General features: G+C 55.9%; 38 protein-coding genes (1 of these 38 only partly in view). 14 read left to right on the top strand and 24 right to left on the bottom strand.

Features of this window, described 5'->3' with window-relative positions; all coding sequences use genetic code 11:
* Positions 1–197: 197 nt before the first annotated feature.
* The 6 genes from NBT67_RS17960 to NBT67_RS17935 all read right to left on the bottom strand — a co-directional run bounded on the left by NBT67_RS17960 (position 198) and on the right by NBT67_RS17935 (position 13660).
* Entirely contained in the window at positions 198–2639 is a 2442-nt protein-coding gene (locus NBT67_RS17960) for a DUF262 domain-containing protein (RefSeq protein ID WP_251344704.1), read from the bottom strand.
* A gap of 62 nt (positions 2640–2701) precedes the next feature.
* The gene (locus tag NBT67_RS17955; RefSeq protein ID WP_251344703.1) at positions 2702–3808 is read right to left on the bottom strand and encodes a competence protein CoiA family protein; all 1107 of its coding nucleotides are present in this window, start codon (positions 3806–3808) and stop codon (positions 2702–2704) included.
* Positions 3809–3830: 22 nt separating this feature from the next.
* The gene (locus NBT67_RS17950) at positions 3831–8438 is read right to left on the bottom strand and encodes a DNA translocase FtsK (RefSeq protein WP_251344702.1); all 4608 of its coding nucleotides are present in this window, start codon (positions 8436–8438) and stop codon (positions 3831–3833) included.
* Positions 8435–9937 (bottom strand): hypothetical protein, encoded by a 1503-nt coding sequence (locus tag NBT67_RS17945; protein ID WP_251344701.1) that lies wholly within the window; start codon positions 9935–9937, stop codon positions 8435–8437. The genes NBT67_RS17950 and NBT67_RS17945 overlap by 4 nt, the downstream gene beginning before the upstream one ends.
* A gap of 6 nt (positions 9938–9943) precedes the next feature.
* A complete protein-coding gene (locus tag NBT67_RS17940) occupies positions 9944–11503 on the bottom strand; it encodes a hypothetical protein (RefSeq protein WP_251344700.1) in 1560 nt (519 codons plus the stop codon).
* Positions 11504–11542: 39 nt separating this feature from the next.
* The gene (locus NBT67_RS17935; RefSeq protein ID WP_251344699.1) at positions 11543–13660 is read right to left on the bottom strand and encodes a Druantia anti-phage system protein DruA; all 2118 of its coding nucleotides are present in this window, start codon (positions 13658–13660) and stop codon (positions 11543–11545) included.
* A gap of 222 nt (positions 13661–13882) precedes the next feature.
* On the opposite strand from NBT67_RS17935, the gene NBT67_RS17930 reads away from it, so the two are divergent.
* Genes NBT67_RS17930 through NBT67_RS18245 form a run of 4 tightly spaced genes read left to right on the top strand, consistent with a single transcriptional unit; the run spans position 13883 to position 23465 of the window.
* A complete protein-coding gene (locus tag NBT67_RS17930) occupies positions 13883–15337 on the top strand; it encodes a competence protein CoiA family protein (protein ID WP_251344698.1) in 1455 nt (484 codons plus the stop codon).
* A complete protein-coding gene (locus NBT67_RS17925) occupies positions 15334–17169 on the top strand; it encodes a hypothetical protein (RefSeq protein ID WP_251344697.1) in 1836 nt (611 codons plus the stop codon). Before NBT67_RS17930 ends, NBT67_RS17925 begins: the two co-directional genes overlap by 4 nt.
* A gap of 1 nt (position 17170) precedes the next feature.
* Positions 17171–22597, top strand: coding sequence for a DEAD/DEAH box helicase (locus NBT67_RS17920; protein ID WP_251344696.1), 5427 nt, complete (start codon positions 17171–17173; stop codon positions 22595–22597).
* 4 nt (positions 22598–22601) lie between these two features.
* Positions 22602–23465 carry a RecB family exonuclease gene (locus NBT67_RS18245; RefSeq protein ID WP_425498957.1) on the top strand — a complete coding sequence of 288 codons (864 nt, stop codon included), beginning with the start codon at positions 22602–22604 and terminating at the stop codon, positions 23463–23465.
* A 72-nt stretch (positions 23466–23537) separates the two neighbouring features.
* On the opposite strand, the gene NBT67_RS18240 is transcribed toward NBT67_RS18245, so the two are convergent.
* Complete coding sequence (locus NBT67_RS18240) at positions 23538–23942, bottom strand: XF1762 family protein (protein ID WP_425498956.1); 405 nt, start codon at positions 23940–23942, stop codon at positions 23538–23540.
* A gap of 423 nt (positions 23943–24365) precedes the next feature.
* On the opposite strand from NBT67_RS18240, the gene NBT67_RS17915 reads away from it, so the two are divergent.
* Positions 24366–25394 (top strand): Cdc6/Cdc18 family protein, encoded by a 1029-nt coding sequence (locus tag NBT67_RS17915; protein WP_251344695.1) that lies wholly within the window; start codon positions 24366–24368, stop codon positions 25392–25394.
* An 18-nt stretch (positions 25395–25412) separates the two neighbouring features.
* Here NBT67_RS17915 and NBT67_RS17910 read toward each other — a convergent pair whose 3' ends face one another.
* Entirely contained in the window at positions 25413–26099 is a 687-nt protein-coding gene (locus NBT67_RS17910; protein ID WP_251344694.1) for an SOS response-associated peptidase, read from the bottom strand.
* Between the two features lie 66 nt (positions 26100–26165).
* Positions 26166–26756, bottom strand: coding sequence for a hypothetical protein (locus NBT67_RS17905; RefSeq protein WP_251344693.1), 591 nt, complete (start codon positions 26754–26756; stop codon positions 26166–26168).
* 272 nt (positions 26757–27028) lie between these two features.
* Between NBT67_RS17905 and NBT67_RS17900 the strand changes: the two genes are divergently transcribed.
* Positions 27029–27973 carry a hypothetical protein gene (locus NBT67_RS17900; RefSeq protein ID WP_251344692.1) on the top strand — a complete coding sequence of 315 codons (945 nt, stop codon included), beginning with the start codon at positions 27029–27031 and terminating at the stop codon, positions 27971–27973.
* A 2-nt stretch (positions 27974–27975) separates the two neighbouring features.
* Positions 27976–28287: a DUF8156 family protein gene (locus tag NBT67_RS17895; RefSeq protein WP_251344738.1), complete on the top strand. Its 312-nt coding sequence runs from the start codon at positions 27976–27978 to the stop codon at positions 28285–28287.
* 191 nt (positions 28288–28478) lie between these two features.
* Here NBT67_RS17895 and NBT67_RS17890 read toward each other — a convergent pair whose 3' ends face one another.
* Positions 28479–29537 carry a hypothetical protein gene (locus tag NBT67_RS17890; protein WP_251344691.1) on the bottom strand — a complete coding sequence of 353 codons (1059 nt, stop codon included), beginning with the start codon at positions 29535–29537 and terminating at the stop codon, positions 28479–28481.
* Positions 29538–29881: 344 nt separating this feature from the next.
* Between NBT67_RS17890 and NBT67_RS17885 the strand changes: the two genes are divergently transcribed.
* Entirely contained in the window at positions 29882–32047 is a 2166-nt protein-coding gene (locus NBT67_RS17885; RefSeq protein WP_251344690.1) for a type B DNA-directed DNA polymerase, read from the top strand.
* 760 nt (positions 32048–32807) lie between these two features.
* On the top strand, positions 32808–34154 hold the full coding sequence (locus NBT67_RS17880) for a Cdc6/Cdc18 family protein (protein ID WP_170084373.1): 1347 nt from the start codon (positions 32808–32810) through the stop codon (positions 34152–34154).
* Between the two features lie 286 nt (positions 34155–34440).
* Here NBT67_RS17880 and NBT67_RS17875 read toward each other — a convergent pair whose 3' ends face one another.
* On the bottom strand, positions 34441–34764 hold the full coding sequence (locus tag NBT67_RS17875; RefSeq protein ID WP_251344689.1) for a DUF6788 family protein: 324 nt from the start codon (positions 34762–34764) through the stop codon (positions 34441–34443).
* A 138-nt stretch (positions 34765–34902) separates the two neighbouring features.
* Between NBT67_RS17875 and NBT67_RS17870 the strand changes: the two genes are divergently transcribed.
* Complete coding sequence (locus NBT67_RS17870; RefSeq protein WP_251344688.1) at positions 34903–35829, top strand: helix-turn-helix transcriptional regulator; 927 nt, start codon at positions 34903–34905, stop codon at positions 35827–35829.
* Entirely contained in the window at positions 35826–36629 is an 804-nt protein-coding gene (locus tag NBT67_RS17865; RefSeq protein ID WP_251344687.1) for a DUF6036 family nucleotidyltransferase, read from the top strand. The genes NBT67_RS17870 and NBT67_RS17865 overlap by 4 nt, the downstream gene beginning before the upstream one ends.
* 11 nt (positions 36630–36640) lie before the next feature.
* Here NBT67_RS17865 and NBT67_RS17860 read toward each other — a convergent pair whose 3' ends face one another.
* The 8 genes from NBT67_RS17860 to NBT67_RS17825 all read right to left on the bottom strand — a co-directional run bounded on the left by NBT67_RS17860 (position 36641) and on the right by NBT67_RS17825 (position 44279).
* The gene (locus NBT67_RS17860) at positions 36641–37456 is read right to left on the bottom strand and encodes a hypothetical protein (protein ID WP_251344686.1); all 816 of its coding nucleotides are present in this window, start codon (positions 37454–37456) and stop codon (positions 36641–36643) included.
* 97 nt (positions 37457–37553) lie between these two features.
* Positions 37554–38492 carry an ArdC-like ssDNA-binding domain-containing protein gene (locus NBT67_RS17855; protein ID WP_251344685.1) on the bottom strand — a complete coding sequence of 313 codons (939 nt, stop codon included), beginning with the start codon at positions 38490–38492 and terminating at the stop codon, positions 37554–37556.
* Positions 38493–38579: 87 nt separating this feature from the next.
* Entirely contained in the window at positions 38580–38927 is a 348-nt protein-coding gene (locus NBT67_RS17850; protein WP_251344684.1) for a DUF8013 domain-containing protein, read from the bottom strand.
* 140 nt (positions 38928–39067) lie between these two features.
* Positions 39068–40285, bottom strand: coding sequence for a homing endonuclease associated repeat-containing protein (locus NBT67_RS17845; RefSeq protein WP_251344683.1), 1218 nt, complete (start codon positions 40283–40285; stop codon positions 39068–39070).
* A gap of 93 nt (positions 40286–40378) precedes the next feature.
* Positions 40379–42139 carry a sensor histidine kinase gene (locus NBT67_RS17840; RefSeq protein WP_343218042.1) on the bottom strand — a complete coding sequence of 587 codons (1761 nt, stop codon included), beginning with the start codon at positions 42137–42139 and terminating at the stop codon, positions 40379–40381.
* A 212-nt stretch (positions 42140–42351) separates the two neighbouring features.
* Positions 42352–42573: a DUF8129 domain-containing protein gene (locus NBT67_RS17835; RefSeq protein ID WP_049983752.1), complete on the bottom strand. Its 222-nt coding sequence runs from the start codon at positions 42571–42573 to the stop codon at positions 42352–42354.
* A 139-nt stretch (positions 42574–42712) separates the two neighbouring features.
* Positions 42713–43024 (bottom strand): hypothetical protein, encoded by a 312-nt coding sequence (locus NBT67_RS17830; RefSeq protein ID WP_054584773.1) that lies wholly within the window; start codon positions 43022–43024, stop codon positions 42713–42715.
* 97 nt (positions 43025–43121) lie between these two features.
* A complete protein-coding gene (locus NBT67_RS17825) occupies positions 43122–44279 on the bottom strand; it encodes a hypothetical protein (RefSeq protein ID WP_251344682.1) in 1158 nt (385 codons plus the stop codon).
* 234 nt (positions 44280–44513) lie between these two features.
* On the opposite strand from NBT67_RS17825, the gene NBT67_RS17820 reads away from it, so the two are divergent.
* Complete coding sequence (locus NBT67_RS17820) at positions 44514–44729, top strand: hypothetical protein (protein ID WP_251344681.1); 216 nt, start codon at positions 44514–44516, stop codon at positions 44727–44729.
* A 615-nt stretch (positions 44730–45344) separates the two neighbouring features.
* Here NBT67_RS17820 and NBT67_RS17815 read toward each other — a convergent pair.
* From NBT67_RS17815 to NBT67_RS17805, 4 genes are all read right to left on the bottom strand, one after another.
* A complete protein-coding gene (locus tag NBT67_RS17815; protein ID WP_251344680.1) occupies positions 45345–45512 on the bottom strand; it encodes a DUF7987 family protein in 168 nt (55 codons plus the stop codon).
* Positions 45513–46286: 774 nt separating this feature from the next.
* Complete coding sequence (locus NBT67_RS17810) at positions 46287–47111, bottom strand: homing endonuclease associated repeat-containing protein (RefSeq protein ID WP_251344679.1); 825 nt, start codon at positions 47109–47111, stop codon at positions 46287–46289.
* Between the two features lie 331 nt (positions 47112–47442).
* On the bottom strand, positions 47443–47571 hold the full coding sequence (locus tag NBT67_RS18045) for a hypothetical protein (protein ID WP_256474732.1): 129 nt from the start codon (positions 47569–47571) through the stop codon (positions 47443–47445).
* Positions 47571–48257, bottom strand: a complete 687-nt coding sequence (locus NBT67_RS17805) for a DUF6166 domain-containing protein (RefSeq protein ID WP_251344678.1) — start codon at positions 48255–48257, stop codon at positions 47571–47573. Before NBT67_RS17805 ends, NBT67_RS18045 begins: the two co-directional genes overlap by 1 nt.
* 118 nt (positions 48258–48375) lie before the next feature.
* Here NBT67_RS17805 and NBT67_RS17800 point away from each other — a divergent pair, with 118 nt between their 5' ends.
* Together NBT67_RS17800 and NBT67_RS17795 are read left to right on the top strand one after the other, a co-directional pair.
* Entirely contained in the window at positions 48376–49743 is a 1368-nt protein-coding gene (locus tag NBT67_RS17800; protein ID WP_251344677.1) for a restriction endonuclease, read from the top strand.
* Positions 49744–50093: 350 nt separating this feature from the next.
* On the top strand, positions 50094–50435 hold the full coding sequence (locus tag NBT67_RS17795) for a hypothetical protein (protein WP_251344676.1): 342 nt from the start codon (positions 50094–50096) through the stop codon (positions 50433–50435).
* Positions 50436–50522: 87 nt separating this feature from the next.
* On the opposite strand, the gene NBT67_RS17790 is transcribed toward NBT67_RS17795, so the two are convergent.
* Positions 50523–50578 carry the final stretch of a hypothetical protein gene (locus NBT67_RS17790; protein WP_251344675.1) on the bottom strand. 517 nt of this gene lie beyond the right edge of the window, so only the last 56 of its 573 coding nucleotides appear in the window; its start codon lies beyond the right edge, outside the window; the stop codon is at positions 50523–50525.

Below are 50578 nucleotides of genomic sequence, written 5' to 3'. Positions count from 1 at the left end.
CAGAGACAAACCAGTTCGTTTGGAGAATTCAATTCATCAATCTCGTTTACTTCATTCCATTCATTCTATTCGTTTCGTTCGTTCCTTTCGTTTCGGCAAAGGAGGTCGACACCTTCTGTGGGGATGGCGAAGCTGGATAGGATAGTCAGCTGAGAAGGCTTCGACAGGTACTCGCAAAACCGACTTCTCAGAGGGGGTTAAAGCGATCGGACGGACAGACGTTTCTCAAACTCTTGGTCCGTCTTCTCTCGAATTTCGTGGCGTACCTCATCTTGGTCGGATTCAATCCCGAACTCGCCCTCAAACGAATCGAACCCAAGCATCGACAGAATATCCAAGAGGAGCTCGATTCGTCGATCCTGCAGAGTCTCGTAGGTCCAGAAGGAGTTGAAATACGCCACTACATCGGCGTCCACATTCGAAACGTCACCGCCATCGTGCTGCTCACGGAGTTTGTCGAGGGAGTCGCGATCGACGTTGCCGTATTCGGCCGTGAAATACCGATTGGGGTAGATACTGGCGAAACCGTCGATCTCGGAGTAGTACTGCGTCATCTTCTCGGCGAGTGGCCGATTACTCGCCCCGATATTATCGGTGTCACGGAGCAGGAGGAAGTTCCCGATATCGTCGATGAACCCCTGCGTGATGAACTCCGAGATATTGTCTTTCAGTCGCTCCTCCTCTTCGTCGAGATCAGAGCGCTGCACCAGCTCGATATAGCGTTCGATCTCTGACGCGATCTCGATGTCCGGCTCCGAGTCGAGTTTGAAAAACTCCCGAAGCCACGTCGGGTCTTCTGGGTCGCTGACGGGAGTCTGCGGGAGGACGTGTTCGAGATGGATGTTCCCCATGTTCAGGTCTCGCTCGACGGCACGACTACTGTCGTCGAAGTGATCCTGGGCGAACTTCCCGAAGAGCAGTCGCGCCGTTCCGGTACTCCAGGACTGCGTCTGAACGACCGTATCGACGAACCGGTCGCCGAACAGCGTCGGCGTAGAGGAACGCATCTCGGTGATGAGGTACTCTCGAGAAGCCTCGTATACACTATCTGGAGTGGCGTCGGCAGTTGGTGCGAGATTGAACTCCTCGACGGCCTCGATGAAGACCTCGCGGAAAATACTCGGTCGTTCAGAGATGAGGAGGCGTCGCAGGTTGAGTTTCTCGATGGTCTCTAGTACGCGGTGGAACTGTGCTGCATCCGGTTCCGATTCAGGATTGGTGTGATAGTAGAGCGCCAGGACGAATGGCCGCCACTGGTCCATCTGTTGGTTATTGAGGCGAACAAGGATTTCCCGACACTGCTCTCGGTGACTGGCTAACTCAAGGTCCTCGGCGGCGAGCTCCGTGGTTGTGATATCTTGGTAGTAGTCGACGAGGTCGTGCGCGTAGTCGAGGAAGGCCTTCGCTTCATCGAGATTCCGAAGGCGCGGGACGACATCCGAGTCGATGTTCCGCGTGTCGAAGGCGTTGGTCAGTTCGGCGCTGGCGTCACCAATCCTGTCGATGCCATCGTCGACGATACTCAGATAGATCGAGAGGTAGTCGTCGATGGCATCACCATCGGTCGCGAACGCCACCACGATGTCCTCCCACTTGTCGACGTACTCGTCTTTCACGTCAGTATCGAAGAAGGCGTTCACAACCGCCGCCCTGATACGGTCGATCTTCGTCAGATCGACGCCGCGGTCGTTCAAAATCTCGAATATCTGCATCCGGAAGTCCGACTCCGCCTCTCGAATCAGGTACTCCCCGACGTGGTAGGAGTTGTAGACGTAGTTGAGGATGTTCACGAGCGCTCGCACCGTCTCGTCCGGTGTGTCGGCGTCGGCGACGACGCCGCTGATCTTCTCGTCGTAGAACTCGTAGGCCTTCAACAACCGCCGGTGTGAGCGGTACAGTTTGAAGAACGCCCCCAAGGAGAGCGAGTCAGTATCCAAGTCCGCGAGGTCATCGTCCGTGGTGCCGAACCGGTCCAGACACTCCGAGACTTGCACCGCATCGCTGTTGTTCCCGTGGATGCTGAAGTCGGCTTCATTCTTGAGATAGCCCACCTGGGCGGACGGCCCCATCATGAGGGCTTTGAAAAATTCAGCGTCGTGTTTGTTCAGCGTGAGCCGAGGCTCACGTTTGCCGAACGACTCCTCTACATAGAGGATATCGGTGATTCGCCCGATCCCGTAGTCCCGGAACTCCGCCAGGGTATCGTCCTCGATAGAGGCTGGATCGACGTCCTCGAGGTGCTCCATAAGGACGCGCAACAGCAGGTGCGTCGTCGTCAGCCGCTGTTGGCCGTCGATGACCTCATACACCTGTTTGTCGTCGTTGACCGCGAAGTACATCGAGCTGAAGAACACGTCAGACACTTCGCGTCGGTCAGCGACCAGGTCGGCATTCACGAACTGCTCGATGTCCGACCAATACTGTTCGTGGTGGATGTTCTTCCACGAGTACAGTCGTTGGTACTCTGGTACGTTGAACTTCTGATCGGTGAGGACCTCCCCCAGAGTCCGTTTCTCCATCTCGAAATTCTCGGCCGTAATCGGCCGAACTACCTTCCCATCACCGACATTCCGGGTATCGAGATCTCTGCCATCGTAGTCGATGTACTTATCATACAAATCGTCAGCCTCGTCCGACATTATTGACTGCTGTTTGTAGTCCGTCCATTTACCGTTGTGGGCGGGTTTCCGGGCGAGTCAGGTCACCCCAGATGGTTAGCCAGTTCGTGGAGACTCTCTTTGAGATTGCGCTTGAACTCGGTAGAGACGGTAATGAACTCGCCATCGTCGCTGTGTTCCTTGTACTTTCCCAGCGAAAGAGCGAGCTCCCCGCTCGGAGTTGCAACGAGCTTGAAGATAACTGAAGTGCTCTGTAAGCCGGTTTCCAGCCACGCCTTTTCGATATCTGCCCATTCGCCAGCGGAGGTATCTGCTGAATCCACCTCGTAAGCCAAGCTGTGAACCTTCCCCCGATTCCGAGAGTGTCCAGTCTGAACTGGAGCGAGTACGTGTTCAGTACCGCGGACCTGCTTCCCGAGCTGAAGCATCGTCCGCCCATCAGGCGTCTCGGTGAGTTTGAACCACTTCTGGTACGGGTCATACGAGGCACTCAACCACCAGAATCCGAGATCATTCCAGTCCGATTGGCCTCCCTGATCGAACTTCCCGTACTCCCATGCTCGACGAAGACCCTCGCTGTGTTCAGCTAGATATTCTCGCGGCAGGACGACGTCCATCGAGGCATTGGCTGGCTTTGATTGTCGGAGCCAGTGGATGACGCCGTGATACCCGTCGCTGAAGTCGTGTTGGACCGCGTGAGGCCAGGTCGGGAGAATGCCAGAGAGATCGACGTTGAATCCGGAGAAGTCCTCTTCTCCCAACCAGAGGACGCTGTACCCTACAGCGAGATACTCAGCGGTTACTGCGTCGACATCCTTGTCCTCGTGTTTGTGCTGTACTTCGACGCCGATGCCACGGCCCTCAGGGAACCGAGGCTGTGGAAACTCAACGAGAATATCGGCACGCCGGTCACCCAGCTGCTGTTCTAGTCCTATTGTAGCGTCGGGATACTCGGTCGTGAGCTTCGAATACGCGATCGACTTCATCCGCAAATGAGGTGGAGATTCACCGCCACAGTCAGTCTCCTCTTCAGCAGCGTGGTAGAAATGCCGTGCGACGAACGATCCCTTACGGCGATGGGAATCGCGAATTTTCAATTGATCGCCGCACTTCGGGCACTCGAGGAGACTCCCTTTCTGTACCTGATTCGGAATGACCTCGGTGCCGTCGTGGAGGGCCAAGAACGGCATTCGAATTCTACATTCCTAGTGGTCACCGATATTGATTGATGAGGTTACGGATGTCATCAGAATCTACATAGAGGCCTTGTAGCCGAGTGGTTCTGTCCGCTTCTTTCAGTAGCATGTCTCCGTCTCCGCCAAGTTCCTCTGCTCCACCTTCGTCGATTAGAATTCGAGAGTCAGACTGCTTTGGAAGCCGGAAAGCCACCCGAGTATCCAGATTAGCACGGAGGTCCGTGTCGATAGCTTCGTGTGAAGGTCGCTGGGTAGAGATGACGAGATGGATACCCTGTGCCCGTGCGATTTGGGCGATTCGGCGCACGTTGTCCTCGGTGTCGTCAGCGTCTTCTCCAAGTTGCTGGAGTAGGTCGCTGTATTCGTCGATGATGACGACGATCGGCTTCATCTGGTCATCAGGGTTCTGCTCGTTGTACTCTCCGATGTCACGGCATACGCTTTCCCGCAGCAGCTGTTTTCTACGTGGGATTTCGTCCTCGACGAGCCACTCGAACAGGTTGGCAGCATCTTCGGCGTCAGTGATCACTTCGCCGTTAGAAAGGTTTGGCAGAGCATCGAAGAAGATGAAGTCGGTCTCCTTCGGATCAACTAAGGCGAACTCGACGTTGTCTTCGCCTTTCTGCTCCATGAAGTTCATAATCAAGGAGTACAGGAACACGGTCTTCCCGCTGCCTGTTGCCCCGCCGACCAACATGTGTGGTGCTTCAGAGAGATCAGAACGGTAGACATCACCGTCTGGTGTAACGCCTGCTAGGAAGGGTAGTGAGGATGTCTCAATCTCGTCGGACGGCTTGTACCGGTCTCTGTAGTCGCGTTGAGGTACCACAACGTTGTTTTCCCGGGGGACGTCCAGAGCTACGTACTCTGTTCCAGGCAGTCGCTGGACGATCGGTTCTTTCTCGAACGCCATTTCCCGGGCGATGTCCTCTGTCCGTTGCTCCAGGGAACTCTGTTTCTCGCCTGGTGCCAGACGGATCTTGAAGCGTACCACGTTTGGTCCGACATCGATATCGTCGGGATCGATGTTCCGGATGTTGATCTTGAACTCGTTGAGAACCCGTTTCAGGGTTTCTACCAAGTCAGTGTATTCTTCGGGATCGCCGAACCGGTCAGCAGATTCAGTATTGACGTCTGTCTTTTCGTCGTCGCCGACGGTGTCTTCCTCTTCCCCACCGGTTTCCTCTCTGTCGACTTCCGTCTCGCTTTCGTCGATTTCGTCCGTTTCCTCTTCTGCGACAGCTTCCTCTTCGGCATCCTCTTCCGGCCGTTGGTCTTCCCGGTCCTCGATGCCGCTGACAATCAGCCGCTTGATTGATTGTCGGGGAAGCTTGTCAACCCTGATGGACTGGGCGTTCGGAGTTACGCCGTCAATCCGTTCGTCCGAAGTGGCTTCGCTGGTGACTTCGACCGATACGATCCTCGGGTTGATCTCGATTTGGGCATCCCCGTTGAATACGTCGTTAATCCGGTCTGCCCACTCCTGCTTACCCTCCATCCCTTCTGCGGAGGTCAATTCGTAGTACAGTTGTTCGCGGAGAGCCTCTTTCCGGGGCGACGTGGTGAGGTTTTTGTCGCCTGTGAACAGGCCACGGATTGTGTCTGTCGTCTCGAAGACTTGGTCGACAGCGTTTCCTTCCACGACCTTGGTGCCATCTTCGTCTTTGACGGTGTAGGCGCCGCTAGTTTCTTCCAGAGTCTTGATTTCGATGATGTCGAGGATAAGGCCACCATCATCGTCGAACTGGACAGTAAGGATGTCGGCCCGGCTTTCGCTGTCCCCCAGATTCAGCCATTCCCGGGTACGCGGGTTGTCGATGGAGAAGATCAGCTTGGGATCTGCCAGCGTCTGCTGGAGCCACTGGACGGCGATAATGGAGCCAAGCAGGCCCTTCGTATTTCTGGATTTCCCGCTGCCGAGGGTTTCCCGGGTGATGAGGCGGAGAAGGCCGCTTTGTTGTAGGTCAGCGATTCTCTCCGCGATATCCTCCAAGTCGGTGTCGTCAGGCGCGAGACGGTATTCGGTAATAATGCGGCGGAGAACCCGTCGGAAGTAGTCGATATCCTCTGAGTACGTGGCGAAGTCGCGTTCGCCGCGTCGTTCTCTGGAAATCAGGTTGTCCTTCCAGAATGGGTTGCCGTTCATCGGCGGTGAGGATATGGAGACCCAGATCGCGGAGTCGAGGAGGTCGTCGATAGTCTCCTTTTCGACGTTGAGTTCGTTGACCTCAGCATTGTGGATGGCCTGCCGCTGATTATACAGCTGGTTGATCAGGTCCTGGTATTCGGAGAAGAGGACTCCTTCCTTCGACGGCGAGATATTGATTTTGTCCTCAAGCAGGTCGTAGTCGAACTCTTTCGGGACGTACAGCGGGTGGATTGTGGTCTCAGCATCACGCTCAAAGGTCTGGATGCTGAAGTTGCTCTGGTCGTTAATCAGGATGAAGTGCTGTGGGTCGCCTTTCAGGCTCTCGGCGTATGAGTCATAGCTGGGATGTTCGGTTGTAACGATCTCGAACTCCCCAGAGTCGTTGTCTGGGCCGAACAGATTAGTGATATCCTCGGAGACGCTTGGTGAGGCAGTGCCGTTGAGGACAGGTTTCTCTTCGTCCTCGATGAAGGCGAACTCCACTGTTGCGCCTTGGATTTCTTCTTTCTCCGCTAAGTCAGCGATGTCAGAGAGAAGGTCCACAGGATCTAGAGGATCGATGACGCTGATCTTGAGGTGGCGTTGAGACGGTGGGTATGCTGACGTGAACTTGTCGAGGACGTAGTCGTAGAACTTGGAGTTCGTTCCTTCTGCAGCATTCTCGATTCGGGTATAGACAGGCAGCCTGTCGAGCTCCGCGGATTGTACGAGATAGGTCTCATCCGCCAGTCTGTAGTTCCCGCCGACGTGGATGCTGCGGAGGACGTGTGGCTGTTCTTCGACGCTGTTGATGAGGAAGTTGCGTTCTTCCTCGGTCAGCGACTCTTTTTCATCCTTCATCTCTCGCGCCAGTTCGGAGTACTTCCAGAGGTGGAGCGGGTGGAGTGGGGAGAGGACGAGTTCTCTATCGTCTTCGTATTCGAGAATGACGGTGTCGAATAGGAGGAAGTCGGAGAGAAGCTTGGAGGAGCCTTCAGAGCTAACGTCCTGAATCTCCCGGTACTTCTTGTCCAGTTTGTCCTGGACCTCACGGTAGGCCTCTATGTAGTTTTCTGCGGATTCGAGCAGGTCATCGTCTCCGAGAAGCCGGATAAGCGGTGCGGATAATAGTCCTGGTAGGGCGTCGACGAGTTCGCTACGGGCTGTTACGTATCGGTCGATGGATGCAACTAAGTCCTCGAACTTGCCGCTGTTCTCAGCCACTCTACGGAGTTTTTCGAAGCTGCTGTCTTCGCCTCGTGGCTGGAACTTCTCGGTTCTCAGAGCCTGGAAGTTCTTGATCGCGCTTTGCCTGTCCTCTGGGTTGTGGATGATACCACCGAAGGAGTCCTCGGTGACGAAGTGCTCAATAAAGTAGTAGAGGTCGTCGTTGACGTCAAAGGCCAACTGTTCATCTCCGGTGAACTCCATGTCGACCCGGTTTTCTTCTTCCTCGACGGCTTCTCGGTATTGGTCATCGAACTCTTCTGAAAGCCGTTCCAGTTCCTCGTTGTTGTCGTCGAAGACTGCCTCCACGCTAGCGGATTCGACGTCTCTCCGAGTGCTGGTGGTTGAACGTCGCTGGCTGGACTGGCCGGAGGTGGAGAATATCTCGTTGACCTCATTGTACGTCAGGTCGGCGAGGATCTCCGAGTCACCTGTTCGTTCGAACCGTCGAAGCTTGGCTACAGATTGTTCCCGTTCTTCCCTTTCGCTGTCGTCGACTTTGGTGACACTGTTAGTGAGCCGGCGTCGATCCCTATTCGACATATGGGAGACCCGCAGCACGAGATCCAGGTTATCGGAAAGCCTGTCAGGGATTTCATCGGGGTTGTTAAGCCCCGGATCATTGAACAGCCGCAGTCTGTAGAGTTCGGTTCCGAGGGCGTCGAGTGAACCTTGTTCTGATTCTTTGAGCGTCGACGTTGCGTAGTCAGCAACTGCAGGGATTTCGAACCTGTCGTAGAGGTCGGAGCCAACGGTTTCCCAGATAGCTTGGGCTGGGGGACTGTCGGTGAACTGTTTCTGGGCCTGCATCTGGTCGGTGATTTCTCGCGTGATTTCTGCCAGAGGCAAGTCGACCATACCCTCGAAATCTTTCATCGAATTCAGGCGGGCGTGGTCTCCCCGAACCAGAATCACCAGTTTCTCTGGTTCGATGCGTCCGTCCCATTCGAATCCGGTGTCGGTCCCATTCCGCCAGTTGACGGCGACACTAACTTTGTCTGTGAGTCTGACGGAGGAGTCCTCTGTCCGTGACTGGAGATCGTCGATGTCTGCTTCATCGATGCTGACCATAGCAAGGCCGACATCGTACCGTGCGTTACTGCAGAGAATATCGACGAACTCCTCAGCGTCGAATCGGGGTGGCGATTCGATTATAACTCCGATGTTTTCCTCGGTCAGCTGGTCGACTGTCTCGTTGGCGATTGCTTTGCCGATCAGATCCTCGTTGCTCTCGAATGAGCTGTCTTGTGTCTGTGTGGTTTCGCTCATATTTCCTCCTCGGGGACAGAGACGATGGTAACGCCGTCCGCGTATTCCTCAGCATATCCAAGGCTTGATACTGCTTCTTTGAAGCCCTCGTAGTTCTGGTTGTTCAGCGGATCACTTTCGGATGCGCTGGCACCGAGGCGGATGTCCCACTCCGCCAGGTGGCTACGGTCCTGTTCGGTTCCGCCCACGATGATCCCGTACCGTTCCCGGAGTTCTTCTGAGAGATCTTGGAGAGACATGCTCGTGCCTGGTTCGATTACGGAGAGTAGGACGGGTTCCAGCATCTCGGGGTCGGGCCGATACCTACGTTTGTTCGCCCGGTTTCCTCGTGGTTTGAGGATCCCGGCACGCCAGGCGAAGGTCTGGGCTGTGGATTGCGGTGTGTATGTGTCGAATCGGTTCGAGAAGTCGTGGATGACGTTGCTTACAGCATCCACCAGCCTGTGGAAGGTGGTATCCTTCTCGGGGTCTCGCGAGGCTCGGAATACCTGCTCGAATTTTTCGTAGTCCTGCTCGATCTTGTCCTCCTTATTCCGGTTCAGTTCTAGGAAATTGTGGTTCTCGAGCTCTCGGAGGACGTCTTCCTCGCTGTAGTCTTTGAAGCCCTGCAGGTCAAGGACGTGCTTGACACCAAGCCTAGTGGCTAACTGGATTTCCGACCCGACGACGCGGAATGATTCAAGGCTGGCGTCGGCTACCGGGTTGTTCCTGTTTCCGGTGTAGTTCAGCACGATTGGGACAGGTTCGTCTTTGCCCTCGTCATCCCGGATCTCATTATGCCGGTTGGCCATATAGACGTAGAGCAGGAACCCGCCGAATTTGATGGTGCGGCGAAGGTCACGGGCGTAGTTCAGGTCGTAGTCGCCGTTGGAGTCCTTCAGGTGCTTCGACAGGGTTTCGAAGCCTTCGACGAATTCATCCGCAATCTTCCCGTCCCCGAATGCGTCTCCCAGGACAGGTTCTTCCCAGGGTGAGACCGTGACGTTGCCTTTCCCTCCGTCTTTGGCCAGTGGCCGGAACAGGAGAGAGATAGCGTCGTGGTGATCCTGAAGCTGGTCGGTCAGCTTCTGATTGATGTCACTGTCAGATTCGTCCAGTACGGTGTAGATGAACTGTGACGGTGTTACACCGATTCGGCGGTAGGCGACGAACCAGTCGCTCATAGAGGTCATTGCAGAGTGTCGTGGACTACTTGCGTAGAGGGCGTTGTCGTTGTCCAAGACCTTCCGCATCCTGTACCGAAGATTGTCCATTTGTTCGTCACTGAGATCGCGGGAGGACTCGAACAGGCCGTGGTATTTCTCGTCCAAGTCGCTGGAGGGGGTTTTCCCAGGTTTCTCGACGAATTTGAACAGGTCCTCCGACTGGTGAGTAGATCCCAGAACGTTACTGAAGACGACCTGGGAGAGATGCACCGGTTTTAGAGAGGCAGAGGTTGCTTTGAATCCGAATGCGGCTTCCGATGCGTCGGAGTTTACGTCGTTAAGTCTCATTGGCATTGGTGTTCACCTCCGCTCCATCTGGTACCGGTCATCGTTGACTGTCAGAATCTCGAGTTCGCCAGTTTCCGTGTCCATGATATGGACGGTGCCGTAATCTTCATCGTGGCTTTCCCTGTACTCGATTTCTTCCATAAATTCGAGCAACTGCTGTTCTTCTTCCCTTCCACGTAGGATGTAAGGGATGTTGCCGTTCAGGGCACCGAGTGTCTCTGATAGGTCTGGATCAATCCGAAGCCTGACTGTTGAGTCACGTCCTTCGTATTCGAGAACGTGGTGGTCGTGGTTGTAGTCCATTGCATCGCTGATTTCGGGATGGAGCTGCGGGACTCGGCGGTTCAACTCGCGCTTGGGAATTTCTGTCCGGGAGATAAGGGATAGGGAGCTTTTAGATCGATAGTTGTGGGAGAGCCAGACGCGGAGGTCGGAGCCCTTGGAAGAATCCGGCATGAAATAGCTGTTAATCATCTCTATGACGTCCTCTTTCACGCTTTCAGCCGAACGGTCCCTGTTCCGCTGGTTATGGAAGGAGTAGTTGGTCTCGTGATAGAGGTCGCGAGCGTCGTAGTCTTTGATGGCTACGTCCTCAAAGTAGAATTGACGTTTCTTCTCGATGAATCGTTGGTCGACTTCTTCCTCTGAGTCTTCTTCGTCTCTCCGTGAAACCTCTTCTTCAGCGTCAGCCCAAAGTTTGCTGTCGATAAATGGATGAGTGAGGTCACGGGGATGGAAGTATTCGTTCAGGAGGGTGAAGATCTTCCCGCTGCCACTGAAGGCGAGGTTGTAGTATTTCAGATCTTCGTCAAACTCGGTGATGCTCTCTTCTTTGGCTCCAGTAATGCAGTAGGCGAGAAAGTTCAGGAGGTCACGAACGGTGACGTGGGCGTCCAGATGGCCCACGGACTGTAGGAGCCGGATTATATTTTCTCGGACACGATCATTCCTCATCTTATCCATATTGTAGGCGATGTGTCCGTCGATGTCGTCGCCGTTGTTCTCTTTGAGGAACTTATTCGAAGTCAGATTCTCGATGGCTTGGCCGATGACCTTTCGAGTGAGAATGTTTCTGTTGTTGAGATCGATGACGACGATAGAGTCGAAATCAGCGTTGTCAGCTTGGTCTTCGTCGTAGATTATCTGGTTTTGGAACTGGCTCCGAACTTTTTCCAGGAAGGGATAGTCGTCGGCGTGTTGGGTAGTCATCTCGTAAAGAGGGCCGTCATTAATAGCGAGAATACCAGGTCGGTCGTCGTCGAGGGCGTCTTTCCATTTGTCAAGTAGGACAGTATAGTCGTCGTACTCGGAGGCGTCAGAGAGATAGAAATAGTCCGGTTCCGGGTACTCAGGCTTCATCTGCAGGATGTACTGTGTTTTACCGTCTCCAGGGTTCCCAGTGAGAATGACCTGCTTCCCATCTTCTAGTGCGTCCTGTAGGTATTCCTCACCATCTAGACGGGTTGTAATGTGTATTTCTCTGCGTTGCTCGTCAGTGAGCTGTTCAGCGAAGCCTCCCTGTGCCAGCTGTGAAAGGAATCGTAGATTCAGTGTCGATGCTTCAATTCCCATATTTATCGTTGATGTTGGTGACCGAATGTTCCCGTCATGTTAACTGTTGCTTATAATGAACTCACTGAGACTGGCTTGCCGTTTGTCGAAATCGATCTCGCTGCTCAATTTGAATTCTTGCTTGTCAAATTCCCTAATATTCTCCAAGACGTCTTGTTTCTGCGCTCTCATGCTTGCCCACCTATCAATCCAATACTGATAGATTGACTCCTGCTCCTTCTGTGGGTCGTCGAACTTCCAGTAGTATTCCGGGTTGTCGTCGATTCCCAGTAGATAGTCTTGGGAGTTCTCCGCCAGATCGATTCCGTACACAATCCGTCTAGACTCGTGTTTCAAGAGATCCGTCTCTAAACCGCAGTTCTTCAGGCCACGGCGGATTTTCCGGATGCGAGGAGAGACACCTTCTCCGAACCGACCTCGGACCACCTTGCGACCTTCCTCTAACTGTGTGACCTGACTAATCCGTTTTCGTGTTTCGGGACCGAACTGGATTGAACCGTACCCTTCAGTGTACCCGATCTGGTCGTATTCGATCTCGCCGTTTTCGGTTGGAACCCGGATACGGTCGTACTGGGCACTTCCAATCTCAAACAGGCCAGTGGTGTCGAGGAAAACCAGTTCATTCCGTTTACTCACTGCTTCGCCTTTCATCGAGCTGGCGATTTCGCTCTGGTAGTCGCCGTATTTGTCCTGGTACATGTCGATGACCTTGGGACCCGTCAAGGCCATCGCCACAAGCTTCCCGCCGAGAATACGGTTATAGGGAGGGATAGCGCCACAGACCATGATGTTCATCATCCCGGCACCGACCCGCTCCTTTTTGATCTCCTTCAGAGCTGTTTTGATAGCTCGCCGCCCGGAGTCGTTATTCAACCCAGTTCTGATGAACTCGACATCGTCCTCTTCGCTGTGTTCTTGGAAGTATTTTCGGTCGCGGAGAAGCTTTTGAAGTGCTCGAGCACGTTTTTTCCGGAACAGGGCTGTTTCACTTCTTTCCTCCCAAGACTCCATCTTCTCCGGGTTCTCGTCCTCACCATTTTCAATGGTCTGCTCGGCTTCCTCTTCTATCTGCTCAAGAATCTCGATAACCCGTTCGTCGGGATTGACGAAGCTTTCCTCAGAGAGTTCAGGGTGCTCCTCGGCAAAGTCGTCGTGTCGGATGTTAGATATTGCGTCCTTAATGGCGTCCTCTAGGGCTTCTCGTATATCGGAGCAGAACTCGCTGACCCTCTCTTCGTATTCTTCCTCGGTCTCTAGCCATTCTGTATTGGTGACTGTCCGAGTTTTCTTGTCCGGCGTCCGCTTCTCTTCTGGCAGCTGCTCCTCGTATTCGTGAACCCGTTTCTTCCGCTGGAGTTTATCTTCGACCGCGTCAATAGTCCAGCCGATATAGTCATCCCTGACTGACAGGTTCATCATCGGGCTTGCCAGTGTCGCAATCCCCATCACCGGGTCTTTCGGCTTCGCTGCATTTCTAATAAGGAAGTTGATGTTTCTTCCAGGGACCGTGTTATATGGTGTTAGCCAAGTGTAGCGGAAATACCGCCAGATATCCATCAGGTCCAACTCGGTGTGATCACATTTCTCCCCAGTCTCTACTTTCTGTATGTAGGGTTGGACAACGTCTTCTAGATCTTCGGCGATTTCCTCTTGGTCCTGGTCCTGAAGCGGTGCTAAGTCTTGGTAGAGTTCTTCCCCATCGGTTATTAGTTCAAGAACACTTCGCCCGCCATTCGTATTTACGCGGGTGTCTCGCTCCATTTTCCGGACGAACTCGCGGACGCTTTCCTCTCGGAACTGCGCCCGTCGTTCTTTCTGAAGGACAGCGCGTTCCTGTTTCTTGAACTCATCAGGGTCGTCTTTGTAGCGATCAGGATCCGGCCGAACTACGTGTAGTTCGGAGTTTTTGCGAATGTCATAGTTGATCTCAATGAGATCTAGGAGAACCTCTAACGCTGCGAGATATCGAATCTGGCCTTCAGTTACTTCATCCTCGATTTCGTTCTCGATATAGCGAATCTCGTCCTTGATGGCAACTTCCCTGTCGAGGTCCTCCTGAAATTCGATCAGTTCATCGGTCAGAGCCTCAAATCGGCGTTGGTACTGGTCCGGGAGATTAGGCGAAAAATCCACTTCTCGTTCAGAATTCGCACCCATAGTAATCTGGTTGATGTAGCAAATCGTTCTCTGCTGAAATCCAAAAGAGTATCGACTCAGATCAGTCCACACCCCTAAACGACCCAAGGGGTCCTGCCACAATTGTTTGGAGGATTATATGTTTGTGTTTCTTCAATAGATTTATTCTATCTGTCCCTCAGGTTTGATAACACATGCGTAAGGGAACTATCAGGACTTACACCGGAGGGCTCCGATCCATTCGTGAGTAAACTTTCTATCCCCTTCGGACTCGACCCGGAGGGAACGAAAACTCCAATAGAAGAGGCCCAACGTAAGTCAGACTACTACCGGTGCCCAGAATGTGGTGAATTTCTAACCCCTCGTATTGGGACTCAGCGCCAGTACTTCGCTCATAAGCAAGGCGTTCTGGAGGACATTTCCTGTTCACTGTCCAGCGACGAGGGTGTTGAAAAGATGATCGAGGATCTCCGTACCTCGGACATCGAAGAGGGTGAGCGTGAGCGGTCGATTCGAACCTATCTAGGGCAACGCCATGACGGTGGCATCGAATTATTTGGCATCGTTCCATCACTCGATTGGGATCAAATCCAAGAAGATGAGGACGTGGACACACTCTTAGAAAACGTCGAAATCGAGGCAACAGGAATCACACATCCCCCCGTACCGAGTAACTTCCACCCATCGGAGGCAGAGGTCACGCTTGATCTTGACCCAACAGCGGATAGTTACGAACTTCAAATCTCAGGTCCAGATGCCCTCGGAAGTATCACCGGCACTTGGACTACTTCGGGGCTCCAACATGGTGATCTCTTTGTTGGTGACGAAACTCGGGCGCAGCGATATAACTCGGATCACCAAGTGCGCAAGGATATGTGGGTATATCTGGTCTCAAAGAATCCCCCGAAATCCGAAGTGTCGTTCGTGGACGTCTACGACTTCGCAGATGTATCCTTAGTCGGGTTCCGGGCGTCCGAAAAGACGGAACCATTTCTCGACCGCTATGGGGGAGGCCTTAGTACAGAAAACTACGGCTTCGATGCTGACGTTGTATTACCCGCACACACAAACCCAACCGTTGAGGCACCCCTATACGCACCACCAGAGGAACCAGTTCTCGTTGGAGTTACTCCCTCCGAGGAGGTCGATCCAATATTCGAGGTCGTTTCCATCCCCAAAGATGCAAACGAGACAGTCGAAATCGATCGGACTGGAGCGGGAAATCCCCGTTACTACACAACTGAGATACCCTCTGATGGATCGCGTCGTGTGAGTATCCACCAGCGGAACTCCGATCGGCATCGTCTGATTCACCTCCACCCATCCGAAGAATCGACGTTCATAGACGCAACCGAGCCAGAATCACGACGAATTGGTATTGAAATCCAAGATGAGGAACATCGTGACTTTCTCTCACCTATCGAAGGTCCGTCCTCAAAGCGTATGCCCGTTGGTTTCAATCCTCATTTATTACATACCAACCTCGAATATGTCGGGCCAGAAGACCTTGAACTGGAAGTGATCGCTACATTTGCTGAAGGCGCATCGCTCGGTCCGACAATCAGCCGAGACGTAACAGCAATCAGTGATATTATCTCGGAGGTCATCCACTGGGTAGAGAGCGGCTGTAATGAACTCGAGATCCGGTTCAATGGTATTGGGGCTGTATCGATCTGCTTTCCGCAGGGGGAACAATGAATCTGGAACCCGGTGACGAGTTTACAGCGGAAGTAGACAAGATTACGAAACGGAGAAAACGGAGAACTTGTACTGTCAAATACGAAGGAGAAGGAATTAATATCGGCCCGGTGACGTGCCAACCCGGCCGTTCGGTTCGATTGCGGTACCTTGGGGCAGATTCAGTAGCTGGAACATCGATTCATTTCGCACTTTGCCTGACCGAGGAAGTCCTCGCGGACGATTACAAAGACCACATTCGACGCCATGTAAGCGGCCTTCTTCCTGACCAACCTCCACAAGAGGGCGAACAAACCTATATTGAGGTGGATAAGATCGATGAGTATGGCCTCGGACTCGCCGTTGCCGGTGGTGAAGTCGTCGAACTCGGACCAGTACAAGCAGATGAAGGCGACTTAGTGCACGTTGTAGGACGCGAACCGGGATATGCAGAGATCCTGAACGCAAGAGCACGTGGGAAACGCTACAGGATCCGCTTCAATATTCTTCGTGAACGCTGGGACAAACTCCCTATCAAAAAGGGCGAGTCATTCACGGCAACGATAGATGACACCGACGGCAGTAGTCTCATCGCGTATGTGGACGGGTTGCCTGTCTACTTTTCTGGAGAGAAAGCCCGAATCGGACAAAAAATCGAAGGGGAACTCATTAGATTTCACCGAGACCGCGGAGTTGGCAAAGTGACAAAAGTATATGATTCGGTGGGTGATATCGAAGATCCAGGGCACGATACTCGGATGCAGCAACTTCAGCAAGCGGGGTTCGGCCAAGAACCATTTCGTGCGTTTGCTATGCGGTTTACTGGCGTGAGTGGCGACCAACTACCATCAACTGAGATCGGTATCCGAGACGCCATAGCTGGTGAGGCAATCCGACTCGGTCTTGCGGAGAAAGCTGAATCGGGTGGCCAACAGTATCCACAAGCACACATCACCGCAATCCGCCACTGGGTTGTTCATAAGCTGGCAGCTGTTCTCGGACAGCCGGTCGCTGGTGCCGATGAAGTATCCGATGATGTCGGGTGGTTTCGGGCAGCATTAACAGAGCGTACCGGCCCCACAATCACGTTCCTCGGTGATGTGATACAACTCTCACAGGGGTACTATGCTCCAGCACCGACGCGAGCTGTAATGATCTCCGAATCTGAGGCCGTGCTCGTTTCAGGAGATCCAAGTCGTCTATTCATAGAGTCCGGTTTTGATATCGAATTCCGAGGGTTGACGCGGATTCTTACTGACACCAGTGAAGAAGAATTGCGTTCGAGAGAAATCCCTGTTCAATCTAAAGACGAATACATCGGTCTGGACGAGGCGCCGATTACGACGCCAGCCACACTACGTGAGTACATCGAACAGCGACCGCAGGAGTCGTGGGAACCGGAGGAGGATTGGGCACCATACACTGGACAGTACTATGGATTTACCGTAGACGGTGAGCCGCTCGTCATTGAAGAGGCAGACGGAACTGCGATCAGCTTGTGGCGAGTTCCAGTCGAATACGGTGCCGATACCTACCAGTTGAAGGTTCAATCGGGCGACGGCAAAACCAAGGCCGTCACTGTTTCGCCGAAATACCGCAAGCATGCGTGCCTAATCCTAGACTCAATGGCTGAGGACCCACAGACTGTTGAACTCACCGGGTATGAGGAGGAGGTCTTATTGAGTTGTGACTTTGCACCGCCGCGGGCACAGATGCGTTGGCTGTACGCAGTCGGAGCAGAGTGGCTTGAAACATCGTCGTATCAGCTTCAATGGCGAATTTCGGACACCGATGCTAATTCAGTGCGAGAGGTCTTTGACGAACTGCCCGTGACCATCATCGACAACACATAACATGAAATCAATCAAAGAAGTCTCGGAAGAACTCGAGAACGACCTTCAACAGTACATCGAATCACGTTACCACCTCCATCATCCGCGGCTTCTCAAGGAACGTCGTGCCCTGATGGACGAGGGAGAGACGGCCACCGAACCGTGGGTCGAGGCTACACCGACCTATGTTTCGGGGGATTCCCTCAGAGAGTTGGGCTTGCCGAGCGAAGTCGTCGATTTGCTGAAAGATCTCGAAAGCGACGATCTCGATATCTTCGATCCGCCGTATAAACACCAAGCCGACGCTCTCCAATCGTTCTTTAACGACGAGGACGACCTTATCGTATCCACTGGAACAGGATCCGGGAAAACCGAGATTTTCCTCTACTCAATTCTGGGTCAACTCGCACAAGAAGCAACGCGAGGCGAAACAGCCGACAAACGTGGGATACGGACATTAGTTCTCTATCCAATGAACGCTCTCGTCGCGGATCAACTCTCGCGGATGCGCCTACTCTTCGGTGATGAGAACGGAGCAGATACGCTTGAGGACTATATGGGTCGGCGGGTTCAGTTTGGGATGTATACGAGTCGTACACCCTATCACGGGGAGTATGACACCAGCAAAAACGATAATTTGGTCAGGCCGGTCATCAAAAGGTACGTTGAGTTAGAGGAAGAGCAGCCAGACCTCTACAAACAACTCGCAGAGAAAGGCCGTATTCCGGCCAAGAATCTGGAAGGATTCTTGAATAATAATAACAGACCAAAAGAAACAAACTTTCGTACCCAACCCGGCGACACGGAACTCTTCACGCGTCAAGAGATGCACACTCGCGATGGAAGCAATCCCCATGGCGGGACGCCTGATCTCCTGATTACGAACTACTCGATGCTGGAGTACATGCTACTCCGGCCAATCGAACAACCCCTCTTTGAGGATACCCGTGAATGGCTGGCCGAGGACGAAGAGAACGAGCTGAATATCGTCCTCGACGAAGCTCACCTCTACCGAGGCGCCCAAGGAGCAGAGGTCGCACTCTTGTTGAGCCGCTTGCTCCAGAAACTCGGGATATCTCGCGAACGTGTGCGCTTCATCCTCACGAGTGCGACGATGGGCGAAAACGTAGAGGAAGCAGCCCCAGAATTTGCGGCCCAGCTCACAACCGGAGATCCGGACGATTTCTCAGTAATCACCGGTGAGCAGGTGGAGTACGAAGGTGGAGAACCGAGCGAGAAACGCACGGCACAACTCCTAGAGCGGGTTGGCTACCAACTCGATGATCCATCGAAGATTCGCAACGTTGCGAGCGAACGAGGCTGGGATCCTCTTGAAAGTGATGACATAGAATCGGTCCGTTCGTACCTCGCTGACCAGTTAGTCGATGACCCACTCTTCAGATTAGCACACGAATATCTTCGTGAAGAGCCGCTGCGCCTATCGGCCCTTGCCGAAGAGTTGTTCGAGGACATCGATCAGGAACTGGCTCGTGAGGCGACGGGTAATCTTCTGTATCTTTGTACCGAGGCCCGCCAGGGGGAGGATCAGGCGTTGCTTCCGACACGCCTGCATATGTTCCTCAAAGGGCTCCCCGCCCAGTATGCGTGTGTCAATCCTGAATGCAGCGGCCGCCGGGTAACAGAGGGGGAGAACCTCCTCGGGCGCATCTACAGTAATCCGCACACGACCTGTGAGTCCTGTGGCAGTCGAGTCTTCGAACTGATTAGCCACCGCACCTGTGGAGCAGCATATCTGCGTGCCTATCGACGCTCTGACGACGACCGCGGGCCGACGTTCCTGTGGTCAGATCCTGAGAGCAGCGAGGACTTGGACGAGCTTCATCTCTTAGTTGAGGAACCTCGGGATGACCCGAATCCAGACCACGAACACGGACGCTCGCTCGCCGAGACGACGACCTCACGAAACCTCTCGATTGCCTCCGGCCATCTTGTTGATGATCGGCATGTGGACGACGAAGGACCGACCACTCATATCGAGGTTCAGGTCCCGACTGAAGAGCCGCCGGACGAGGGCGGTGCATGGAGTTGGACCCAATGTCCGGCGTGCGGGATCAAAGAGCGACGTCGTCCGAATGGCGACACGAAGGTCGAAGATCTGGTCACCAAAGGTGAGGAACCATTCGCGCACAGCGTCCGCTCGATGTTCGGTATCCAGCCGACCGACCCACTCAAAGAGGAGTTCCCCAACGAGGGGCGCAAGGTATTGTGCTTCTCTGACGGTCGACAGAAGGCGGCCCGCTTAGCTCGCGACCTCCAATCGAACGTTGAATCCGACTCGTTCCGCGAGGTCTTAACCGACATTATTGGATCCGCGGATGATGAAATCACGATGGGTCGGTTGTTCGCCGAGTTCGCAGTCTACTGTGCGAAAAACAACATCGTATTCTTCGACGACAGCGACCAATACACGAACCAGTCGGGTGTCGTGTATAAGGGTTCACGCTCCCACTTTGAGGATATTCGTGGGAACCTGTCCGATATTGTCGATGAGTACTATCTTGAGTCCATCGACGATATTCCGGAGGTGCCAGCCGCACGCAATGCGTTGTCGGAGCGTCCCCGCCAATATGAGGAACTTCTCCTCCGATCGTTGGGCGATGAGCAGTACTCCATCACCGGCGCTCTCGTCGGGTACATTGCGCCGTCCGAGGAAGTGTTTGAGAAAATCGATGAAGCGGTCCCTGAAATTGAGACAGACCAACTCAAGAGCATCCTCATCGAGGCGCTTCGTCATGCCTGCGAGGAACGGGCATTTGATTCAAGCATTGAAGCTAGACGACGTTCGAACTCCTATCCCTACCAAAATTGGATTGACCCGGACGATACGGGGCTCCCCCACAGCGAGATAATCCCTGAATATATTGTAGAATCACTCGACGACGAAGTGCCGGAAGAGGCGTGGAATAGTCTGAGACGGGCGTTGATGACGACAGAGCCTGTGTTATTTGGGGCCTCCCACGGAAATTACTTTGTCAATCCAAAAGCAACGACAATCGATCTCCGACTCGACGACGATTGGTACCGGTGTGAAGGATGTCGCCGGTTCTCGGTAGTGTCTCTCAATGATTCGTGTCCCTACGATGGGTGTCGCGGAACTCTGAGTCCGGTTAGTGACGATGACATCCATCTCCAGGCACGGAAGAACTTCCTTCGGAACCCGCCACGCGAAGTGCTCCATGGCGAACGGGACCCGCTCACGCTGCGTTCAGAAGAGCACTCCGCACAACTGAGTGCAAAGGACAACTCCGAGGCATTCGCACGCTCCGAAGAGTACGAACTGCTCTTCCAGGACATCCTTGTCGGGGACTCCGAGGCCGATCAGCCAATCGACGTGTTAAGCTGTACGACTACTATGGAAGTCGGGATTGACATCGGGAGTCTCACCGGCGTGGCCATGCGGACGGTCCCGCCAGGACCAGAGAATTATGAGCAACGTGCTGGTCGGGCAGGACGTCGCGGAGCTGGGCTCTCGACGATCGTCACCTTCGCGGACAACTCCCCTCACGAGTCACACTACTTCGAGAATCCTGAGGAGATGATAACGAGCGAGGGGAACGCACCGGTCATCTACGCCGGCAACGAAAAGATCGCCCGGCGGCACATCAACGCCTCGCTGCTTGCTCGGTTCTTCGATCCATCGGCCGTCGAGACGGAAGCTGCCGTATTCCGCTCGCTCAAAGGTACAGCCGAGTTCTTTGAAGGAGAAGGGGACCAAACCCTCGCCGCGTTCGAAGACTGGCTGGACGAAGAGATCTTCGCCGATTCATCGTCGACGCTCGAGCAATTGGGGGCCCTCCTTCCGGATGCACTAGGAGAGGGACGTTCATCCGACTGGGAGGTCGCATTAGTCCGCGACGCCGCTACAGAGTTCCTAAGCGAACTCCAGGAGCTACAAGCCAAGACAGAATGGGAAGAGCAATCCACGGAAGACGACGATTTACTTTCCGTCCTTCTCGATGCAGCCCTCCTTCCGACGTTCTCGTTCCCGACTGATGTGGCCGACTTCGTCGTGCGCGAAAATGAGCCCGGGTCGTCACAGCCGAAGAACAAGTACCAGATGTCTCGGGATCTGAAACAGGCTCTCTCAACGTACGTACCAGGCCGAGAGATCGTCGTTGACAAGAAGACCTACGAGTCCTACGGTGTCTATGTCAAATTCCCAGACAACCCGAAGAACCGAGTAGCTGGCGAAGACTGGGGAGACCTCGATTGGTTGAACTGGTGTGACGTCTGCAAGACGGTCTTTGACGAGCATAATGAGAGTCTGGCAGCCAGGGATATGGAATGTCCAGTCTGTGAGGGAGCGACCGTCAGTTCCCTTCAAATGTACACCCCGGAGGCATTTGCACCGAAAGTCGATGAGACAGGTGCAGCTGAGAAAGGATCGGACTACAACGAGAACCGCGCCTACGCGACACAGCCTAAATACCCGCTGACGTCGACTTCTCACGAGAGTGAGAACGCTAGCGAGATGGCAGAGGAGAAATCCATTGGCCATTCGATAGTGGGGAAGATGAATGACGAACAGCTTCTTGTCGCTAACTTTGGGGCTGATGAGGATGGATTCGAGGTCTGCACCGATTGTGGGGCCGTTAGCCGCGAAGGTCCGCTCTCGAACCCACACGCCCGTCCATACCCCAAGGATCTCCGATTTGTTGGGGAATATGACTGGGATGATCAGTGTACCGGCTCAACAGTCACGACGAGTTTCAGCCACCGCTTCCCCAGTGATTTGACCGTCCTCCAAATCCCGTTAACTGATGAGATGGAGTTTGTTCCATCCGAAGCATGGTTCGAGACACCAGGACAGTCGTTAGCTGAAGCATTAGTCATGGGTGCATCTCGTGCGCTAGGTATCGAAGATGACGAACTCGAAGGTGGATTCCGTACTCGTTCGGCAGAGCACGCCGACATCGACGCACGGGGCGTTATCGAGGTCTTCCTCTTCGACACAACCGCTGGCGGTGCTGGCTTCTCATCGCGCGTCTGGGAGGAATTCGACGCCGTGTGTGCAGAAGCCCGTTCAATCCTCGAGAGTTGCTCATGCGATACGGCGTGTCACAACTGTCTGCGCCGGTATCAGAACCGCCATCTCCACGACTCGTTGAATCGCCACGAAGGCCTGGCCTTGCTCGATTACGCACAGACGGGGACTCCACCAACGCTTCGTCCTGATAAGACACAGAGCCTGATAAAGCAGCTCGAACGTGCCTTGGAGTTGAAGGAAGAAGATGTTGCACTCAGGGCGATTGACGACGATAAATGGGAAATCGAGATTGACGGGACGACGATGACATTTGGTATTCGTTCGAGTCTGCGGCGTTCACGTGCCCCGACGTCGACGACGTACGACGAGGACTACTCAGACTACGAGTTGTCCCAACGGTTGCCAGAGGTGGCTCACTCAATCGTCGATCAACTCCAATAGCGGAATGGATGGGTCAGAACAGTTTGCACACGTAAACTGGTCGGCGTCGGCAGCACAGCTGTTCGAAGAGTGCCCCCGGCGGTTCTTTTATCGATACCAACAGATCGAGTCTACCGAGGACTATAGTGAGTATACACCGTCGCCAGGGGCCTATCTGGGAACTATCGTACACGAATCTCTCGCGGGGCAGGTTGCACGATGGGCTCGGGGTGAGAACATCCATCTTCAGACTGCAACTGAATATGCGAAAGACGAACTTGAGAGGTATGTCGAAGCGAATTCTGAGACGATTGCTGATCGGATTGACATTACGGATGGGGAATCCTTCGATAGTGATTCCTTCACGCGGTCATTAGTTCGTACAGCCCGTAATCACATCAGGCAGTTCTTCCGGGTGATTTGGCCCCACCTTGAGGACCACCAGTATATCGCCCACGAAACGCGCCAAACGTTCGAAGTCTCCGAAGAACCCGTCACCGTCCAGCCAGATCTCTGTACGCGAAACCCAGAGGGAGACTTTGTCGTTACTGACTGGAAGACAGGCGCGTATGACCGGTTTAGTAACCCTACAATACAGATGCAAGCATATGCACTCTATGCTCACGAAGCGTATGAACCCGAACTCAGTCGGATTCGGGTCCAATTAGCCCATACTGGAAGTGGGGAGTTCGACCGAATGGTGCCGACCACGGAAGACATGAGACAGATCCGAGAACGGATTACGAATGATAGGGCCTTCTGGACGAGTATGGGGGACATCGAATCCTACAAGACAAATCCAACAGTCCAGAAATGTAGCCAATGTTCGTACCTTCACCGGTGTACAGACGGACAAACCGTCACGGGTGAAGAGCCAGAACCAAACTAAGTAGTAAAGTGCGAATTAGGTCGTCTTATACCTCATCTACTGCATACAAAGCAAATCGGATTATATCACAATTCAATCACGCAATCGATAAATCCACTTGCGACGAACAAAATCATCAACTGAGGACCGGCCTTCGCGCGACTGCCAACTATCCCCTTGAGCTTTCTCTTCCCGAACTAGTTTGAAACCTGCCGCAGAATAAATCGTCCCCTTGTTACCTGCTACTCCAGCGTGAGCAGAAATCCGTTGATAGCCCTCTAAGAACGCCCACTTTCGGGCGCGAGCGATTAGCCAAGAACCAGTGTTTGATGGCCTTTCGGGTCGCGATCCGTACCGTGTAATTGAGATTTCTTTGTCTTCGTCGACCATTCGGGCTACTGGACGACCGAGAACACAGACTGCAATTAGATTAGATTTATGACGAGCTCCGAACGCAGCCTTCCATCCAGGGATACCTCCCAATTTGTGGTCTACCATATCCGACTCGAGGAAATCGTTGATCTCGTTTCGGCTTCGCTCCCGGGTTAGTTTGAGATCCGATACAGAGTCTGGTACTGATATTGGACCTTTCATCGTTTGCCTGAGGCAACTTGCGCCTCACCCAATCAGGCGCATGAAAAACAGAACGATATCACCAGAATGGACTCATATTTCTGCGTTAGTACGTTCGAACCAAAGATTATCGAGGACCCTCACAACCCGTAGATCAGACGAGTTGTGAACGCTGATTATCTAGGAATGCCTCTTTCCGAGAACATCCCTATGGAGAGACCTGTTAATGAGCCTAAGCGCTCTTAGAAACTATCAAAACAGCGATCAAGCAGGGATAATGTAGGCCTTTCCGGAAACAACCCGGTCACGCTTTTATGACTAGACGGGAAAAAGGTCGAACAGTAACAGATGATCCGCGATGCTCGCGTTCTCCGCGCCGGGTTCGTCCCTCGGGAAGTTGAGCATCGCGACGCCGAAGTCAACCATCTCTCTAGCGTTCTCGAGCCCATCACGAACGGTGAACCCGCCGACACGGCCATCGTCACTGGACCCAGCGGCGCCGGCAAGACGTGCATCTCGAAGTTCGTCACGGAACGACTTCGAGAAGAGGTCCTCGACGTCGAGACGACCTACGTTAACTGCTGGCGCAACTACACCCGATTCCGGACGCTCTACCAGGTCCTCGACGACCTCGGCGCGACCATCGACATCCACCGGCAGTCGACGCCCCACGACGAACTCGTCGATCGCCTCCAGCATCACGACGGCCCGCGAACGGTCGTCATTCTCGACGAGGTCGACCAGCTGGAGGACCCCAGCGTCATCTACGACCTCCACAGCCTCCCGCAGTTCGCGATCATCTGCATCGCGAACAAGGAAGAGGAGCTGTTCAGCCGCGTCGACGACCGCCTCGTGAGCCGCCTGCGCTCCAGCGAGCACGTCCGAATGGACAAGTACCACGACGAGCAGCTGTACGACATTCTGCGTGCTCGCGCCAAATGGGGACTCAATGAGGACATCATCACCGACGACCAGCTCTACCGGATCGCCGACGCGGCCGCCGGCGACGCCCGCCTCGCAATCGGCATCCTCCGAACGGCCGCCGGCAAGGCCGATCGCGAGAACCACGAGCGCATCACCGACGATATTCTCCTGGACGCCGCCGAGGATGCTCGGGCCCAGATCAAGCAGAAGAGCCTCGACTCGCTCACGCCGCACCAGCGCGTCGTCTACGACATCGTTCGCGAGCACGGCCCGGTCGGGCCGAGCGAGATTCACGAGCGCTATTCCGAGGACGTCGATGATCCGCGGACGAAGCGGACTATCCGCACGTACCTCTCAAAAATGGAGCAGTACAACCTCCTCGAGGCGGAAGGGACGAGCCGGGACCGAGAGTACTCGCTCGTCGATTCGGCAGCTGCGTCGCCGATGCAGTGACCGTGACCCCGTCAGCTATCAGGAACTGAACTCGCCGAGGCCCGATTGCTCGTGGTCCAGCGGCTCGATGACCTGGGTATCGTCGTTGCCGGGGTTGTTGACCCGCGTCGAGATCTCGTAGGCGTTTAGATCGTCCTTCGGGTACGGTTGGCACAGTTCCTTGCGGGTGTCCGGGTCTGCGGCGAGCCAGTCGGACTCGGCGTCCTTCGGGAGGACGACCGGCATCCGGTCGTGGATTGAGTTTATCAGGTCGTTCGGCTCCGTCGTGAGAATCGTGACGCACGAGATCGTCTCGTCGTCGCCCTCCCAAACGTCCCAGAGCCCGGCCATCGCGAATGCGGGGTCGTCCTCTCTGTAAATCCGGTAGGGCTGCTTCGACCCGCCGTTCGGCGATTTCCACTCGTAGAACCCTGACGAGGGGACGAGGCAGGGACGTGATTCCCACGCCCGCTCGAAGACGCGTTTCTCGTCGGCAGTCTCGGAGCGAGCGTTGATGATGCCCTCCTCGGGTTCATCCGCCCAGAACGGAATCAGCCCCCAGTGGTAGGCGTCGATCTCGTCTTGAGCCCTGTTCGTGATGATGTGGAGGTCGTCACCAGGTGCGATGTTGTATCGGGGTGTGTACCCGCCGTCCGCGACGACCTCGGCATCGAAGCGGGCCTCGAGGTCTGCTTGGTCGATGAAGAGCGAGTTTCGGCCACACATACATCCGGGTCCGACCGGGAGAGTCTTCAACGTATCTGGAAATGTGAACGGCTCTGAATCGTGCTGTTAGAGCTCGGTCGGGGGCAGTAGGTCACAGAGAACAGCTGCTTGGTCAAGAAGTGCGTCGAAGAGCCGTTCAGTCGGTCGATATAGCGCGTGGTGTTCATCAACAGAGTATGGGGTTTTCTCATCATCTGTGTGCGAGAGAAATCCGCACTCGAGAAGCGGAGCAAGGGTAGTATCCAGCGCAGTTCCGGAACGGCCGGATTCGGCTTCAAGAGTGTGTCGAGGGAACTCAGAAAGGAACCGCGTACAGCAACTCAGGACGTGAGCACGTCGATCAGCGAATAGTTCGTTGAGCGCAGTACGATGGGTGCGTGTCCAATACTCATCGAGTTTGACGTATGTGCGAACGATAGGGGAAAGCTCGTTCAAGGAACCATTAGCATGGACGATACCAAGGTCGTTGAGCGCATGTTGGTCTTTGGTGTCCAGAGACTCGCCGAGGGGATGGAGAACAGTTTGAAACGCCTCGTGGTACCGCGAAGTCAGGAATTCCCCGGCAACAACGTGGGCGTTCACGATATTCCGAGTTGGGTGCATTGACTCGTGGTGGTCGGGGTTTCGGTGGTCGACGTGGGTTCGTGGATAGCTCATAGAGCACCTCTTCCAACGTGGCGTTGAGCATTAACATTCCGAGCAGTCAGGCTCGAGACTGCAGCTGGGTAGGTTTAACCAACACACCGCCGTCAATACGGCCGGGTGTTGGTTAACACGAAGTACGCTCGATTCAGGAACTATTCTCGGAAACAGGATCCAAACGGAGACTACTCGGGACTGTACCGGGATTGGAGGGGATCACATCGAGTTTCCTGAAACGCGGAAGCGACACGCCGCGGCTTATCGGGAACGTAGACAACTAATCGAGTATGAGAGAACACTCAACGTCGAACCGATTGGCGGTGGACCAGCCGACACGGGGCGCTGACCGCAATCGGTCCCTTGCTGACCAGGCCGATCCGACTACGGACGAGATGTTGTTGCCGTCACTCGGCGACGGCATCACGCTGCTCGACGTCGAGGGAGGCCGCGGCGTCCCGATCCTGCAGTCGCTCGTACTCGACCATCTCCTCCTGCACGACGGGCCCGCCTTCTGGGTCGACGCAAATGGTCATGCGACGACGACGACACTCGCCCAGATCGCGCCCAGTCAACGGTTGCTCAACCGAATCCACGTCGCCCGCGGATTTACCGCCTACCAGCACTACGGCGCCGTCTGTGATCTCCCGACAGCGGTGAACAAGTCGATCCAGATGTCTACCACCGACGCCGGGGCGGCCGGTCGACGGGCACCAGGTCGTGACGAGGACACGTCGCCCCACACACCCGCCCTCATCGTCGCGCCAGCCGTCGACGCCCAGTACCGCGCCGACGATACCCTCGGCGAGACTCACGCGAAAACCCTCCAGGCCCGAACCCTCGCCCGGTTGGCGACCTACGCCGACGGATACGACATCCCGGTGCTCGTCACCCGGGCGCAGCGCGACGACTTCACGGCGCCGGTCGCGACGGCCGCCGACCACCACCTGGAATGCGAGCAGACCCGGATGGGGCCACGGGTCGTCGGCGAGGACTTCGAGACGCTCGTCTACCCCGTCGACGACGGCGCGTACTACCAGACGACGTTCGCGTACTGGCAGCAGCTGCTCGCGGCACGCGCCACGCAGGTCGGCGTGGAACCGACGACGCCGGCGTCGTCGACGCCGACCCCGGGGGGTGTCGGCACGGGAGTCACCGCTGACGGTGAGACGGTGGCGGCAACCGCGGACCCCTTGCTCGATGCGTGGACTGCGACCGGGACAGGAGGCCGATAGCGATGGGGCGTACGAACCCGACGTACCGAGATGCGCTTCGGGCCATCGAAGAGCGTTGGTCAGAGTTCCGCCGGGCACTACGGCGTCGCGACCAGCCGCGATTCGACCGGCTGTTCGAGTACGCCCGCGAGCACGCCGACGCCAGCGGGCTGTTGAACCACCAGGACCCGCTACTGCCGGCGCTGCTCAGCATCGATCTCGAACAAGAAGTCCGCCTAGATGACCACGAGGAACGTCTTGAGAAGCTTGAAGCCGCGGTCGAAAAGAGCGGAGAGGACCACGAGAGGCTGTCTCGCTGCGACGATCACGAATAGGAAGGGCAATAACGATACTTAAACTCCCACTTCATGGTACAGTCGTTCGATCTCATCAAGTGAGAGCTATATCTCCACGATTCCAGAGTTTTGATAAGACTGGATCATTAGATTGAGAGTCGGAATTTCTACTCATAGACATTGAGCGTCGTATTTGAAGAAATACGTCACAACCGATGTTCGTACTGAAATCACCAGCTAACACTGGCTGTAAGATTCCACGTACTGTTTCGGTTGAAAAGGGGCTTGATGTATGTCGCGGATAATCCCTTGAACTCATACTCCCGGTCCTCAGACAGTCCGTGGTTGTGAGTGAGATCACAGTACAACTCGTCGTAATTTGCTAACACCTCAATATGGTGTTCTGCTTCTGATTTGGACCGATCAGGTCCGCTAAGTTCCGATTTGAGATGAGAAAGGAGATCATCGTTATTCTGTAATGGATTCTCGATAATAAGCCCGTTAACGCTTGGGTCGTCGTAGTTCTCCTCTTCCGTGGTGATTTGTTCGGTAACAACTGGTGTGCTACCTTCTGGTGCGTTGAATCCGGTTCGCGGAAGATCGAACGCCGTGGCATTGAATAGTTCATTAAAGCCAAAAGCGCGAGCCAGTCGTTGATAGAGTGCCCCAGTCACGGGAACGCCTTCTGTGATGAACCGGAGTTCGACATTTGAAAGGAGTTGTTTGTCACGGGATGATCGGGGAAGTTCCGCCCTGATAAGTAAGTATTCGTCTTCGTAGGCGAGGTTGGCGATATAGATGAGGTGTCCATTCTTGTACGTTGGAATTTCCTCATCAGCGAACCTGGCGTGGGCTTCTCTAACAGCCGTGACAAGGTTAGCAGGCCCCCGACCGACGAGTGCCCCACCCAGCTGGTGAACTGTGAACCAAGACGTGCTAAGTCTTCCTACGTTGTGGAGCCTTGCCAATCGGTCTGTGAACTCATCAGCATCCATATCATCCGTCCGTGTTCGGATTTCCATTGAGTTCTCTCCGAGGTGGAAAAACGGATGGAAGGTCACTGAGTCATTGATATCCGGTGAGTCTGTTCCTTGCGTTCGGATAAGTCGTGGCCCAAAATCGTTGTAACCGGGACTTGGAAGAGTGACTTCTCCCCGCTGTTCGGGAAGATCGCGGACTCCGTTCTCAAGGGTCTCAATATACGCTTCCTCGATTGTTTGGTCGGTCTGCTCTGCGTGCTCCTTGATTCTCCCATGGATAGACCACGGAATATCAACATTCGGCCTCATACACCAATACCATACTCCAGATACCAAATAAGTCTTTGGTCTGAATATACCCAAAGTATGATTGGGCAGATAGAGATGACGGCAAAAGGCTCTGATAGCATATAAATCAGATATACGACGATCAAATACGAAGTTTAACCAACAGATGACACCAGCATCCGAATCTGTTGGTTAATACTTGGCTGTGTTCCCGGAAAGCATCCCGGAAAAGAAAGAGTACGCGCAAAACAAGACAAGATCGGATATTAGAGGCGTTTTGCGCCGTTCGGTTGAGACTCGGAAACGACACGCCTCAGCTTATTAGAAACGCAATCGTCCAAATGGCAGAGGCGAAATAGCCACAGATGCCGTTCAGTATCGACTTTCTGGACGACGGCCGCGTCCTGGAGTGGGAGGCAACCGCCGACGGCGCCGTCGCGACCGAGCGCGATGACTACACCCCACGCTTCTACGTCGCCGCTCGCGACCCTGATGCCGACCTCGACCTCACGACGCTCCAATCGGTGTACGACCAGCACCCGGACGTCGTCGCGACCGAGACGGTTGCGCGACGCCCCGGCTTTCGACGGGACGAGGAAGCCGTTCTCGCGGTCGATGTGGGCGACATCGACCGCGTCACCCCACTTGCCCGGCAGGCACGCCAGCTGTCGGCCTATCCAGTCGGGGATCTCGCCTGCTTCAACGTCGACTTCTCGCGAGAGTTCCGGTACTGTCTGGAGACCAGCGCCGATCCGACGCCGGCGAGCGAGCTGTCGACGCTCCGGCTCAGCGTCCCGGTGACCGAAACGAGCAACGACGTCTATGGGGAGCTGTCCGTCGCCGGCGACACCGTCACCGGCTCGTCGACGGATATCTTGACCGCCGTCCAAGGGGCGCTCGAAGCACACGATCCGGACGTCCTGGTCTGCTCGACGAGCGAAATCGTCCCGACCCTGTACGAGATGGCGACGACCGCCGGCGTCGACGACTTCTCGCTAAGTCGGTGGCCGGATGTGGACTACCAGCAGCTCGCGAGCCAGTCGACGTACTCGAGTTACGGCCGCGTCGGTCACTCCCCGGCGCGGTACAACGTGCCCGGCCGGGCGATCATCGACGAGTCGAACACGTTCTTCTACGGGGAGACGAACCTCGACGGCGTCCTCGACCTCGTGTCGCGCTCGAAAAAGCCCGTCCAGGAGCTTGCGTGGGCGTCGATCGGGAACGTGCTCACGGCGATCCAGATCTGCGAGGCCCACGACCGTAGCGTCCTCGTGCCGTGGAACTCCTGGCGCCACGAGTTCTACAAGCCGATGGGAACGCTCCACGACGCCGATCGTGGCGGCTTCATCTTCGCTCCCGAGGTCGGACTCCACGAGAACGTCCACGAACTCGACTTCTCCTCGTTGTATCCCAACATCATCTGTACCCGGAACGTTTCGCCGGACGTCATCCGGTGTAGCTGTCACAGCGACCGCGACGACGTCCCCGGCCTCGGGTACTCAATCTGCGACGACCGGGGCTACCTCGTCGACGTCCTCCAGCCGATCATCGACGCCCGCGACGAGATCAAGGCGGCCATCCGTCGCGAGAAGGAACGGGACGACCCCGACGAGGAACGACTGGCGGAACTCGAGGGGCGGTCGGGAGCGCTGAAGTGGATCCTCGTCGCCTGCTTTGGCTATCAGGGGTTCAGCAATGCGAAGTTCGGCCGCATCGAGTGCCACGAAGCAATCAACGCGTTCGCTCGTGAGATTCTGTTGACGGCGAAACAGCGGTTGGAAGCCGGCGGCTGGCGGGTCGTCCACGGGATCGTCGACTCCATCTGGGTGACCCCGGACCCCGACGTCGACGACGAGGACCGCGGGGACCTCGAGACGCTCGCGACGGAGATCACGGAGCGTGTCGAGATTCGGCTGGAACACGAAGCTCACTACGACTGGGTGGCGTTTGTGCCGCAGCGCGAGAGCGACGCCGGCGCACTGACGAAGTACTTCGGGAAGGTCGCCGGCGACGACGACTTCAAGATCAGAGGGATCGAAGCGCGGCAGCGCTCGACGCCACTCTTCATCGAAAGAGTTCAGCGAGAGTGCCTCAAGCGATTCGATGCGACTCGGTCACCGGACGCGGTGCTCGGACGTCTCCAGGATGCAATCGACCAGCTACACGCTGGTCAGGTCCCGATTGAGCAGCTCGTCGAACGGAATCGTGTATCCAAACCACTCGAAGGCTACACACAAAACACGCAGAACGTGGCGGCGCTGAAGCGCGCTCGTGACCAGAACCTCGCCGTCCATCCGGGACAGGACATCGAGTACGTGGTCGTCGACGATGGGAAGACCTCGCGAGAGCGGGTCGCATTGGCTCACGAGGAAGTCGAGATGTACGATCCGGACTACTACGAGACGGAACTCATCAGAGCTGTCGAGAGCGTTCTCTCACCGTTAGGCTGGACCCGATCAGACCTCCGTCGGGAGCTCTCGGAGACACGGATGCCAGAGCTGACAGCGTTCACGGAGTCGAAGGAAAATTAACCAACATAAATCCGATTGGCCGGAGAACGTTGGTTAATCACCGAAAAGACAAGTCGTGAACCCCCACACCCCGTGTGCGATATGAAATCAGAAGAACGGTGGGAGGGGGTGATCACGGAGAGCTGCGTCGAAAGTGCCGTATTGGCTGATTTTACGGGATAGAGAAGACGAGAAGGCACAACTGACGAGGGCTATGTTTCAGGGAAACCTTTACATAGCCACTCTGTCAACCCGAACCGTAGTGGCACTAATGTCGGTCGAAACGAAACAGTATGTTTCGTGACAAGACCGCGTTCTTCGACGAGTTGCTCGGAACGTTTTCTGGCCTGTTCCTCCGTTATCTCGGCTGATCGTGGCTTATCTCTCCGATATTGGGTGATCGCCAGCGCTACTCCGGCCACACCTCTTCGATAAATTCATCTCGCACACGGGGTGTGGGGGCGGGTTACCGTGAGTTTTCCACCTCCCATCGACCTCGTCGATCTCATTCGGCCCATAATTCCGTCCAGTGTTTCATCTCGCACACGGGGGGTAGGCCCATCGACGCTTGCTATCTCTGACGAAACGGCGGTCGCTATCCTCGACGTGTACCTGATTTCACTTCGCACACGGAGGGTCTCTTCGAGCAATTGATTTCGCCCGCGGTTCGTGGTCTTAATCGCACACCCTCTTTGAAACTGCCTCTATCGGCTGAATACAGCTGATTTAACCTCGCACACGGTACCCATATTTATTTATAGTCTCGACCTAATCGGCAAACATGGCTGACGGCGACGATCAACAATCCCTCTCACAATCTATCAAAGGCCGTCTTCAGGAGGGCGTTCAGAATTCTGTTTTTCAGGATAAGGGGTTGCTCGATCCCGACGCTGTCATCGACGAGGACCGGATTGTCGGTCGCGATGACCAGCTGGATGACATCATCACCTATCTTCGGCCGGCGTTGCAAGGAAACCGACCGCCCAATATGCTTCTCTACGGGCCGTCGGGCACTGGGAAATCGCTCATCATTAACGCAGTCTGTCAGCAGGTTCTCGAACTCGCGAACTCACAAGGGGACCGGTTCGGTGTCATCAAAATCAACTGCCAGACAATCAAATCGCACGACCGCGCTGTCTATCGCTTGGCGAAAAATGCAGCGCACGAAGCCGGCGTCGATGTCGGCATACCGCAGAGCGGTATCTCGACGGATCAGAAGCTCAATCGATTCTACGAAATTCTGAGCAACAATTTCGACTCGGTCATCATCATCCTCGACGAGGTCGATCTTCTAGTCGGCCGGCAGCGAGATCCGAACGATGAGCCGGCGTATTCGAAACTGCTCTACCAGCTGTCGCGAGCGTCACAGCTCGGTCGCATCGAGGGGCACGTTTCCGTCGCTGCGCTCACGAACGATCCCCGGTTTATGGAAGATCTGGACGGCCGGGCCGAGAGTTCATTCAATCCGCAGGATGTTGTCTTCCCCGACTACGACGCGAACCAGTTGCAGTCGATTCTCGAGCGACGTCGTGATGCATACCAAGACGATGTTCTAGAGGACGGCATCATTCCTCTCAGTGCCGCGTTCGCCGCCCAAGACCACGGTGATGCGCGCAAGGCAATTGATCTGTTCAGGAAAGCCGGTGAGATAGCGGACCGAGCCGGCGAAGACACGATTCGTGAAGAGCACGTTCGCGACGCCCAGGAAGAAGCCGAACGCGACCGGACGTTAACTCAGATGCAGGGGCTCTCGACGCAAAAGAAGCTCTCGCTGTACGCTACTGCAATCGTCCCAGTCCACTCCAAACGAAACCTGAACGCTGTTCCTAGCACGGTTGCATACCGCGTATATCAGTATCTCACCGATCTCCTCGATGCCGACGAGAAGTCACGAGACTCCTACCTACGATATATGAGTGAGGCCGAGACCTACAACTTCGTCACATCGGAGAAACGAGGACGAGGCTACGGAAGTGGTGTCCACAAGGAGTACACCTTTGTCGACGACCCAGAAGTAGTCGCTGAGACGCTTCAAGCCGATATTCGGCTCGAAGAAGTGGAACACGACGAAGATTTGATCCGGTCCGTTGTCAACGCGCAGATAGAGGATTTCTTCGAGGGTAACTAACTCGAAGAGTCCTCGACGCCGGCGTCGGATTCATTTCGCACACGGGGTGTGGCTCCGACGGAATAGTAGTCAATTTTACTATAACTGTCTGACAAGGGTACGCAAGATTTCACTTCGCACACGGGGTGTCGTCCACCGCGATCTATCATTCGATTCATCTCTCACACGGGGCGTCCGTCGATGAGAGTCAATTCATCTTGCACACGGAGGGTGCCGACTCGATGCCTTCTGCCAATTCATCTCGCACACGGGGGGTAGTCCCTTCGAAACCTCGCCGGATACCCTCCTACTCGTCGGGATTGACTGGCCCCTTATACTTGGATTTGATTTTGTCTCCTTCCCTCCACTGCCAGTAGTAATACCGGTTATCATTGATCTCCTTGATCGTGATTGTCGCCTTCGTCGGGACGTCGTCCGGGAGATCATCGGGGCGGTCCTCGATGTCGGCGTCGTCTGATTCTTCTTCGAGCCGAGTTTTCCGTTCCTTGTGCTCGGCGAGCGCTTCAGCGTACGTCGCAACGTCTCGGAGCTGCTCCGGGTCTGACTCGTTGAGCGTGTTGACGATCTCCGTCGGGAGGTTCGCCGGTGGGGTCGGGGGTTCGTAGGACATCGGCTACTCTCGTGTTAACCAACACGACCCGGGAATCCATAGTTTTGTTGGTTAAATCGGTGGAGAGGGTTCTCGCACCTGCTGGATGTAACACTACTCGAAACTTCTTTATATACAAGTTTCGTACTATGTTACATCGTGCTCCGGCGCATCGAACTCGAGGTCCTCGCCACGGTCGACCGCGGCGACACGATCTCCGAACTCGCGACGAAACTCGACCACAGCGAGAGCTACCTCTCTCGTGCCGTCGGCGACCTCGTCGAGAAAGGGCTTGTCTACACGGAACGCGATGGCCGGCGAAAACGAGTCGTCCCGTCGGATGCCCGCGCCGTCGAACTCTATCGGGACCTCGTCCGCCAGCACTCCCACATCGAGTTCCCCGAGCTGCTGACCGGGAAGGCACTCGAGGTGCTGTACTACCTCGACCAGCCGCGAACCGTCTCCGAGATCGCCGACCGGAGCGACAACTACCGCAACACGGTCAACCGCGTCCTCAAGCGGTTTCGCGACCGTGGTCTCGTCGGGACGGCCGACGGCCGCTATGACTTCAACGCCGATTTTGACCGCCTCCACGAGTTCGCCCGGGAACTCGCACACCATCTACATCGTCACCGCCTCGAAGCCGTCGCCCCGAAGGGCACGATTCTCTGGGAGGACTACGACGAATTCCTCGCCCAGGCCGACACGGAGATCGACGCGGAGGCGTTCCACGAAACCGGGCTCGCCCGATTCGCGGCCTTCGACCTCCAGTTCCTGCTCACCGGCCACCGTTACTACCGCTACTCCGAGGACCTCGACGCAGTCTCGCCGGCGGAGCTCTGCTGTCACACGCTGGTAATCGACGATGGCAGCCGCCACCGCTCGTACTGTCTCCTTCTCCTCAGCCACGTCGACGTCGACGAGGCGGACCTCCGAGCGCAGGCGGCGAAGTATGGCCTCGAAGACGAAATCGACGCCTTGCTTCGCTACCTCGAGACGCACGGCGAGGTTGATGACGAACGGCTCCCGGAGTGGGATGAGTTCCAGGAGCTGGCGGCTGACTACGAGGTGCCACTCCCACAATGAGACCAACATTCGGACGCGAGTACATCGAGAACGAATTCCAGCGCATCGGAGACGGCCTATCTGAACCGCTCACGGTCTACCTGATCGGTGGTGGCGCGATGTCGCTGCGCGACCTCAAGGGGGCGACGAAAGATATCGACCTGGTCGTCCCGGATGGCGACGCGTACGGCAAGCTGTGGGCCGTCCTGATGGATCTCGGGTATGCGGAGGTCCAGTCGCTAGATCCAGATTATCGGGCGCTGGGGGCGACGAGTTGCGTCGAGAACGACGATGGGTGTCGCCTCGACATTTTCAATCAGCAGGTCGCGAACAAGCTCGTGCTCACCGACGGGATGCAAGAGCGCAGTGAGCCGTTCCTCAACCTGGATCGACTGACGGTCCGGCTGGTCAGCAACGAGGATATCTTCCTGTTCAAGGCGATCGCCGGCCGCGACGACGACATCGAGGACATGAATATGCTCGTGCAGGCCGGCCTCGATTACGACGTCGTCCGGATTGAACTCGAAGCCCAGATCGAACGCCTGGGGGACGATCAGTTCGCCACGTTCGCGAACGAGGCCCTGGTTGAACTCGAGGAGCGATACGGGGTGACCACGCCGATCGAGGGCCGCGTCCAAGAGCTCACGAACAGGTACTACCGGGGGCTCGAAGTCCTCCAGGCACTCGATGAACCGATGACGGTCGACGAACTGGCCGTCGAACTGGAGCTGGATACCGACGAGGTTCACGACCGGATCGCGTATCTCTCAACGTTCGACCGGGCCCAACGAGATGGCGACACGGTCCGTCCCGTGGAGTAGTCCGGTCACGACTACGGGGAAGGGAGGCGGCCGTCTGGACGGGGAACGCGGCCCCGTTTGATCTCGTGATCGACGCGACGCAGATGCTTGCAGCCGCCTTCGGGTGAACGTTGCTGCCAGTCGTGACAGGTACACGATTCGTCGATGACGTCGACTTCGTACCTGTTGCCGGACGCGGACTGCACCTCGTAGCGGCCACCCTTCGAGAGGAGCGAGACGTCCATCGCTTCGGCGACGGCACGCTTCGTGCGGGGCTCGAGATCATCCTTCGACTGTGCGTTCTCGTCGACGACCAGTCGGTCGCGAACGTCGCCCGTTCGGCCACCGTCGGGAGCGACGGCTTCCGCAGGGCCACTGCGCCGCTCGTGGAGCACTTCCTCCACTGGATGGCCTTCCGGCCACAGGTAGTGGACTTCGCGGCGCTCGCGATGGTCGTAGGAGCCGCACGCGGCTGCGCACCCAGTCCAGACGCGCCAGGCACCGAGCGCGCCCATCACGTCGACGATGGCGCGGGGAACCGTCTGGTGGTCGTCCGGGAAGAACACCCGAAAACGGGTACACGCCTCCTGTGGCGGGACACTCTCCCACCAGTCTTCGCTGGAGCCCCAGCTATCGAACATCGCGTCGTCGCTCCCGTAGCCGACGGTCACGCCGTCGATCGGCGTCCAGTCTGCCGGGAGGTGATCCGCCTCGCCTTCGAACACCCGAAGAACGGCGTATCGGAGGTACTCGTGGGCTTGGTTGTCTGTCGTTCGAGCGACCTGGTCGTGCTGCTCGGCAACGTGCTCGGCTTCCTCGAGGACCGTTGTGAGATAGTCGTCAGTCATGGTTCGCGGAGGTCAGAATGCGCCTCCGTCCCTCTGCGGGCGCAGAAAACTTAACCAACGAAAAGGGGAGATCCGGACAATTTGTTTGTTAACCGATTTAGGGAGCAGGCGGCTCTTTGAGCAAATCGATGAGTTCCTCTGCCGTCCGACTGATCCGTCCGAGCCGCTCGCGAACGACATCGGGATCGTCCGACTCCCAGGCTGCGAGGTAGAATGCCGACCCACTGGTGTCGAGTCCGCAGTACCGGCCGACGACGTACGCGACGGCTTCGGCCTCGACTTCGCGTTTCGACCGCTCGGTGTCGTCGTCGACGTCGAAGTGGAGCAGGGCGTGGGCGTACTCGTGAACCAGCGTCCGGGCGAGATCGGCCTCGTTCTCCCGATCACGCACCTCGACACGCGGCTGCATATCGACGAGACTCATCTGCTCGCAGATGCCCTTCGCCTCGCCGTGCGTCCACTCCTCGGCTGGAACGATTCGCACCGTCACGCCGAGGTCGTCAGCGGCGGCAGTCAACTGTTCGACGAGGTCGCCGGCGTCGCCGGTCGCTTCCGTGTCCAGATCGGGAAGCGGCTCGCCCTCGGTCTGGGAGACATCGAACACCGGCGCGGGCTTGAATCCGACGAGGCCCTCGGACCACTCCTCGGGCGACGTCTCGTCGTACTCACAGTTACTGTCCTCGTGGTAGCTCGGCGAGTTCTCGCACTCCGGGCACTGCTTGGTGATGATCGGTGCCCAGATCCAGATGGCCGACTCGCCTTCCTGGACGTGACGGTCGAACTCCTCCTGCCACGTCCGGTAGCCCGCCACCCGGCTCGCCTCGGGACACTGCCGCTTGATGAGGAGCGTGTTCCGGTAGGAGTAGTCGTGGAAGCGACTCTGGACGTCGAGCCACTCTTGGAACTCCTCACTCGCCTGCGCGTCGTCGACGCCGGCGACGAGGTCGTCGATCCACTGTTCGATGGTACTGTTCATCTCGTCCGATCGCGTGTCGGTCTGGTCGAAGGAGACCGACGAATCACTGGTCGTAGACATCGTGATCACCGAATCGAATTAACGGCAACTGCATCTCCTCAGACCGCGCCGCACCCCTCAGGGGCGTTCAAAAAACCGCTCTGTCGGTCAGCGGAGCTCGTGGCGTTCGTCCGCAAAGCCAACCGAGACGAGGTACTCGAGGAACTCGTCGAACCGCTCGACGTCACTGGGCGTGTCGGTCGCAAGATGACGCGCCCACTCGATGGCCCACTGGAAGGCGGGATCTGTGCCGCCCTTGCCGTGAATGTACCACCACCGGGCCGCCTTGAGAACCACTATGGGATTCGTCGGCGGCTGCTCACCGGCGAGCCCACGGGTGATGGACTCGATTTCGTCGGGGACGTCGGCGGAATCGACCTCCGCTGATTGCGTGTTGTCGATATCGACCGGGATCTTGTCGATCGAGACGTTGTCAGGACGCTGTTGTTGACTCACTGGAAGTCACCTCTGAGAGCTTTCGAAGGAGCCCTCGCCCTCTCGGGGGGCACAATAAACAGGTCGCGAAATCACGCCGACGAGAGGTAGACGCTCTGCTCGCCGGCGATTTCTATGTGCTGAACGTGGAACCTCGCTTGTTAGTCAACTACTGGTTGGACTGGCAGCCGTTCGAGGCGGCGATGGCACGGGATACAGAGAGTCAGCAGGTTACACGGCACATCTGCATCGTCGACCGACTGGTCTGGGTCGTTGTAGAACCGGCGTCGAGGAATCCGGTGGTGAACCGGGAGATCACGTCCGAACTTCTCGCGGTGAGCTTCGCGGTCCATACCGCAGCGCAGGCAGGACTCGTTGTCACGGGTGATGATCTCCTCACGAATCTGTGGCCAGTTCGAGCCAAACGGAACTGTCTCAGTATCTGACTGACGGTAGTTTTCTAGATAGTCCGGGTCGGCCGATTGAAGGGCTGTTCGCCACGTTCCGAATTCACGCTGATAAGGGTTGATGGTGAAATTCCCGTGTTCGTTCATTTCCGTCGTTGTCGGTGGATGGCCCAGATCATCCGTAACAGCCCGCAATTCGGCTAATAACTCCTCCCGTGGGATTCGCCACCGCTCATTCGGCTCGAAGCCGGCAGCTCGGAGAGCTTCATTCCACGAACCGAATTGTTCCTGATAGACTGCTGCACTCCAATTCCCTTGATTCCGCATCTCATCCTTCCGAGGGACATGACCTAGATCTTCGGCGAGACTGTTGAGTTCCGATATCAGATCATCTTCGCTAACATTCCACACGGAGTGGACTTCCAACCCAGCCTGTCGAAGAGTACGATTCCAGGTTCCAAACGCTCGCTTGTACGAATCCGAGGTGTAGGGGCCACTCCGGTCCATCTCATCTGTTGTGGGCGACCGACCTAGATTTTCAGCGAACCCCTGTAAGGCAGTAATGAGTGTCTCTTCGGAGAGGTTCATTTCGACGTTCGGTTCAAAACCGGCCGCTCGTAGTGCTGAATTCCACCCTCCAAATCGCTTGCAGTATGTCTTTACCGAATACTCGCCGTGAGTACTGTATTCTCGCTCTGACGGAGTTCCCCCTACGATGTCGGCAACCGATTTGAGATCAGTAAGGAGGTCCTCTTCGGGGGTCAGTGGTCGTCCGTTTGGATCGTTCGTTCCGGTTTGAAGTCCGGCTGCCTCGAGTGCGTTATTCCACGACTCGAACCGATTCCCGTACGTCTTCGAAGCATGAGGCCCCGAATCGTCCATCTCACTCTGCGACGGGGGACGACCGAGTTCCTCAGCGAACTTCTGGAGCCGATTGAGGAGTTCATCGTCTGAGTACAGCTTCTTGCCCATGATTTCTGAGAGGATTGAGTCACTCAGTTTGGTCCCGACTCGGTATTTGAATGTCCGCACTCACTCATTCCGGATATTGATCGGAACGGCGACTCAAGGGGCGATTCTCGCGAGCCGGATGGCAGCCACCTCCACTTTTTGGAAGCGAGGGCCGCCGACTAGGTTATACTGAAATTCAGTACTAAGACGTCTTATTCGACGGTTTATAATAGGTAGTTCGACGACAAAGACTGAACCAGTTGGGTCGTTGTCCTCGACCCACACGTCACCACCGAATTGGTCAGTCAGGAGATGGACGAGATATAGACCAATCCCCGATCCTGGACTGTCCAATCCTTTCTCCCCTTTCCCGAAGATTTGTTCTTTCTGTTGGTCAGGGATGCCAGGTCCATTATCTGCAATCCGGTACCGGATAGTCTCTGAGTTCTCTTCACAGGAGACGGTGATCTCAGGGGTCTCTTTGTCGTTGTGTCGGACCGCATTCTCGAGGATGTTCCGGAAAACCGAAGAGAGCATCTCGTTTGCCTGTACCGATACGTCGCAGAGTTCACCCGATACGTGAAACTGCGCGTTCGGGAACGAATCACGTACTGCAGCGAGCTCAGCGTCAAGAAGTGGCTGAAGGTGGATTTCTTCTAATTCAGCTGTTCCTTCTTCCGAGAGCGATTCAACGAACTCACGTGCGACCTCTGTGAACTGAATTACGTGCCGGGACTTCTGTAACACTCGGTCCAGAGCGTCTTCCCCATCTTCATCGATATGGTCTTTGAGGATCTCGGCCCATCCGAGAATCACGGTCATATCGTTCCGGATATCGTGCCGAACCACGCGATTTAGAGCCTCGAGTTGTTCGGTTTTCTCTTCGAGCCGCTGTCGGTATGACTCGCGTTCAGTTACGTCGGTAACCGTCACTAGTTGCCCGGTCGTTACCTCACCTGCTAAGAAAGGTGTGCTCGACACATCGTAATACCGGGTATCACCATCCTGCGTTATTGCCAGGATATCTTGCTTGGTGAGATGATCCGCGAGTGCTGTATTCACAGCTTCAAGCGGTTCGCCAAACGAATCCTCAAGGGCTGGAAAGAGCTTGCGAGCCGCTTGATTATAATCCTGGATTCGGGTTTCTTGGTCGAGGAAGATTGCGGGTTTATCTGACTCTCCGGTTAATCGGATTGCCTCAAACCGCTGTCTGTAGAAGAAGAGCGTTCCAACGGCGAAGAGGGCGACGCCAGGTGGCTCATACATTAATGGGAGCAGCCAGTCGACCTGACCGCCGATAATCGTTGCAACAGCTGGGAGGCCTGAGAGTCCAACGAGCACGACGAGCGGACGGCTGTCACTGCCAGTATGATGGAACCGCTCCATCAGTACGAAGAATCCGACAGCGATGGCGGCATATGATAGTCCCAAGACGATCCAGTAGAGCAGTTCGTGATGGATCACGAGGTGCGGGAATGGTTCTGTGACCCATTCCGTCGTAAAGTAGAGATTGTGTAGTGGATTCGTGACTTTGAGAGCGGTGAAAAAGAGGAATGTCCCGAGTATGAGGTTTCGGAATGGGGCGTGTCGAGGTGGCCGACCGGTATATGCAGCACAAAAGTAGAGCCAGGCCCCAACAGCGACGAACGCAAAGATGAAGCCAAATATATAGAAAGCGAGTTTCCCCACCCGTGTCGGTGCAAGAAGGTAGCCAATGTACCCCCCAGACCACAGAGCAACGGAACCGAGGAAGACGATCAGTCCTTCACGTGTCTCCGGATGCTGTATCTTCCGTGCTTGTGGAATAGTCGCCACGCAGGCAATCGCAGATAGTGCGAAAATTATGACGTGGCCTAAAAGGAGGGAATCCATCATCCAGATAAAAGGTTGTTCTCGGGCTGTTAAATAACGGTTTGGAAGAGTGGTCCAACAGAGGGATGTCTGACCATCTTCCGGCCGGTAGGCATCCCTTCTGCCGGTTCCTTCCCAGAATTGACGCCTAACTAATAATGCCCCAACAGTGCTGGTACAGCGAATTAACCAACAATCAGGAAACCCACGCGGAATGTGTTGGTTAAGAACAGAACTTACTCTTCGTTCTCACGCAGCTCTTCAGCCTTCCACTTGAGCCGGCGCAGAATTTGCGTTCGATTCTGGTGGGCGTTCTCGTAGGCAACGCACTCCTGGAGGGTTTCCATATCCGGAATCGTCGCGATCCCTGCCTTGATCAGGCGCGTGTTCGGTGCCTCAAGCCGCTTTTCAGGCGGAAATTCGTCTGACGCCTCTGAGTCGTCTGTAGAAGTACCCATAACGGATGCCTCCACCTATCGAGGGCACGAGCAACAGCAGAGAATTGAAGCAGTAGATCTTGGGAAGGTGCACCCACTGCGAATGAGACCATCAAAATAGAGGCCTTCACGACAGGATTCGAGCTGTCTCGAAGCCCAATCAGGCTTCCGAGGATTCGAGCAAAACGAGGTTCTGAACAGGGTATGGGTTATTCTCGCCGGCGAACTCGTCCTCAGGGACGTAATGCCAGAGGTGGCCGTCTACCTGGTAGAGAAACGACTCGCCGCCTTCTGCTTCAACTCGTACCCGCTTCCCGACATTATCGTCTTCTTCCCAGCCGATCACGGTCAACGGCTCGACGGGCCATTCAAAGAATTTGACCGAGTCACCACGCTCCAACTCTTCAAAAGTCTCTATATCCCCCTGCTGTGGCTCGCGCGCGTCGAGAGTCGGATTATGCTCAATAGACATGGTCTCTGGGTACGCCCCTACTCACTTAATACTGTCAGCAGTGGATTCCAGCCGCTAGAATGGAAGCACGCTTGGCGAATTTTCTCTCCGACTGCTCTTAGCCCATCGCCTCTTGGAACCGCTCGCGCAGCGCGTCCTCGCGTTCTTCGAACTGCTCGACTTTCTCCTGCAGGTCGTCGCTGACGCGCTCGATGCTCGCCAGCGCTCGTTCGCCGGCCAGCGACGCCTGTGACCCGTCGTCACCGTCCGCCTCTAGCTGCTGCTCGTACGCCTGCTCGACGCGCTCGATTGTACCTTCCGGGTTGAACAGAATGTCGTTGGCGATCCGAACGTATTGATCGAGGGATGCCCCCTCTTTCCCCTGGAAGAAGTGGGTGAGAGCGTACGTCGCGCCGGAATGCAGCGTCCACATATCGATTTCGAAGGGGGACGCCGCATTGGCTTCTGCATCGCCGGCGGCACGCTCGGCTAGGTAGTCCGGGAACCCCAGCAGGGTGTAGAACTCCGTGACGGTGAACGGGAGCTCAGAGAAGTCGAGCTCGATGTCCTGGGCGTCCCGGATGAACTCGAAGAGATCGTCGGCGACGAGTTCGACCTGTGCGAGGAGTTCCTCCCACCAGGTGCGGAAGTTCCGCACGTCGCCGACGTGTTTGATGACCTCCTTGTCGGTGAGCGAGCGCATCGTGTTCGAGCAGTAGCCATCCTGGGCGAACCCCTCCACGTAGACGGCGTGCTCGCCGAAGAAGTCGTAGCCCGACGTGACGCCCATCGTGATCGGGTCCGACCGACCGGGAAGGCGCACCTCGAGGCCGTCGAACATGATGTCCATATGGACCTCGCCACCGCCCCGGTAGCGCCGAATCTCGCCGAACATCACCTCGCCCAACGACGTCCCGTCGATGGTCTCCTCGCGGAGGACCTCCTCCAGCGGCCCGTAGACGTCGACCGGGTTGATGATCGAGTACGAGTCAGTCGGGATGTGAAATAGTGACTCCGCCTCAGTGTCACCGTCCGCTTCTGCTTGCAACCGCGACGGCTCGACGATTGCGTTGAAACGCTCCGTTTCGACCCACTCGTCGGTGTACGGATTGCGATAAGCGACTGCTGTGTCGACTGCCTGGGGAAGCTCTCGAATCGCCGCACTGAAGCTAATCGGTTCGGGACCACCGTGTTGCTCGGCGTACCAGTCGGGTAGTTCGGTGTCGGTTCGCCCATCGAGGCCTGCGAAGACCGTAGCTGTCTCTGGGTCTTTCATGGATTCCATCCCACAGGCGCAATGCGTTCCGAACCGCGCCTGCACCCATCGCAGGCGCAAAATAGACACTACGTCACTGACCTCCTGATGTTTCGATCAGCACTGCAAGTCACTGTGGATTCATATCTCCATCAGCAAGCATTAGAACGCCTGAGCCACAAGTAGATTGAACAGTGAAATCATTAGAACAAATACACACAAAATTATAACAGAATAGGCGACCTTACAGTGGATATGGAGGTTCTCGCTTATCTCAGAGATGCGCTTTATCTCGGCTCGATGCTCATACTAAGTGTGGTTATCGTCGGAATTGTCTATTCGCTTTCACAAGGAGAAGGCCCCTTTGAGTTGGTGACTGAAATGGCGACAAACCCGTTCTGGTGGCTTCTCATCGGTGTGTTCCTGTTTATTGTGATGCTCCCCGGCTATCGGAAAGCGAAACGAAACTAATGGGCGGGTATTCTGGGAGTGTTGTGTGGTTCATACGTTTGGCACCACCTCATTGAGCAGGGACGGTACTATGTTCGTTACAGATCACCTATGCTGTGGTAATTTAGATGAAATGTAGCTCGTGCTTGTGACTAATATTGCTACAAGCAGCCGTAGACGGGATTGTAGTGGTAAGTATGGATTTAGAGAGTCCGTGGACTATTGGAGCGATTTTGATCGCTGTTTGGGTCGTAATCTCGGTGACGACGGAAGTATTTTTACTGAATGGCCACTCCCGCGAGGCGTTGGCACGTGGACTCTTTGGAGGAGGTGCCTTCGATGTCGTGTATCTATTCCTACGGTGGCGATACTCCAAGGATGGACTGTGAGTCTCCTACTTTCATTGAGCTGGGCAGAACGTAACGAGAGAAATCAGTCCTGTCGTTGAGTGATATACAAGTGGATGAGCAATCCAGGGATGCCCAAAAACCCTAAGACGACACCACGGAATCGCGGACTCGAGAATCCTCGTTTCTCTGAATCAGAATACACGTAGTACCCGACGGTCGGCCAAAACACGAGGAGGTACAGAGCCATGCGAACAAGCAGGCCATTATACGCTGCCAAGAGGCTCATCTATTCTCCCTGAGCATTATTGATTACTTGAGGGACGATGACACCGACGACGATGACGACCGCAATACTAACCCACGTCGGGAGCGTCGTGAGTGTTGCAACGAGATAGAGGAGGACGAGGGCCAACAGTCCGAATCCGAGGATGACTTGATTTTCACGGGATACCATATCCAGAGTATGAATGGTTGCTGAAATAATCCTGTCGGCGACTCCCATCGATACGTTTTCTCGGCTCTGTTGAAACCCTTTATTGCTGGCATAGCGCCATGCGAGATACAGAGAATGTGTGCAGCACGTGGGGCAGCGTGAATTCACTCCGAAATAGGTCGTCTGTAAAAGACTTATACAGTATCCGAGATTGATTCCGGTATGAAGGATTGGGTTAGGCTCGTAATCGTTGCAGTTGCTGTCTTCGCTGTTCTCGCTGGTATTGGCTCACTCTTTCTTCCACCAGACGTAATTTCGACCGCCCCATTGAATATCGCAGCGCTCGTTATCTGTTGGCCCGTTGCATATTGGTTCGTTTATTATCGAGAAGGGAAGACAGCCTTCGGGTCTGGTGCATAAGCGCCCTGTATGCAGCAGGGCTCTACGATCTAACAGCAACTGAGGGTTTCAACAGAGCTGTTTTCTCCTGACCTGATAGCGTTTCACACCGTCGGATAAAAACAATCATCCTGCAGTGTGACTACTGACAGTCGTGGACTTGGATCCGTTCTGGCAGGCCGACTTTCCCACAGAGCGAACACTCGACGAGTGGTGTCGGTGGGAGGTTCCGATACGCAGCAAGTGCCCTTCGGAGATGGGCTTTCGTCTTCGCCGATTCGGCGATTGTGAGGGCACTGGTGGGGTGCCAGTGGAGTCGTTCTCTGTTCGTGAGATCGTCTGTATTGGGCGTCGGGATGGACTCGTCCGTCACTCGCATTTGAATCACGAGGGAGGTTACCCCTCATCCCCTCGTAGGGGGAGAGCAACACCCTCCGGCCCCCCTCGCTCTGGTGGCCGTGTGGCGTCGACAATCGTATCTAATCGCTGCGGGGCGACGGCTTCCCAGAAGAGATGATGCTTCGAACAGACCGTCACGAGATTCGAGACTCGATTCGCCTGTTCGTGGTCAAACTGCCCATCGGGGCCGACGAAGAACTTCCGCGGGACCAAATGGTGGACAGAGATGTCCTTCCCAACTTGCTCTTGATGATCCGCTTGGGTAATCCCACACCACGGCGTTTGGCACTGGAAGTCATCACGTTCCAATGCTTGCCGCCGTTGCTCCGGCCAATTTGGCCCGTACGGGATCTCTGAACGTTCTTGATAAGACCGTGGTTGTGAGAAGCCAGCTTCGGTGAGTGCCTCTTCCCACCCGCCAAACCGGTGGTCATAGGTCCATCTGTGATACTCCCCAATCCGATCCATCTCCCCGCTCGATGGCGGGCGACCGAGCTGCTCCGCAAGGCGGTCAATTTCATCCAACAGGTCCTGATCGGTGAGTCGGAATTTCCGGTTTGGGGCGTAGCCAGCCTCACGAAGCGCTTCGTTCCAGCTCCCAAATTTGTTCTGACAGACGCGCTGAGAGTACTCCCCGTGCTCACTCATCTCCTTTGCTGTCGGCGGTTTTCCTAATTTGTCTGCGACACGCTGAATATCATCGAGGATTACGTCCGCGTCCGTTACGATCTGGTCGCGACGATGGACCGCGGTTACGTGGCCACCCAACTCGTTGGAGGTCGCAAACGACTCGCCACAGTAGTCACAGATATGGTCGGTCAAAGCTCCGTCACCTCCCTCCGCGGTTCCCCCGTAATGCGTTATAATCTCTTGACCCGCCAACGGCCTGCGGAAGATCACGAACCGCCTCGGCGAAAGTCACGGGGTCTGCATCACCATGGCGCTCTCGATACCACTCGAGTAGTTCGGTGTCGGTACGTCCATCGACGCCAGCGAAGATGGTTCTGGACTCTGGATCTTTCATCTCAGTCACCTCACTTCAGGAAGCCTCGTCAACGTGCGACTGCATCGTCTCGCGCCCTGCGCCCCTCTCTCGGGCGCAAAAACAACGTCTCACGAACTACCATTCGACCTGGAGAGTGTCCTCACATCCTCAGCTGTCTCCGTCGGTGCGCTCCTGTCGGTCGTTGTATCGCTCCAGTTCCCGCCCGATTTTCTCGAGTGCCTCGACACCACGTTCGAGGAGCTTGTGGGTGGCTCGCGCCAGTCGAAGCGTCTCCATCAGTACTCCCCCTCCGGGGATTCGATGAGGTCGTTGCTCTCTTCAGCGAGTTCCCGGATCACCCGTTCTACGTCAGCCTCCTCGGTAACCATCCGATGTGCGAGCGGGGCTGGATATGCTCGGTCACCCTGGCTGCAGAGCACGACCAGCCACTCGTCGCTTCCATCCCCGAGTACGATGTAGTGGTCGCGATCAGCGCGCTGGAAGACCCGCCGGTCCGGGCGAGAGACGGTTCGCCAGTTCTCGGGAAGCGACGGTGACGGCCGTCCGCCGTCCGCGAGCGCGACGACGTCGTCGGTAAGGGTCGCCATCGCGGCGTCGATCTCCTCGCCGGGGAGGTGCCAGCACGCCGCGGCACCGTCGCACTCCAGCTGCGAGACCACCTGATTCCGGAACGCGATGTAGTGCTCACGGGCGAACTGCTCATCGTCGTAGTAGTCGAGGAGGAGCGCGCACGCGAGCTGGGCGGGCCCGCTACCACTATACCCCCACTCGAACCCGCTTGGACTGTGGTTGACGAGGTCCAGACTGCGCTCGAGAGAGAGTCGCCGATGCTCCGAGAGGTTCAGGACGACGGCTTGGCCGTCGACGCGGAAGCCGACGTATTCGACTGTGTCTCGGTGAGACTGACCGGGCGATGCTTCTGGAACCGAGTCCGAACTTGCTACAGGTACATTCCCGTTCATTCGTTGCTCGCGGGCGGTTCGGTGACCCCCGCACCCCTCTCAGGGGTTCAACAAACAGGACGGCGCAGCGTTCGGCAACGTATTTGGCAGTTGCAACGTACTGTCCACATAATTGAGGATGGCTGTACTGGACGATCTCTCGGGGTTCGAGTTCGAGGACGTGATGGAGGACGTGTTCCGAAACCTCGGCTACGAGAACGTCCGCCAGGCCGACCGCACGGCTGACGAGGGTCGCGACGTCATCATGGAGGAGGTCGTCGACGGCACGCGGCGCGCGATCATCGTCGAGTGCAAGCACACGGGGACGGTCGGACGGCCGGTCGTCCAGAAGCTCCACTCCGCCATCGCGACATTCGATTTCGACGGCCCCAAACGCGGAATGGTCGTCACGACCGGCCGGTTCACGAATCCCGCTCAGGAGTACGCCGACCGCCTCCAGCAGAACGACGACCCGCACCCAATCGAGTTGCTCGACGGCGAGGACCTCCGAGAGATCGCCGACGAGATCGGCCTCGACCTCTACAACGGTCGCATCGAGATTCTCTGCGACGAGACCCTGCGCCCGTACGATCCGGCCGCCGACGTCGACGCCGCCGTCGCGGAGGCGTTCCGCGACATCGAGAACATCGAAGCCGCCGACCTCTCAGAACCGCACTCATCGGTGACGTTCCGCCCGGTGGTAGCGGTCACCGCGGACACGAACGCCGTCTTCGAGACGTCGGTGGGCGTCATTCACCGGATCAACGACCGGACGCGATTCGTTGCCCACACCGAACGCGGGCAGCCGCAGGTCGTCGATGAGGACGTCGGGACGCTGGTCACCGAGAACCTCCACGCGACGGTCGACCTCGACACCGCGCAGTTCGGAGAGGTGTTCGACGACGTCGAGGAGCGGCGGTTCGGGCAGACGCAAACGGAGTACAAGGAGTGGGCCGTCGAGCGCCTCCAGCAGCATCACACGACGACGGTCACCTACACCGGCGACAACAACGTCACGTACAACAAGACCTGTGAGCCGAACCGCTCGGACATCTCTGTCCAGTCGATCGAACCAGTGTACCTCCCGGAAGTTCGGCACACTACCGACGTCCAGGAGTACACCTACCCCTACGAGTACTACGCGGCAGGCCCGTCACGAGTGACCGCCGAGGACGGCATCCATCAGTGCGTCCACTGTGACACGAGTGGCGTCACCGAGACGTACACCTACTGTCCGAACTGCGGGGCGATCGCCTGTACCAGCCACACCAAAACGGAGCGGCTGGAAGGCGAACCGGTCTGTACGGGCTGCGCGGTGACGGAACGGTTCGCATTGAAGACGAAGTACTTCTACGACGAGGAGAATCTCGAGGCCTTCCGCGAGGAGTACGCCGCGATGCCGATCCACGAGAAGGTGATGGAGAATAAGCTCCTCACTGCTGGTGGGGGAGTAGTTACGGCTGTTCTACTACTGCTTGGCATCCTCGCACTTGGAGGTGTAATCTGAGTATCGAGGTGTCGAATTGGTTATCGCTCGGCCCAGGTCCGACGGTATTCAATAAAGTCTCGAGGATGTTGATGATCTCTCGCCCACTCTTTTGCTTCGCCAGGTGAATCACACCGCTCAGCGGTTTCGCAGAGGGTACATTTCGCTGTTACCCGAATCACCATTACAGGATTTTCTGTTTCCGGCGGCTCATCCACGTAATCCATACTGGACCAATCGGACTTATCGATTAAAACGGGTATTGTTCTCTGTTGTCCTGGCAATGGTCTGTTCTGAGCGCAAACACCTCGTTCTGATACGACCCTTCGTTCCCCCTGTCAATTTTATCGAGCAACGACTATTCTACAGGTATGCCTTCCAATCAGGTCGGAGATGAGTGGAGCGTCGAGTGGATGACGCCCAAGCCGAACAGCGATGAATTCCTCGATAACTTGGTGCTGAACCCGGAACAAGCAGCTGAATACGGGGACGACCTCGTAATGGCTCTGCGTGTGGACGACGAAATACTTCGAGAGCGGGGATTAGACCCTAAAGAACCGTTTGGCTGGAAAGTCGAAAACGGTGAGCTCCTGATGAAACAAATTTCTCGTCAAGCGTTTGAATGGGTCGCGGAAAGCGACCGAGAGGATTCACTCTATGCACAGCAGGTATTGGATTCTCGAGCTCGAAGGCGGATTCGCAACTCTCAGTAGCAATCTGCAAATCATTCGTTCCGAAGAATCCTATACTGGGTGCTCCTTCTCTTCAGCACTCGAACCTTGGGAGTGTCCAATTAACGATTAGCTTGGTTGAGCTAGTAGTTCGTCGACGGCGGCCGAGAGCGGTCCTTCAAACT

The sequence above is a fragment of the Haloplanus sp. GDY1 genome (genome assembly GCF_023703775.1).
GTDB lineage: Archaea > Halobacteriota > Halobacteria > Halobacteriales > Haloferacaceae > Haloplanus > Haloplanus halophilus.
Note: the sequence above shows the minus strand (reverse complement) of the source record. Positions and strands in the feature narration are given on the sequence as shown.

Bases quoted from the DNA above. Each gene is read 5' to 3' on its own strand.
- NBT67_RS17815 (WP_251344680.1), bottom strand. From the start codon at position 45,512: ATGGTATCCCGTGAAAATCAAGTCATCCTCGGATTCGGACTGTTGGCC.
- NBT67_RS17925 (WP_251344697.1), top strand. From the start codon at position 15,334: ATGAATCTGGAACCCGGTGACGAGTTTACAGCGGAAGTAGACAAGATT.
- NBT67_RS18045 (WP_256474732.1), bottom strand. From the start codon at position 47,571: ATGGAGACGCTTCGACTGGCGCGAGCCACCCACAAGCTCCTCGAACGT.
- NBT67_RS17860 (WP_251344686.1), bottom strand. From the start codon at position 37,456: ATGACTGACGACTATCTCACAACGGTCCTCGAGGAAGCCGAGCACGTT.
- NBT67_RS17900 (WP_251344692.1), top strand. From the start codon at position 27,029: ATGAGAGAACACTCAACGTCGAACCGATTGGCGGTGGACCAGCCGACA.
- NBT67_RS18240 (WP_425498956.1), bottom strand. From the start codon at position 23,942: ATGGTAGACCACAAATTGGGAGGTATCCCTGGATGGAAGGCTGCGTTC.
- NBT67_RS17940 (WP_251344700.1), bottom strand. From the start codon at position 11,503: ATGGGAATTGAAGCATCGACACTGAATCTACGATTCCTTTCACAGCTG.
- NBT67_RS17800 (WP_251344677.1), top strand. From the start codon at position 48,376: ATGGCTGTACTGGACGATCTCTCGGGGTTCGAGTTCGAGGACGTGATG.
- NBT67_RS17920 (WP_251344696.1), top strand. From the start codon at position 17,171: ATGAAATCAATCAAAGAAGTCTCGGAAGAACTCGAGAACGACCTTCAA.
- NBT67_RS17950 (WP_251344702.1), bottom strand. From the start codon at position 8,438: ATGAGCGAAACCACACAGACACAAGACAGCTCATTCGAGAGCAACGAG.
- NBT67_RS17945 (WP_251344701.1), bottom strand. From the start codon at position 9,937: ATGCCAATGAGACTTAACGACGTAAACTCCGACGCATCGGAAGCCGCA.
- NBT67_RS17880 (WP_170084373.1), top strand. From the start codon at position 32,808: ATGGCTGACGGCGACGATCAACAATCCCTCTCACAATCTATCAAAGGC.
- NBT67_RS18245 (WP_425498957.1), top strand. From the start codon at position 22,602: ATGGATGGGTCAGAACAGTTTGCACACGTAAACTGGTCGGCGTCGGCA.
- NBT67_RS17845 (WP_251344683.1), bottom strand. From the start codon at position 40,285: ATGGGCAAGAAGCTGTACTCAGACGATGAACTCCTCAATCGGCTCCAG.
- NBT67_RS17955 (WP_251344703.1), bottom strand. From the start codon at position 3,808: ATGCCGTTCTTGGCCCTCCACGACGGCACCGAGGTCATTCCGAATCAG.
- NBT67_RS17805 (WP_251344678.1), bottom strand. From the start codon at position 48,257: ATGAACGGGAATGTACCTGTAGCAAGTTCGGACTCGGTTCCAGAAGCA.
- NBT67_RS17960 (WP_251344704.1), bottom strand. From the start codon at position 2,639: ATGTCGGACGAGGCTGACGATTTGTATGATAAGTACATCGACTACGAT.
- NBT67_RS17890 (WP_251344691.1), bottom strand. From the start codon at position 29,537: ATGAGGCCGAATGTTGATATTCCGTGGTCTATCCATGGGAGAATCAAG.
- NBT67_RS17795 (WP_251344676.1), top strand. From the start codon at position 50,094: ATGCCTTCCAATCAGGTCGGAGATGAGTGGAGCGTCGAGTGGATGACG.
- NBT67_RS17865 (WP_251344687.1), top strand. From the start codon at position 35,826: ATGAGACCAACATTCGGACGCGAGTACATCGAGAACGAATTCCAGCGC.
- NBT67_RS17875 (WP_251344689.1), bottom strand. From the start codon at position 34,764: ATGTCCTACGAACCCCCGACCCCACCGGCGAACCTCCCGACGGAGATC.
- NBT67_RS17855 (WP_251344685.1), bottom strand. From the start codon at position 38,492: ATGTCTACGACCAGTGATTCGTCGGTCTCCTTCGACCAGACCGACACG.
- NBT67_RS17840 (WP_343218042.1), bottom strand. From the start codon at position 42,139: ATGATGGATTCCCTCCTTTTAGGCCACGTCATAATTTTCGCACTATCT.
- NBT67_RS17935 (WP_251344699.1), bottom strand. From the start codon at position 13,660: ATGGGTGCGAATTCTGAACGAGAAGTGGATTTTTCGCCTAATCTCCCG.
- NBT67_RS17895 (WP_251344738.1), top strand. From the start codon at position 27,976: ATGGGGCGTACGAACCCGACGTACCGAGATGCGCTTCGGGCCATCGAA.
- NBT67_RS17835 (WP_049983752.1), bottom strand. From the start codon at position 42,573: ATGGGTACTTCTACAGACGACTCAGAGGCGTCAGACGAATTTCCGCCT.
- NBT67_RS17820 (WP_251344681.1), top strand. From the start codon at position 44,514: ATGGAGGTTCTCGCTTATCTCAGAGATGCGCTTTATCTCGGCTCGATG.
- NBT67_RS17915 (WP_251344695.1), top strand. From the start codon at position 24,366: ATGATCCGCGATGCTCGCGTTCTCCGCGCCGGGTTCGTCCCTCGGGAA.
- NBT67_RS17885 (WP_251344690.1), top strand. From the start codon at position 29,882: ATGCCGTTCAGTATCGACTTTCTGGACGACGGCCGCGTCCTGGAGTGG.
- NBT67_RS17905 (WP_251344693.1), bottom strand. From the start codon at position 26,756: ATGAGCTATCCACGAACCCACGTCGACCACCGAAACCCCGACCACCAC.
- NBT67_RS17825 (WP_251344682.1), bottom strand. From the start codon at position 44,279: ATGAAAGACCCAGAGACAGCTACGGTCTTCGCAGGCCTCGATGGGCGA.
- NBT67_RS17830 (WP_054584773.1), bottom strand. From the start codon at position 43,024: ATGTCTATTGAGCATAATCCGACTCTCGACGCGCGCGAGCCACAGCAG.
- NBT67_RS17910 (WP_251344694.1), bottom strand. From the start codon at position 26,099: ATGTGTGGCCGAAACTCGCTCTTCATCGACCAAGCAGACCTCGAGGCC.